Here is a 56,016-nt window from a genome sequence, read left to right as displayed (position 1 = left end):
ATCGTCGAGGTGCTCGACATCGAGATCATCGCCCGCGGCGAGGGCGGCGAGGCCGTCTCGCGGAGCGTCGCCGACCTGCCGGGCGCGACCGCCGACGAGGTCCGACTGTTCGACGGGGCGCGCTCGGGCATCCTCGACGACGAGGACCTCGCGGCCGTCGCCGCCGCCCTGGCGCCGGATGCCGTCGCCGTCGCTGTCGTCTACGAGGATCGATCGCTGGCCGTCGCGGCGGCCGCGTGGTCGTCGGTGGGCGGGACCGAGCTCTTCTCCGGCGGAGTGGACCTCGCCGATCTGGAACGCATCCTCGATGAGGAGGTTCCGGCGTGAGCCTCCTGCGCACCGCCGCCCGCGCGTCCGTCGCGACGCGTGTGGTCGGCAACACCCACCGCCGTCAGCAGCAACGCTGGGCGGCACAGGACGCCGCGGCGGCCACCGCGGGCCCACCGATCCCTCCCGTCCCTCCCCCGGCGGCGGAACGGACACCGGCGGGTTCGGCTGCTCCGGCCGCCGCGGTCGACTCGGCGGCTCCGGCCGCTCCGGCCGGCTCGGCGGCGATGTCCGCGCTGATCGAGCAGCTCACTCAGCTCGGAGCGCTCCGTGACATGGGCATCCTCAGCCCGGACGAGTTCGACGCTCAGAAGCAGCGGCTCCTGGCCGGGTGAGGCCGGCGCCGGACGGGGTCGATCGCCCGAGAGAGGTGCCGGCGCCCCGAGCCCTTGAGCGCGGCGCCGGCTCCGGCCAGACTCTGAACATCGTCGACGGTGTGAGCCCCCGGCCCCGCACGATCGCCGCAGCGTCGTCGACGATGCGGGCGCCGGGGGCCGCGCCGCTCTCCCCGTCTGCGCCCGGAGCCCCCATGACCACCGACACACCGCCACGCTTCCGACTCCTCCCGATGCGACCGCGCGATCCGCACGAGGGCGGCCGCACCGCCTCCACGCTCGAGCTGTTCTTCGACCTCGTCTTCGTCGTCGCCGTCAGCATCGCGGCCGTCCAGCTCCACCACGAGGTCACCGAGGGCCACATCCTCGACGGGCTGACGAGCTACGGCGTCGTCTTCTTCGCGATCTGGTGGGCGTGGATGAACTTCACGTGGTTCGCCACCTCCTTCGACACCGACGACTGGTACTACCGCCTGCTCACCATCGTGCAGATGGGCGGCGTGCTCGTGCTCGCTGCCGGCATCCAGCCCGCCTTCCACGACCACGACTTCACGCTCCTCGTCTACGCGTACGTGGTGATGCGCCTCGCCATGGTCGCCCAATGGCTGCGAGCCTCCCGCTCGGCGGGGCCGAGCCGCCGCGCCGCCGTGACGTACGCGATCGGCATCGCCGCCGTCCAGGTGCTCTGGCTCGCCGCCCTGCTGCTGCCGCCTGCGGCGTTCTCGGTGGCGCTGATCGTGCTGATCGCCGCCGAGCTGGCCGTGCCGGTCGTCGCCGAGCGCAGGGGCGCCACACCGTGGCATCCGCACCACATCACGGAGCGCTACGGGCTGTTCACGCTGATCGTCCTCGGCGAGAGCCTGCTCGCCTCGGCGAACGCCATCATCGGAGCCCTCCACGAGACGGACGTGCTGGGCCCCCTGATCGGGATCGCCGCGCTCACACTCATCGTCACGGCGGCGCTCTGGTGGATCTACTTCTGGCCTCCCCACCACACGGCGATCGACGGCCTCGGGAACTCCCTCGCCTACGGCTACGGCCACTACTTCATCTTCGCCGCTGCCGGCGCATTCTCGGCCGGCATCGAGGTCGAGATCGACGTCATCACCGGCCACAGCGAGCTCGCCTCCCCCGCGGCCTCGTTCGCCTACACGATCCCGATCGCGGTGTTCATCATCGGGATCTGGGCGCTGGCCATCCGACCGAACGCCGACCGCGTCGTCAACGCCGTCGTGCCGATCGGCGCGCTGCTCGTCCTCGTCGATCCCCTCATCCCCGTGCCGTTCGCCATCACGGCGGTGATCCTGATCCTCGTGGTGGCCGTCCTCGTCTGGCGCCCTCCCCGGCGGTGACGGCACCGCCCCGGACCAGCGGGAGCGGCCACGCCCGCACCTGAGGGGCCCTCGGGGTGCGATCGGCAGGCCAGACCGCCTCCGGAGCCGCAGAGCGACGGGTGGGCGCCGGGTTGAGCCTGCTCTCCAGACGGCGGGAGGCGGACGCGGCCCGCGCGCGGCCGAGGATCGCCCCCTGTCAGGGCGCGGGCCGGGGGGCCGGAGGCTTCGGCCGCCGTCGTGGGCCGGCCGAGCGGGGCGGGTGCTGGCGCATGTGGTCCCGCACCCGCGTGAGGATGTCGGCGAGCGCCGCGACGTCCGCCTCGGTCAGCGGCGCGAACAGCGAATCCCCGAGGATCGCCACGTGCCCGGGGAAGACCCGATCGAGCACGGCGCGCCCCTCGTCGGTCAGCGAGACGGTGATGCTGCGTTCGTCGTCCCCCGACGGCGCGCGGGTCACCAGGCCCCGCCCCTCCAGCACCTGAGCCTGGTAGGTCAGCCCGCTGCGGCTGTAGACGACGCCGTCGGCGAGGTCGGTCATCCGCTCGCTGCCCGTCGACGAGTCGCCCAGCGTCGCCAGGAGCTGGAACTGCACGTAGCTGAGGTCGCCCGCCTCGCGCAGCTGCTGCTCGACGGCGTGTTTGAGCAGGCTGCTGGTCTCGATGAGCGCGAAGTACGCGCCCAGCTGCACAGGATCCAGGCGAGGCGGCGTCGGCATGACCCGAGCATATCAATGTTTCGGAGTCGAAGCACTTGCTTCGGATTCAAAGCACTGCTACGGTCATGGCAAGAGCTTCGAATCCGAAGCAGATGACGAGAGGAACGACATCATGAAGGCAGTACGGTTCCACCATCAGGGCGGGTCCGAGGTGCTCCGCTACGAAGACGCACCGACGCCGACGCCCGGCGCCGGAGAGGTGCGCGTCCGGGTCGCCGGATCGGCGTTCAACCCCGCCGACGGCGGCATCCGCGGCGGGTTCCTGCCGATCCCCGTCTCCCTACCGCACGTGCCGGGCTACGACGTGTCGGGCACGGTCGACGCGATCGGCGAGGGGGTCGACACCTTCTCCGTCGGCGACGAGGTCATCGGATTCCTGTCGATGAGCGCGGACGGGTCCGCCGCGCAGTACGTCGTCACGCCCGCGGACGCGCTCGTCGCAGCCCCGACGAGAATTCCGCTCGCTGACGCCGCAGGTCTCCCCTCGGTCGGTCTCACCGCCTCGCAGGCACTGTTCGAGCTCGGTCGACTCGAGGCGGGGCAGCGGATCGCGATCAACGGCGCCGGCGGCCCGGTCGGCGGCTACGCGGTGCAGCTCGCGAAGAGCGCCGGAGCGTACGTCATCGCGACCGCCAGCGCACGCAGCCGGGGCAGCGTGACGGCGAACGGCGCGGACGAGGTGATCGACCACACGACGACGTCGCTGCGGGAGGCGATCGATGCACCGGTCGACGTGCTGCTGAACCTGGCGCCCATCACGCCGGAGGACTTCGCCGCGCTCGTGACGAAGGTCCGCGGCGGCGGCGTCGTCGTCTCCACCACTCCCGTCGTGACAACTCCGGGGGATGAGACCCGCGGGGTACGCGCCGAGACCGTGTTCGTCCACCCGGACGCGGCGACGCTCTCGGAGTTGGTCTCGATGATCGATGCGGGCCGGTTGCGTGTCGAGATCGCGCAGCGACTGCCGCTCGAGCAGGTGCCGCTCGTCCATCGAGACGCCGACGAGGGGAAGGTCCACGGCAAGGTCGTCTTCGTCCCACCCGCCGACTGAACGGGCCCGGACGGATGCCCGTTCACCCCGCGCCCGGGATCCCGGAGCCCACCCCCGCGCCCGCGGCGGTGGGCTCCCGGACGCCCGGGGCCGGACTGGCACGGCCGCTGGCCGTGCGGTGGGCAGGCCCAACCGGCGCCGCACCCGCGCGCGGGCGGCGAGCGGCCCGATCGAGCCTGCTTTTCGCACGCTCAGCCCCGGCCCGGCCCGGCCCCGGCCCGGCGCCCTCGGCCCCGGCCCCGGCCCCGGCGCCCTCGGCCCCACCCCCATCCGGACGGACGCCTCACGACCACGCCTCCCACGATGCCCACAGCTCGGCGTAGGGCCCGTCGGTCCCGACGAGCTCCGCGTGGGCCCCAGCCTGCACGATCCTGCCCTCGCGCATGACGAGGATGCGGTCGGCGTGCCGGACCTGATCGAGCCGGTGCGCGATGACGATGGCGGTGCGTCCACCGATCGCCGCGACCGCGGCGGCGCCCAGGAGTGCGGAGTCGGCCGACCCGGCTTCCGCGGTCGCCTCGTCGAGGATCACGACCGACGCCGCCGACAGGGCGACGCGCACGAGCGCCAGGTGCTGAGCCTGTCCGGGCGTGAGCGGCAGACCGGACTCGCCGACCACCGTGTCCAGGCCGTCGGGGAGAGCGTGGATCCAGTCCGCACCGAGGAGCGCGATCGCGGCGCGCACGCGCTCCTCGTCGGCCTCGCCGAAGAGGGCCAGATCGTCACGCACCGAGCCGGCGAACACGTGCGGCTCCTGACTCAGCATCACCACGGCGTCACGGAGGTCGTGCGGATGCCAGTCGTCGATGCCCACACCGTCGTGCCGCACCGCTCCGCCACCGCCGGGCAGGGCGCCGGCCAGCACGCGCGCGAGCGTCGTCTTGCCCGCGCCGCTCGCGCCGACCACCGCGACCACGTCCCCCGGCGCGACCGACATCGAGACCTCGTCCAGGTCGCGCGCTCCCGGGCGGTGGCCGAAGCTCAGGCGCTCGACGTCGATGGCCCCGCGCCCGCGCCGCGCGACCGCATCCCGCGGCTGCGGCGCCGGCAACCCGATCACGCCGAACAGGCGCGCGAGGCTCGCGCCGGCGTCCTGCAGCTCGTCGATGCGGAACAGGAGGCTCCCCATGGGAGCGAACAGGGCGAGGAAGTACAAGGCGGCAGCCGTCGCCGCACCCAGCTCGACGGTGCCCGTCCCCGTGCCCGTGCCAGCGCCAGAGGCGGAGGCGACCAGCAGGTAGCCGGTGACGAGCACCGCCGACAGCCCGACCAGTTCGGCCAGGTTGAGGAACACGTTGAAGTCGTTCCGCACGCGCGTCGCCGTCACCTCCAGATCGATCGCCCGCTCGCCGGCCGCCGCGATGCCGTCGAGATGCCTCTGCTCCGCGCGCAGAGCGAGCACCGTGTCGACCCCGCGCACCGCCTCGATCGTGCGCTGCCCCCGCTCGGCGACGACGGCGCGGTGCTCGCGGTAGACGGGCGCGGACCGCCGCAGGAACCGGCGGAGAGCGAGGTATTGCACGGGTGCCGCGAGCAGAGCGGCCAGCGCGAACCGAGGGTCGAGCAACCCCATGCCGACAAGGCTCAGCGCGATGCCGAACAGCGCGCTGAGGAACGCCGGCAGGGCATCCTCGACCACCTGGCCGACAGCTCTCACGTCGCCGGAGAGCCGCGCCACCAGGTCCCCCGTTCCCGCGGCCTCGATGCGGGCTGTCGGCTGCGCGAGCGCCGAGCGGAACGCGGCCTCACGCACCTCGCGGACTGTCCTCTGACCGAGGCGCGCGAGCAGCACCCGCCCCACCCAGGTGAGTGCGGCAGCGAGCATGACCGACGCTGCGAGGGCGAGCCCGTAGGGCAGCAGATTCCGCTCCCCACCCGCGATGTCGTCGACCAGCAGACCGATGACCCAGGGGGCGAGGAGCCCCGCGCCGACGCCGGCGCACAGGGCCAGCAGAGCGGCCGTCGCCAGCAGAGGTCGACGCCCGAGCGCTGAGACCAGGCCGCGGGCGGTGGCGGCCCTGGTCGCGATCGGCAACGTCGATTCAGTCACGCGCAGCTCCCCTCAGGTCGTGGACGCGATGGCAGGCCGACAGCAGCGCGGCGCGATCGGTGAGCAGCAGGATCGTGCGGCCCTCCGCGGCGAGCCCGGCGGCGACGCGGGCCTCGGTCACGGGATCTATCGCGGTGGTCGGCTCGTGCAGCACGATCAGCGGCTGCGGCTGATGCAGTGCCCGGGCGAGCAGCAGGCGCTGCCGCTGCCCCCCGGAGAGCCGCAGCCCCCGCTCGCCCACCCGCTCGTCGAGTCCGGCGGGGAGGCGCCCGACGACCTCGTCGAAGGCCGCGGCGGCGAGGTGCCCCGCGTCGATCCGGTCGGCGATGTTGTCGGCGGCGGTGCCGCTGAAGACGGCGGCGTCGTGCGGAGGCGCGAACACGGCCGCCCGCAGCCCCGCCGGCCCCAGGTGCACGGAGTCGACATCGCCCACGATCAGCTCGCCGCGCTAGGGGTCCCTGCGCCCGCCGAACAGATCCGCCAGGTCGGCGATGCGCTCCGGATCGGCACGGATGCCGGTGACCTCGCCCGCCCGGATGTCCACCCGGCTGCCGTCCACGCGCACGCGCGCGACGCACGCGCCGAGGGATGGCGACGGGCCCGAGATCCCCGCCCCGTCGACCCCCGAGGCGGCGGCCGCGGACACCGCCTCGTCGACGAACTCCGCGATGCGGGTGGCGGAGCCGTGCTTCGCGGCGATCTGCGCCGGAACGTGTCCGAGCGACTGCAGCGGTCCCCGGATGGTCTGCGCCAGCCCCATGGCCGTGATGAAGCCGCCGATCGTGATCGCGCCGTCGAGGGCGAGCCGTCCGCCGAGCATCGCGATGCCCGTGAAGGCCAGTCCGCTCACGAGCAGGTTCAGCGCCGCGAGCCCCGCCGCCGCCTTCTCCGCGCGGTAGGCGGCCTCGGCGGCGACGGCGCTCTCGTCGACGTAGCGCTCGGTGGCGCGGTGCGCACCGCCCAGGGCGCCGAGCACCCGGATGCCGGTGGCGTAGTCGGTGCTGATCGCGTCGAGCCGGGCCGCCTGACGCTGGGCCTCGTATCCGCGACGACGCAGCCCCCGGCTGCAGGCGTTGACGACCAGCGTCTGCACGAGCGTGCCGATGACGACGGCGACCGCGAGCGGCCAGGCGATCACGAGCAGCGTGACGCAGGCCACGAGCACGGCGGTGGCGGCCGCGGCCTGCTCGGCGATCGTCCAGAACAGTCCCGCAGTCTGACCCGCGTCGCTCGAGGTGATCGTGAGCACCTCGCCGGTGGGCCGGCCGGTGCGGCGGCGCAGCGCGAGTCCCAGCATCCCTTGGCGGAGCGTCTGCTCCCCCTGGGCGTACACCGTCGTGCCGAGCCGATCGCCGAGCTGCCACGCGCAGATGAGGACGGCGAACACGACGGCGAGGAACACCAGGCCCCAGGCCAGCGCGACCGGGTCGCCCGGCGCGATCGCGCGGTCGATGACGACGCCGACGGCGACCGGCACCAGCACCTCGGCGACCTGGTGTCCGCAGAAGCCCGCGACCGAGAGCACGGCACGCGCACGGCGGCCGGGCCCCCAGAGCCCCGTGCGGAAGACCGCGCCGGCCGTGGTCATGGCAGCGTCGCCGTTCCGAGCGGCACGACGAGGGGACTGCCGGCGACCGGATCGGGGACCACGACGCAGTCGAGCCCGAAGACCTCGCGCACGAGTTCGGCCGTGACGATGTCCCTCGGCTCCCCCTCGGCGACGACCCGACCGTCCTTCATGGCGATGATGTGGGTGGCGTAGCGGGCGGCGTGGTTCAGGTCGTGCAGGACGGCGACGAGCGTGCGGCCTTCGCCGTGCAGCCGACGGAACAGCTCCAGCAGCTCGATCTGGTGGGCGATGTCGAGGAACGTGGTCGGCTCGTCCAGCAACAGGATCGGGGTCTGCTGCGCGAGCGCCATGGCGACCCACACGCGCTGACGCTGTCCGCCGGAGAGCTCGTCGACGAGGCGTGCCGACAGCTCCGTGGTGCGGGTGGCGTCGAGTGCGGCGGCCACGGCCCTCGCATCGTCGACCGACCACTGCCGGATGATCCCCTGGTGCGGATACCGGCCGCGCGAGACCAGGTCCGCGACGACGATGCCGTCCGGGGCGAGCGAGGTCTGCGGGAGGAGGCCGACCTCTCGCGCGAGGGTCTTCGCCGGCATCCGGGCGATGGAACGGCCGTCGAGCAGCACCTCACCGCGCGCGGGTGCGAGCAGCCGCGCGAGGCTGCGCAGCAGTGTGGACTTGCCGCAGGCGTTCGGTCCCACGATGACGGTGAATGAGCCATCGGGGATGCGCACGTCCAGCCCCTCGGAGATCACGCGGCGGTCGTAGCCGATGGTCACGTCGGCGGCGTGCAGCCGGGAGGTCGACGCGGGGGCGGGTGCGCTCATGGCGGGTGCGTCCTTCTGGATGGTCATCGGCGGCGGGTCTCCCGGATCAGGAGCCACACGAAGTAGATGCCGCCGACGGACACCGTGACGATGCCGACGGGCAGCTGCAGCGGGGCGAACAAGCGTTGCGCGAGGAAGTCGCTGATCACCAGCAGGAGCGCTCCGGTGACGCCGGCCGCGATCAGTCCGACTCCGGCGGAGCGGGTCAGCCGCCGGGCGATCTGCGGCGCGACGAGCGCGATGAAGGCGATCGGGCCCGCTGCCGCGGTGACCAGGGCGACCAGTGCGACACCGAGCACGGTCGCGGCGAGCCGCACGGTGGTCGGCCGGGAGCCGAGCGAGCCGGCGGCGTCGTCCCCGAGTTCCAGCACACGCAGGCCCGGCGACAGGGTGAGCACGGCGGGCACCAGCACGAGCAGGATGACCGCGACCGGCACGAGCTCGGTCGTCGACAGCCCGTTCAGCGACCCGCTCCCCCACACGCCGGCCGTCAGCTGCTGCTCGGTCGTGGCCTTCAGCATGAGATAGGTGTTCAGCGCCGCGAGGAGCGCGGAGACGCCGATGCCGACGATGATGAGCCGGAACCCCTGGACGCCGCGACGGTAGGCGAGCACGAACACGACCAGGGCGGTGACGATGCCGCCGACGAGCGCACCGGCCGCGACCGCGTAGTAGCCGCCGCCGGTCACGAGGATCACGATGAGGGCCCCCGTGTAGGAGCCGGACGAGAAGCCGATCACGTCGGGCGAGCCGAGCGGGTTGCGGGTGAGGGATTGGAAGACCGCGCCCGACATCCCCAGCGCGATGCCGAACAGCGCGGCGAGCAGGGCGCGCGGCATCCGCCATTCGCGCACGACCAGCACGGTGCCGGCGTCGGCCGTGCCGAGGAGCCCGCCCACCACGTCGTGGAGGGAGACGTCGTAGGTGCCCGTGGCGATGGAGAGGAGGATCCCGAACACGGCGGCCGCAGCCAGTGCGAGGGTCGCCAGCACGCCGCGCAGCGAGACCGTCCACGACCATCGGCTGCCGCGGGCCGTGAGGGTGCGGTAGCCGACGTCGACCACGGGTTCCGTCGCGGCGCTCACAGCGTGCTCACCTTCGTGCGCCGGGCCAGCAGGATCAGGACGGGCGCGCCGACGAAGGCCGTGACGATGCCGACCTCGAGCTCCCGCGGGGCCAGCACGATGCGCCCCAGCAGGTCGGACGCGAGCAGCAGCAGCGCGGCGCCGACCGCCGAGAACGGGATGATCCAGCGCTGGTCCGGCCCGGTGAACCAGCGCACCACGTGGGGCACCATGAGGCCGACGAAGCCGATCGGTCCGGCCGCCGCCGTCGCCGCTCCGGCGAGGAGTGTGACGGCGATGATCACGAGCACCCGGGTGCGGATGACGTGCGCGCCCAGCGACCGCGCGAGGTCGTCGCCGAGCGAGATCGCGTTGAGGGGGCGACCCATGACGGCCGCGATCAGCAAGCCGATCGCGATGGGCGCGGCGACCGTGGCGAGCGTCGACCAACCGCGTCCGGCGAGCGAGCCGGCGCTCCAGCGGAGCATGTCGTCGAAGGAGTCGGGGTGGAGCATCGTGATGCCGGACGTGAAACCGCTCAGCACCGCACCGATCGCGATGCCCACTAGCGTCAGCCGGACCGGGGTCGCGCCCGCCGAGCCCACCGAGCCGAGCGCGTAGACGACGGCGGTCACGAGGATGGCGCCGCCGAAGGCGAACCACAGGTACTGCGACATCGCGGTCACCCCCAGCAGTCCGATCGCGACGACGACGGCGAAGCTCGCGCCCGCGCCGACGCCGAGGATGCCCGTGTCGGCGAGCGGGTTGCGGGTGAGGGCTTGGATGAGCGCGCCCGCGACGCCGAGCGCGGCGCCGACCGCGAGCGCGAGGGCCGCGCGGGACAGCCGCATCTCGCGGACGATGAAGGACGTCTCGCCCACATCCGGATGCCACAGCACCTGCCACACGTCGCCGATGGTGATGCCGCGCGCACCGACCCACAGGCTCAGCAGGAACACGACGGCCAGCAGGACGACGGCTCCCAGCAGGAACACGGTGCGGGTGAGCGGCAGCCGCCGCGGGCGCTCCGGCGCAGCGGTCTCCGAGGCATCCGTCAGGGTCATGCTCACAGCCCGAGCTGCGCGAGCTTCGCGTCGTAGCGGTCGCGGCGCAGCTCCTCGTCGGCGTCCGTCTCCCAGATCGCCTGCAGCGCGGCGAGGGTGTCGTCGTTCAGGGCCTCGTAGCGCTCCAGCCACTCCTCCTGCCGGTCGCGCCAATAGCCGATCACGGCGTATCGCGCGGCGGGCAGTCCCCGGTCGTGGCGCAGATAGCGCCGGGCCGCGCGCAGCTCTCCGGCCTCTCCGGCGACCCACACGTAGCACTCATCCGAGATCGGCAGCGCCCGCAGCGCCTCGGTGATCGCGCTGGGGCCGACGCCGTTTCCGCGGCCGACGATCCACCGCACCGACAGGTTCGGGGCGTCGATGTCGAGTCGGTGCGACTCTTCGGCGATCTCCACCGCGGCGACGGCGCGCACATCCGGCGCGAGCTGTTCGCTGAGCCGCGCGAGTGCGGGAAGGCCGGTCGCGTCGGTCACGAACACCTGGTCGACGGCGCCCGACGGCGGCTCGTAGAGCCCCCGCGGGTCGCCGAGCGCGACCCGATCTCCGGGCGCCGCGGCCGCCGCCCACGCGCCGGCCCGCCCGTGGCCGTGCACGACGAGGTCGATGTCGACCTCACCGGTCGCGGCGTCGTGTCGACGGATCGTGTACGGCTCGACGTGGTCCTGCACGCCGTCCGGGTAGTGCCACACCCCGTCGTCGTCGACGCGCGGCAGGTGCAGCACCCCGTCGGATGCCGGGAAGTGCACCCGCACGAACTCGTCGCCGATGCCGGTCGTGCGAAATCCTGTCAGTCCTTCTCCGCCGAAGGTGACGCGCACCATGCCCGGCGTGAGCCAGGCGGTGCGCGTCACCTCCGCGATATGCAGATCGGTCATCAGCCCTGCGCGTCGACCTTCGCCTGCACCTGGCCGAGGAGGTCCGCCAGGTCGTCGAGGTTGCCGAGCGCCCATCCGTACGAACCGGTGGGTCCGCGCTGGATGTAGTCGAAGACCATGCCGTGCTGCACGGCGGGAAGGTTCTGCCAGATGGCGTTCGCGGCGAGCGTCGCCCGCTGCTCGTCGGAGACGCCGTCGCGCAGGAAGATCACGTCGGCGTTCGAGATCCGGTTGAGTTCTTCGTACGAGAACCACTGCGGGAACCCGTCGGCGGTGACCTCGTCCGGCTGCTGCTGCCGGAAGGTCGCCCCCAGGTCGCGCAGGATGGGGGTGATGAAGTGCTTCTCGGAGTAGGTGCCCCACTCATCCGGCTCGGGACCGAACACGGTCACCGCCTGCTCCGAGAGGATTTTCGCGTACTGGGTGGAGATCTCATCGCGCCGCGCGTCGTACTGGTCGATGAGCGGCTGGAGCTCGGCCGTCTTGTCGAGGATCTTCGCGAGCTCGGTCGCGCGCGTGCGCCAGGCCTCGCCGTCACGGGCGTTGAAGGTCACGATCGGGGCGATCTTCTGGATCTGTTCGCGCATCGGGGAGTCCAGGGGAAGGAAGTCCTGGGTCGCGAGCACCACGTCGGGGTCGGCCTGGGCGACCGCCTCGAGGTTCAGCTCGTAGTACTCGCCGATCGACCGGGCGTCCGAGTCGGCGATCGCCGTCGTGTACTGGACCGGGATGCCTCCACCGTCGGTGTCGGTGAAGTAGCTGTTCACGACGCCGACCGGCGTGATGCCGAGGTCGAGGAGCGCCGCGGGAGTGTAGAAGTCGACCGAGACGATGCGCTCGATGTCGGCGGGGAGCTCGACGTCGCCGAACTCGCTCTCGTAGACGCGCGTCTCGCCGGACGCGCCACCGCCGGCGGGAGCGCCGCACGCGGCGAGCGCGAGCACGGCGACGGAGGCGGCGAGGACGCCGCCGAGGCGCCGCGCTGTGCGGTGCGGGAGCGCGAAGGCGAAGAGGGACATGGGGACTCCAGTGGTCGCGTCGGGACTCCGACGAGAACGCCGGAGGTGGTAAGGGTTGCCTCGCCTAAGCTAGACGATCACCCGTGCCGAGGAGGGGACGATCCGTACCGGTTTCGGTACTCGAGATCGGCCGATGACGGCTCCGACGGCCCGCTATCCCCGGACGTACTCCGCCGGAGTCTGCCCCGTGAGGGATCGGAAATGGTCGATGAACGTGGACGGGTTGCGATAGCCGACCAGGCGCGCGACCGCCACGATGGACCGTCCGTGCGTGAGCTCTCGGATCGCGAGCTGCAGTCGGGCGAGGATCCGCCACTGCGTGAACGAGAGGCCCGTCTCGGCCTCGAACTGGCGCGCGAGGGTGCGACCGTGCAGCCCGCACTCGTACGCCCACTCCGTCGTGCTGCGCTTGTCGGCGGGGTCGGCGAGAATGGCGCTGGCCACCATGTGCAGGTGCGGGCTGCGCGGCATCACCAGCTCGAACGACTCCCGGGGCGCAGGCACGAGCAGATCGAGGATGACACGCTGCAGCCGTCGTCGCGCATCCTCGTCGAGCACGCCCTGCACGTTGTGCTCCAGCAGCACGCGCAGCGGCTCCGTCATCGCGACTCCGGTCACGATCCCGGGCATCGCCGCCGTGTTCGGGCCACCCTCGGTGAAGTAGGTCGCCCGCACGCGCGCCCCCCGCTCCGCCGAGGCGCGGTGCGCGATGCGCGAGGGCACCCACACGGCGAGCGCAGGCGGGATCGCCCAGACGCGCCCCTCGGCTTCGAGTCTCGCCATGCCGCCCGCCGACCAGAGCAGCTCGTGCTCGTCGTGCACGTGCTCGGGCCACACGACCGGCTCGTCCGTGTCGTACTCGAAGGTGGTGAGCAGATAACCGGCCGGCACGCGACTCACTCGGCTCCCCCTCCGTCACGGACGACGCCGACCGCCCGGGCTCGCGCGTCGCGGCGGGCACCCGGACGCGTCGGGCTCTCCCGCTATCGTCTCACCCGAGCGCCGTGCGAACAGCAGGACGAACCCGCCGCAGCCGCGCCTGGGGCCTGCGCCACGCCCGATGGAGCCTGCTTTCCACACGGTCGCCGGCGATCATCGCCCACGACGAGCGGGCGGCGACGGGAGGTCGGCGACTCCCGACCGTCAGGTCGCGGTGCGCTCGATTCCGTCGATGAGCACTCGGATCGCGAAGTCGCGACGCGCCCGGTCGTCGGGGGCGGTCAGAAGCGCGGCCTGCCGCCGGATACGGGGGAAGAGCGCGGGGTCCGCGTTCTCGTAGGCCGATCGGACCTGCTGTCGCTCGCCGTCGCCCCGCCCTCCGAGCAGTCGCACGGAGCGCTCGATCGCGGACGAGGCGGCGAACTGCGCGATGAGATCTATGCCCAGCGCGGCGCGGCCGGGTGGGACACCGCCCTCGTCCATGAGTGCCAGCTCGTGCTCCGCGAGCCGGAGCGCACCGGGCAGCACCGGGATCGTGCCGAGCGCGACGGATCCGAGCCCCGGATATCGCGCCAAGGTCGTGATCGTCTCCACGATCGTGCCGGCGAGCGCCTCCCTCCATCCGCGCTCACCGTCGTGCGTGTCGACGAGCCGAACCTCCGCGTACGCCGCGTCCAAGACATGCTCGAGAAGGACATCTCGGTTGGCGAAGTACGCGTAGAGCGAGGCCGGTCCGGTGTCCACGCGCTCTGCCACCTGTCGAAGCGTCAGGGCATCCACGCCGCGCTCGCGCACGAGGGCGAGCGTCGCGTCGACGATGGAGCGCGAGCTGAGGGGAGGTTTCGCCGAGCGCCCGCGCCGCGCGATCGGGGGCCGTGCCTGCTCTGACATGACAGGAGACTATCAGTTGACACGAACGATGTTCGTAACGAATACTGTTCGCGAACAGTGTTCGTGATTGAAGGAGGATGACATGTCGGTTCTTGTCGTAGGGGCGAGCGGTGCGATCGGCGGCGCCGTGGTCGAGGGGCTGCGCGATGCCGGCGTGGAGGTGCGCGCGTCGAGCCGGACGCCGGAGAAGCTCGCACTGCCGGACGGAGTGCGGGTGTTCGCGGCCGACCTCAACGACCCGGCGTCGTTCGCCGCCGCCGCAGACGGCGTGGACCGGGTGTTCCTGTATGCGGACCTCGAGGAGCCGGCCCCGCTGATCGCGACGTTCGCCGCGGCGGGGGTGCGGCACGTCGTCCTGCTGTCGTCGTCTTCGGTGACGGCCCCCGGCGCGGCGGAGGACTTCAACGGCTCGCGCTTCCTCCGCGTCGAACGGGCCATCGAGGAGTCCGGGGTCGCCTACACGTTCCTCCGACCGGGCGGGTTCGCGAGCAACGCCGCACGCTGGAGCTGGGGCGTGCGGGGCGACAGCGCGGTACCGCTGCCGTATCCCGACGCGGTGCAGGCTCCCGTCCACGAGCAGGACATCGCCGATGTCGCCGTGGTCGCCCTGACCGGTGACGCCCTGATCGGGAAGACGCCGGTCCTGACCGGTCCGGAACGGCTCACTCTGCGGCAGCAGGTGGACACGATCGGTGCGGTGATCGGACGTCCCGTGGCGGTGATCGAACAGACCGAGGCGGAGTCGACCGCGATGCTCTCGCAGTACGTCCCCGAGGTATGGGTGCGGCAGATCGTGAAGGATTGGCGGGAGGCCGTCGGCGCCACGCCGGCGATCTCGCACGAGTACGAGCGCATCACCGGGAAGACGCCACGCACGTTCCGAACCTGGGTCGAGGACAACGCCGGCCTGTTCCGGTGACCACCATCCTGCACACGGAGACGGAATGAACGAGACGCCTGCACGGACACAGATCCCACCGCACGTCCTCGACACCGCGGTTGCCGTGGTCGGTCCGGGAGCCATCGGCACCGTCATCGCCGCCGCGCTCCACGACGCCGGCCGGGCACCGATGCTGTGCGGGCGCACACCTCGAGAGCGCCTCACCCTCCGCATCGACGACGAACGCATCATCGTTCCCGGACCGGTGCACACCGACCCGCGGGACGTATCGACGCCGCCGGACATCGTGTTCCTCGCGGTCAAAGCCACCCAGACGACCGACGCTGCGCCGTGGCTCGACGCGCTGTGCGGCCCCGACACCGTGGTGTGCGTCCTGCAGAACGGCGTCGAACAGATCCGGACCGTCCGCCCGCTCGCTCCTCGTGCCGCCGAGGTCGTCCCCGCGGTCGTGTGGTTCCCTGCGCAGGCCGAGAGCGATGGGACCGTCCGCCTGCGCGCCGACCCCCGCCTGACTCTCCCCACGACGCCCGGGGGTGAGCGCGTCGCCGCCGCCCTCGAAGACACTCGCTGCACAGTGGACCTCGCCGACGGCTTCACCACGCTCGCCTGGCAGAAGCTCCTGCAGAACGCCGCCGCCGGGCTCATGGCGCTCACCGGCCTCCGCGCCGGCATGTTCACTCGGCCGGACATCGCCGACCTCACGCGCGCATACCTCCGCGAATGCCTCACCGTCGCGCGTGCCGAGGGCGTACAGCTCGACGACGACATCCCGGACACGATCCTCACCCGCTTCCAGTCCTTCCCCGCCGACATGGGCACGTCGATCCTCACCGACCGCGAGCGGGGACGCCCGCTCGAGTGGGACGCCCGCAACGGCGTCATCACCCGGCTCGCGCGTACCCACCGCATCCCCACCCCTGTCAGCGACACCGTCGCCGCTCTCCTCGCCGCCATCAGCGACGGCTGACCGCGCGGCGCAGGTTCGGGGTCGTGAGTGGTCACCCCCGCAGGTTCGGGGTCGCCAATGGTCGTTTCAGGCCGAGTTCGGCGTCGTCACTGGTCGCCTCGCACCTCCCGGAGCGACCAGACGCGACCCCAAACCCGCAGCAGCACCTCCCGAAGCGACCAGACGCGACCCCAAACCCGCAGCCCCAAACCCCGAAGCGACCAGACGCGACCCCAAACCCGCACCCGAGCAGGATGCCCTGCCGGAGCAGCTGCGCGGCCGCCTGCTGACGAACCCCACGCCCGTCTCCGAAGCGGGCGCCGTCGCCATCGGCGACCGCGCGCTTCTGCCGCTCATGCTCTCCGGAGCGGGGCGCTCGCCGTTCGGGCTACGTGGGGTCGTCGGGCAGCGTGGCACCCAGGAGGTAGTCGGCGACCTGTCGATACTGCGGGTGGTCCGGGCCGACCTTCAGATTTCCCCCGGCGACCTGGGGGAAGACGAGGTGGAACACGCCGTTCCCATCGCGTCGGTAGTTCACGCAGAGCAACAGATTCCAGCGACCGTCGTGGTTCCCTCTGACGAACATGCCGCCATTCGACCACATCGAGTCCGGGCGGCACCAGCACTCGCACGCGGCCCGATCGCCGCCGCCCGCACGCGACAGCGAGCTTCTCTATGCGTCCGTGCGCGTCTGCGGCGCGCAAGCGGCAGGAGGGAGGTTCTGCAGCGACTGCGGCCCACCGCTCGCCGTCCTCACCGCGTGCGCCGAGTGCGGCGCCGACGACCCCCGCGGGCGCGCGGTTCTGCTCGAGCTGCGGCAGCGTCCTGGCGAGCCGGACGCCCCACCACCGCGGTCGGGCTCACCGTGACCACGAGCGTGGGATCGACCGCGACGGGCGTGCGCTGACCGCCGCGTCCACGCAGCTCACGAGCCCGCGATGAGTCTCCCCCGACTCAATTCGTAGATCACAGTTTGCACTCATTCGGGCATTATTTGCACGAATTCCTTGACGCTGAACTCGGCGGACTCTTACCGTGAGGACGAGAGGCCACCCGCACCGAGGCCTGTCGCCCACCGAACGGACCACCGAACAAAGGAGTTACCGTGGTTGCACGAAGAATCCGGGGAATCGCCCTCGCGAGCGCCGTCACGGGCGCACTGCTGTTGAGCGGATGCTCGGGAACGACCGACGACGCGGCACCCGGAGCGTCAGCGACCGGCTTCGACGGCACCTTCACCGTCTATGCGAGCCTGGCGATGTCGGGACCACTCGCGGGCATCGCCACCGCCAACAGGCAGGGCCTCGAAGCCGCCGTCGACGCGATCAACGCAGCAGGCGGCATCGAGGGCCGCGAGGTCACGTTGATCGTCGGTGACGACGGCGCCGACCCCACCAAGGCCACGACCCTGCTGCAGGAGAAGCTCGACGAGGGTGAGATCGACTTCGTCATCGCCGGCAACACCAGCAACGTCGGGCTCGCGCTTCTCCCCCTGTTGACCTGTGAGGAGATCTTCTCGTCCGGCCAGCAGGCCGCGATCAACGATCCCTCGAAGTTCCCGTACCACTTCGGCCTCGTCGTCCCCAACAGCACGCAGAACCGGGCGATGGTCGAGAGAGTCCAGGAGAAGGGCTACAAGAAGGTCGCCCTGCTGCACACCAACGACGCGAACGGGGAAGCGATCGCCGACACGTATCGCACCCTGTTCGGCGAGGAGGGCATCGAGTTCGTCGACGAGTCGTTCGCCCCGACCGACATCGACATGACCGCCCAGCTGCAGCGACTGCAGGCACAGAACCCCGATGTGCTGATCCTGTCGGGCTTGGGCAGCGTCGCCGGCTACGAGTTGCAGAGCCGGACGAAACTCGGGTGGGACATCCCGACGCTCGGCCACAGCGACCTCGGAACCACCGACCTGGCAGCGGTGAGCGGCACGGCCGACTGGAACAACGTGGAGGTCATGACGTTCTCCGTGATGGCGCCCGACACGAAGCGGTCGGTCGGTTTCGACTCCATGATGAACGCGCTCCACGACGCCGGCGCGGCGCTCGACCAGCCCATCTCGCAGTACACGGTGATGTGGGACATCCTCTGGGTCGCCAAAGCCGCCGTCGAAGAGGGCGGTGGCGACGCCGCCGCGGTGAAGGCCGCGTACGAGAGCATGGACATCCAGGCGACCAGCGACTCGTCGTACACCTTCATGCCGTATTACCGGTACACGCCCGAGATGCACCAGCTCGTGATCGAGCCTCGCGACGCGATGACGTTCGTGACCCCGGGACCGTTCGTGGACGGTCTCATCTCGTCGAACTGATCGACAGAAGAAGAGGCGGAGCGCGTCACGCGCTCCGCCTCTTCTTCGCGCGCACGGATGCGGCGATCGGCATCACGACACGGATCGGCCCGTGGCCGCGTGGTGCCCGGCTCGGAACCCGAACACCATCCCGGGCCCCAGGGTGCCCCCGGCCCCGCCGTAGGCCATGCCCATGACGCTGGCCATCGCGTTGCCGGCCGCATAGAGTCCGTCGATCACGTGCCCGTCGGTGTGGATCACCCTGGCATCCGCGTCGGTGCGGGGTCCGCCCTTCGTCCCCATCGCACCGGCTTCGATCGGAACCGCGTAGAACGGAGCCGTGTCGATGGGCCCGAGAGTGCGGCCGGCGACGGTGTCGGCCGTCTGATCACCCCAATAGCCGTCGTATGCGCCCGAGCCTCGGCCGAAATCGGGGTCTTCGAGCCCGGCGACGTGGGCGTTCCAGCGCTCGACGGTCGCGGCGAGCCCCGCGGCATCGATGCCGCACGTCGCAGCGAGCTCGGCGAGCGTCGCGGATCCGTGGAACCACTCGAGGGGCTCGCCGCCCGCCTCGACGCCGAGGAATCCGTAGCTGTCGAGGTGCTTCTGATCGAAGACGATCCAGCCCGGATTGTTGCGGTACGTGAACGTGCGCACATCGAGGTACTGGAAGGCGGCGACCATCGAGTTGTAGTCGGCGGCCTCGTTGACGAACCGCTCCCCGTCGGCATTGACGATGATCGAGCGCGGCCGGGTTCGCTCGAGCCTGACGCTCCGGCTCCGCGGCCACCCGTCATGGACGTCGCCGGGGATCTTGATCACCGGCACCCACCAGGCCTCCTGCATCGTCCCGAGCGCCGCGCCGACGCCCTGCGCCATCCGCAGCGCATCGCCGGTGTTGTACGGCGGCGAGACGGGCCCGCGCATCGGCCCGCGAAGGAAAGCGGTGACCAGCTCGGCGTCCCACTCGAATCCACCCGAGGCGAGAACGACCCCCGCCGCCGCGCGAATCTCGCGCTGTCCGGCGCCGACGTCGAAACGCGCTCCGACGACACGCCCACCGTCCTGGAGCAGGGTGCGACCACGCCATCCGGTGCGGATGTCGACGCCGGCGTCGAGGACGCCGGCGAGGAGACGCGCGATGAGCGCCTGGCCTGCCACGACCGTGTTCTCGACGTCGAGCGCCGCGGCACTCAGCCGCGCTCGCGTCTCGGCATCGAAGCCGACGTTGCTGAAGTCCTTCGGGAACGTCGTGAGGCGTTCGGCCCATTCGCCGAGCGCGCGGGTGTCGTAGGGCAGCGGGCTCAGCGACCTCCCTCCCGCAGCCCTTCCGCCCGGGTGCTCGGGCTTGTAGTCCGGGAAGCCCGCTGCGGGTTCCGCGCGCCAGTCGCTCGCCGCCTCGAGGAAGTCGATCATCGTCTGACCGCTCACCACGAACGTGCGGATGAGGTCGGCGTCCATCGTCCCGTTCGACAGCGAGTCGAGGTAGACGAGGGCGTCCTCGACCGGGAGCGGATCGTCGACCACCTTGTCATGCGCGGGGATCCACGCGATCCCACCCGAGACCGCGCTCGTGCCGCCGACCGTGGGCGCTCGCTCGGCGAGGATCACGCGAGCACCGTTGCGCGCGGCGGTCAGTGCCGCCGTCATACCCGCGGCACCGCTGCCGATCACCAGGACATCGCACTCGGAAGAAAGGGAGTCGTCCGCCATATCGCTCATCCTCGGTTCGAGAGAGCACACGACGACGCGTGTGCATATTTCGCACTGCAATGTGCGCTAAATACGACACTAGAAAGGATCATCGCTCAGGTCAATGATGCAGCGCGTCCCGCGGCGCGGGGCGGCGTATACACGGGACGACGACGGCGGTGCGCATCGCGAGACAACGGACGGAGCGGCAATCCGGGTATTCCCCTTGAGCGAGACTTGTGTAATTATCGATCACGGGGATGCAATAAATGCGACAATCGACGACGGCGTCGAGAGGAGTTCAGCAGATGAGCGACAGCGAATGGGCCGGCAGGACCGTCGTCGTCACCGGGTGCAGTTCGGGCATCGGCGAGGAGGTGGCGCGTCGACTGCAGGTCGCCGGGGCGGATGTCGTCGGTGCCGACCTGCGCCGGCCGGCGCTCGACGTGCCGTGGGTCGCCCTCGATCTCGCCGATTCACCCTCGGTCGCCGACGCCGCATCGGCACTGCCGTCGCACATCGACGCACTGTTCAACGTGGCCGGGGTGTCGTCGGGTATCGGGGACCCGCTCGCGGTGGTCTCCGTGAACTTCGCCGGAACGCGTGAGCTGACCGAGCTGCTCGTGGACCGCATCCCGACGGGCGGCGCCGTGTGCTGCACGTCGTCTCTGGCGGCGGCCGGCTACCGCGGTCACCGCGACGCCGTGCTCGACCTGCTCGCCCAGCCCACGCGCGACGGCGTGCTCGCGTGGTGCCGGGCTCACATCGACGATCTCGGCAACGGCTACGGCCTCTCGAAGGAGGCCATCGTCTGGTACGTCGCGCAGCGCTGTGTGGACCTGGCCTCCCGCGGCATCCGCATCAACGCCACCGCCCCCGGCGTGACCGAGACGCCCATCCTGCGCGATTCGATCGCGTCCCTCGGCCAGGAGTACCTGGATGCCATTCCTCGGCCTCTCGGACGCGTGGCCACCGCGGCGGAACAGGCCGCGGTCCTCATCTTCCTCGCCGGTTCGGACTCCTCGTTCCTCACCGGCCAGACGCTCTGGGTCGATGGCGGAGTGACCGCCGGATCCGAAGCCGGAACACTCGACGCCTTCTCCGCGAGGCGCTGACCGCCATGATGACGACAATCTGGGCCGGCCTCTCGATCGGCGCCATCTACGCGATCGTCGCGATCGGCTACAACATCGTGTTCATCGCGTCGAGGGTCTTCAACTTCGCACAGGCGCAGTTCGTGATGATCGGGACCTTCATCGCCCTCGAGGTGGGACGCACGTTCGACCTGCCGCTCCCCCTCGCGGTCCTCGTCGCCGCGCTCGCCGGCGGGCTGATCGGAGGTCTCGAGGAGATCCTCGCCATCCGCCGGCTGCGCGGCCGCGGTGCGCACAACGAGCTCGTGACCACTCTCGGCGTGGCCACCATCCTCTCCGGCGCGGCGCTGCTGATCTGGGGGTCCAGCCCGCAACGCCTCCCCTATTTCAGCGGCGACGCCTCGCTCAGCATCTTCGGCGGCCGCGTGCTACCGGTCGAACTGCTCATGATCTTCAGTGCGCTCATCCTGGCGGTCGTCGTCGGCATCGTGACGCGCAAGACCATGATCGGCCTCGCGGGCTTGGCGACGTCCGAGGATGCCGATGCCGCCAAGCTGCGCGGCATCAACGGCGGCTGGCTCGCGCTCGGCGCCTTCGTCGTCGCCGGAGCGCTGCTGGCTGCCGTCGGTCCGCTGGTCGGTGCGAAGACCTTCGCGATCTACAACCTCGGCGACCTGCTCGCCGTCAAGGCGTTCGTCGCTCTCGCGATCGGCGGCTTCGGCAGCTACGCCGGGGCGCTCGTCGGCGGCTTCGCCGTGGGACTTCTCGAAGCGTTCGCCGCCCGGTACATCGGCAGCGAGTGGCAGAACATCACGGTCTTCATCCTGCTGCTGGTCGCGCTGCTCGCCATCCCGCAGGGATTCTTCGGCCGCCGAGCCGTGAGGACGGTGTGACATGACAGACAAGCCCGTTCGCGGCCTCCGCCTCTCCGCGCGCACCTATCACCGGGCACCGTGGTGGGCCATCCCGCTCGCCCTCGGGTTCGCCGTCATGACACTGCCCGCCCTCGGCGCGCCGCGCGGCACGCTGCGTCTGGTCATCTCCATCGCCCTGCTGTCGATGCTCGTCGTGGGACTCAACATCGCCCTCGGCTATGCCGGCGAACTCGCCCTCGGGCAGTCCGCCATCTATGCGGTGGGCGCCTACTTCGCCGGATACTTCGCCGTGCACGGCCTCGACCTCCCGGTGACCCTCCTCATCGCGATCATCGCCGCCGCCGCTGTCGGCATCGTCACGGGCGGCCCCGGCCTGCGGTTGGGATCATGGTCGCTCGGCATGGTGACGTTCTTCTTCGTGCTGCTGATCCCCGACATCGTGGGTCTGCTCAGCGGCGTCACCGGCGGCGCGGCGGGGATGTCCGGCATCCCCCTGCCCTCGCTGTTCGGGATGACGCTCGACACCGACACCTACTTCGTGTTCGTGATCGCCGTCGCGATGCTGTTCTTCGTGCTGCTGCGCAACTACATCGTCGTGCGCAACGGAACCGCGCTGCGCGTCATGCGCGACAGCCCCGTCCTCGCGCGCAGCCTCGGCTACTCCATCACCCGCCTCAAGCTGACGGCGTACGTCATCAGCGCACTTCCCGCCGGCGCCGCGGGGTGCCTGTTCGCCTACCAGGACGGCTTCGTGTCCGATGTCTCCTTCGGTTTCAGCATGGCGGTGGCCATTCTCGCCGCCTCGATCATCGGCGGGTCCACGAGCATCTACGGCGCGGTCTTCGGAGCGACCCTGCTGACGATTGGACCGCTGCGCGCGACCGGTGTGCAGCAGTGGTCGCTCGTCCTCTTCGGCACACTTCTGGTCGTCGGCGGCCTCTTCTTCACCGGGGGCGTGGCAGGACTGCTCACCAAGGCCGTGCGACGGTACGTCGTCCGCGACGAGCTGCTCCCCGACGTGCGTGCCGCGCTCGACGAGGTCCGCGGGCTCCCCGAGCTCGCCGGGCAGCACCTCGCGGTGACCGGCGTCGTCAAGCGATTCGGCGGGAACACGGCATTGAGCGGCGTGGACCTGCGCGCCGCGCCCGGCGAGATCACTGCACTGATCGGGCCCAACGGGTCGGGCAAGACAACTCTCCTCAACGTCGTGAGCGGCTTCCTGCGACCCGATGAGGGAACGGTGCGCATCGGCGACGAGGACACCACCGGACGCGCGGCGCACCGGATCGCCGCCGCAGGCGTCGCGCGCACCTTCCAGACGCCGCAGATCCCGCGTGAACTGTCGGCAGCGGAGGTGGTCGCCAGCGCCCGGTACCGTCACGACCGCACCGGCGTCGTCGCGAGCATGCTCGCCCTCCCCCGCGCCCGCCGCGCCCGACGCCGCGACCGCGAGGAGGCGCTGCGGCTCCTCGCGGTGATGGGTATCGTCGCCATCGCCGACCGCCCCGCCGACGCTCTCCCGCTGGGCACCCGCCGCATCCTGGAAGTCGCTCGCGCACTGGCGGCCGAGCCCGCCGTCCTCCTGCTGGACGAGCCCGCCTCGGGCCTGGACGAGTCCGAGGTCGAAGCGCTCGCGACCGTCATCCGCCGCCTGCGCGACGCCGGCGCGACGATCGTGATCGTCGAGCACAACTTCGAGATGGTCACCCGCATCGCCGACCGCATCACCGTGCTGCACCTGGGGACGGTGATCGCCGACGGGCCTCCCGAGACCGTGCGCGAAGACCCCGTCGTCGTCGAGAGCTACCTCGGAAAGGCCGCACGCGAGCAGCTCGAACGCCAGAAGGAGGCGAGGTCATGAGCGACGCACTCGTCGTCGAGAAGCTCGTCGCCGGATACGGACAGCTGAAGATCGTCCGCGGACTCGACCTGACCTGCCGCGCAGGCGAGCTCACCGTGCTGCTGGGCCGCAACGGCGCCGGCAAGACCACCACCCTGTCCACCATCGCCGGCCTGATCTCGCCTCTGGGCGGGACCGTCTCCTTGCAGGGGGTCACGCAGGTCGGCCCGGCACCGAAGCGGATCCGCGCCGGTCTGGGCATGGTCCAAGAGGGCAAGAGGGTGTTCCGCACGCGGACCGTCGAGGAGAACCTCCGGCTCGGCGGATACGTCGTGCGCCGCCGGCGCGGGGCGATCGACGCAGGCATCGACCGCGCCTACGAACGCTTCCCCATCCTGAAGGAGAAGCGCCGCCAGCCGGCGGGCTCGCTCAGCGGTGGACAGCAGCAGATGCTCGCCATCGCGCAGGCGCTCATGCCGGAGCCGAGCGTCCTCATGCTCGACGAGCCGTCGGCGGGTCTCGCCCCCGCCATCGTCGAAGAGGTGTTCGGCGAGGTCGCCGAACTCACGCGCGAGGGCATCGCCGTGCTGCTCGTCGAGCAGCTGATCGACCACTCGCTCGCCGTCGCCGACCGGGTCGCCGTGCTCGACGGCGGTCGCATCACGATCGACACCACGGTCGCCGAGCTCACCTCGTGGGACGTGCTGCGGGAGAGCTATCTCGGGGCGGGCACCACGTGAGGTCGGGCGGCGCTCACCGTGCGGTGCGGGCCCGAACGCGGGGCATGCTCGCATGAATGCGATCGGCCGCCTCGCGCATCAACGGGCCCGCCGCATCGGCGATCGGCTCGATGTAGGTGATGAGATTCAGGCACGCCACGAGCCCCGATTCACTCAGCGGGATCCAGGCGGCCACGCCGTACACCCCGTCAAGCACGGCACCGTGGCTGCGGGCGTATCCCCGTGCGCGGATGGCCGCGACCGCAGAGTCCTCTCCCTCGTGAGGCGGACGTGCAGCGAGAAGCGCCGAGGCGGCGGCTCCACGATCGAGCGGGGTGCGCATACCGGGACGGAACGCGATGTGGTGGGTGGCGGTGCGCGGTTCGGCCATCGACACGGCGACGGCGTGGTCGCTCTGTTCCACGAAGAGCAGGATCGTCGAGGCGACCCGGTCGGCCAGCTCCTGCATGATCGGCGCCGCGGCGTCGCGCAGGATGGGCAGGTACGCCTGCGACAGGGTGGCCAATCGCGGGCCGGGCAGGTAGGCGCCACCGGACCCGCGAGTCACGAGGCCGACGTCCATCAGCGTCTGCAGCAGCCGGTATGCGATCGATCGATGGACACCGAGCAGATCCGCGATCTCCTGCACGCTGGTCCCCTCGTGCGACTCCACGACGGCGAGGAACGCCCGCAAACCCCGTGCGAACGTGCGACTGCCGGAGGACGGCTTCGCCGCGTCCGGAGCCCGGTCGGCCATGTTGACATCCCCTCCGACGTTCATAATCTGCTGAGAAGCAGTTATCGAACACAGTAGTTCATATAACGCACGATTGGTCGCTCAATGCCGCACCCTCTCATTCACCGGCGCACGCTGCACATCGATGGCCTCCGGACCAGCTTCCTCGAGGCCGGGCGCGGCGCACCGCTCGTCCTCTTGCACGGCGGGGAGTTCGGAGCCGCCGCGGAATTCTCGTGGGAGCGCATCATTCCCCACCTCGCCGTGAACCGACGCGTCATCGCCCCCGATGTGCTCGGCTTCGGGGGGTCCGCGAAGACCGTCGACTTCGCGGACGGCCGCGGGTATCGCACGCGTCACGTGGCGGCCCTGCTGCGCACTCTCGGGATCGGCCGCGCAGACTTCGCGGGCAACTCCATGGGCGGTGTCATGCTTCTCGTCGACGGCGCGTCCGACGACCCGACGCTCGATGTGCGGCGCCAGGTGATCATCTGCGGCGGAGGCGAGATCCTCGACAACGAGCACGCGGCGGCCCTCTACGAGTACGACGGGACCATCGAGGCGATGGGCCGCATCGTCCACGCTCTCTTCCACGATCCCTCGTACGCGGCCGACGCCGGCTATGTGCGACGCCGATGGGAGTCGAGCACGCAGCCGGGCGCCTGGGAGGCCGTCGCCTCAGCCCGCTTCCGCCCTCCCGGCCACGCCTCGGGAGGCGGCGGTGACGCCGACTACACCCGGCTGACCGCGCCCACGCTGGTCATCGAGGGCGAGCACGACAAGCTCAAGCCCTCGGGATGGTCGGCCCTCCTCGCCGACGCCCTGCCCCACGCGCGCGCCCTGGTCGCCGCCGACGCCGGCCACTGCCCGCAGATCGAGCATCCGCTGCGCACCGCGCGACAGATGCTCGACTTCCTCGACGCGGCCGACCCCATCCCCGAGAGCACGGAGGCACCATGACCACCGAAAAGACGCAGAGCACGGATGCGGCCGTCGCAGAGGTGGACGTCCTGGTCGTCGGTTCCGGCTCCGGCGGCATGACGGCGGCGGTGACGGCGGCCGCCGCGGGCTGCAGCGTTCTCGTGGTGGAGAAAGCGGACCGGTTCGGCGGGTCCAGCGCGCTCTCCGGGGGCGGCCTGTGGGTGCCCGGTGCGCCGGCCCAGCGTCGCGGCGGATATGCACCGGATCCGGAGGAGACGGTCGCCTATCTGACGCACCTCACCCACGGAGACGTGACGGACGAGCGGATCCGTGCGTACGTCGACGCCGCGCCGCGCATGCTGGAGTTCCTGGAACGGCTCGGGCCGCACATGCAGTTCGTGTGGAAGCCGGGCTACCCCGACTACTTCCCCGAGGCACCCGGCGGATCCGCGCGCGGCAGCGTCATCAACATCCCGCCGATCGACCGGCGCGAGCTGGGAGCCGACGAGTCGAAGCTGCTGAGCCCGCACGGAATCGTCCCGAACGGGATGTGGATAGCCCCCAACGAGCTGCGCGACTTCTATCAGCTGCGCCAGACGTGGCGGGCGAAGCGCCTGTTCGTCCGACTGGTGTGGCGCATGGTGCGCGCGCGGCTGACCGGCGAGCGCGTCGTGACGATCGGCCAGGCGCTCATGACCCGGCTGTTCCTCACCGCCCGCGACCTCGGTGTGGACCTGTGGCTGGATGCGCCGATGACCGATCTGCTCACCGACGGCGGCGCCGTCGTCGGTGCGACCGTCGACCGCGGCGGCCGGACCGTTCGCGTCCTCGCGCGCGGCGGAGTGATCATCGCCTCCGGCGGATTCGAGCACGACCGGGCGCTGCGCGCGGAGCACCAGCCCTCCGCGCACCCCGAGTACAGTCTGGGCGCCGAGACGAACACCGGCGACGGCATCCGCGCAGCGGCGAGCGCCGGCGCGGCTCTCGAGCGCATGGACAGCGCCTGGTGGTATCCATGCATCTCATGGGGCCCGGGCCGCGTGCAGTTCAGCCTCAACGAGCGGATGATGCCCGCCCAGCTCATCGTCGACAGCACGGGGGCGCGGTACATCAACGAGGCGACGCCGTATTCGGAGTTCGGGCTCGCGATGATCGAGGCGGAGGGCACCGATGCACCGCGGATCCCCTCGTGGCTCATCACCGACGACCGTTCGTGGCGGAAGTACATCATCTTCGGCCACCTCCCGTTGCCGAAGATCCCGTTCGCCCCGGCGCCGACCGGCCACGCCCTGCCCGCATCCTGGCGCGAATCGGGCTCGGTCGTCACGGCCGACTCGATCGCCGATCTCGCGCGCGGCATCGGAGTAGCGCCCGAACGGCTCGACGCGACCGTCGCGCGATACAACAGCATGGCCTCGACGGGCGAGGACACCGACTTCGGCCGCGGCCGAAGCGAGTACGACCGGTACTACAGCGACACGACGCTCGCCACCCCGAACCTGCTCCCCCTCGGCAACGGACCGTACTACGCCTTCAAGCTCATCCTCGCCGACCTCGGCACCAACGGAGGGGTCGTCACCGACGGCCGAGCGCGCGCACTGCGCCCCGACGGCATGCCGATCCCGGGCCTGTACGCCACCGGAAACGCGTCGTCGTCGGTCATGGGGTACAGCTACGCCGGGGCGGGTGCGACGATCGGCCCCGCGATGGCGTTCGGCCACCTCGCGGCGCAAGACGCCGTGGCACGCGTGGCCGCGGGCCGCGCGGAGCCCGGGGTCGCGTAGAGTCCGTCACCCCTGGGCGGCGAGCGCTGCGCCCACGGCATCGGCGGCGGTGCGCAGATGAGGGCCCGCACCGTCGGCGACATCCTGGTTGTAGGTGATCAGGTTGAGGCACGCGCGCGTGGTCCCGTCGTCGACGGGGATCCCCGCGGCGACGCCGTACGCACCCGATTCGACCTCGCTGTAGCTGCGTCCGAAACCGACCTCACGCGCCTCCTGGACATGCTCGGGCTCGTCGGTGACCGGCGGGTCCTGCGCGCGGATCGCGTACGCGGCCGCGCCGACGGTCATGGACGTGCGCATTCCCGGCTTGAATGCGATGTGGTGCGTGGCGGTGGTGGGCTCGACCATGAGGATCGCGACCGCCGAGTCGCCCTGCGCGACGAAGAGCCCGACGGTGGACTTCAGCCGGTCGGCCAGGTCGCGCATGATCGGCGCCGCGACGCCCCGCAGAGTCGGGAAGTACGCTTCGGCCAGGGAGGCGAGCCGGGCGCCGGGCAGGTACACACCGTCGCGACCCCTCGCAACGAGGCCGAAGTCCACGAGCGTCTGCAGAAGCCGGTAGGCGATCGACCGATGCACTCCGAGCATCTCTCCGACCTGCTGGACAGTGAGCCCGTTCGGCGAGTCGACGATCGTCAGGAACGCACGAAGACCGCGTGCCAGCGTCTGATTGCCGTCGCGGATGGGGGCAGTGCCCAGCGTGTTCGATTCCTGCACACCCGTCAGCCTACTGCGCAGGACACGATCCGCCCCCCTCGGTCGACGGGGCGCTGTTGACACCCTCTCTGATCCGCTCCTAGTATGTGAGCAGTTATAGCAACATTGTGTAGCAGATAGCGAACAGGATGATGGTGTCCGACAGTAGCTCTCCTCGTCCGATCGCCGACGTCGACGCCGACGTCGTGATCGTCGGCGCCGGGCCGACGGGCCTGATGAGCGCGAACCTGCTCGGCTCGTACGGCATCCGGACGATCGTCCTCGACGCGGGAACCGCCCTCATCGACTACCCGCGCGGCGTGGGCATGGACGATGAGACGCTGCGCACGTTCCAGGCCGCGGGACTCGTCGACGCCGTCCTGCCCCACACCATCCCCCACCAGCTCCTGGTCTTCGTCGACCGCAAGCAGCGCGACCTGGCTCGGCTCGCTCCGCCGACGGCAGCCTTCGGGTGGCCACGGCGCAACGGCTTCGTCCAGCCTCTCGCCGATCGTGTCCTCTACGACGGACTCGCTCGCTTCCCGCACGTCGACGTGCGATTCGGCGAGACGGTCACCGGCTTCACCTCCGCGCCCGACCACGTCGCGCTCGCCGTGAGCGGCGCGACCGGCCCCCACACCGTGACCGCGCGTTACGTGCTGGGGGCCGACGGCGGACGCAGCGTCACCCGTAAGAGCCAGGGCATCTCGTTCACGGGGTCGTCTTCGAGCGAAGACTGGCTCGTCATCGACATCGACGACGACCCCCTCGGCCGTCCGGGCGCCTACGTGTGCGCCGATCCGAGGCGGCCGTATGTGTCGATCAGCATTCCGCACGGCATCCGTCGCTTCGAGTTCATGCTGCTGCCCGACGAGACCGCCGCGGACGCCGAGCGCACCGAGTTCGTGCGCGCGCTTCTCGCCCCGCATGTGGCGGCCGCCGAGGTGAACATCATCCGGCATCGCGTGTACACCCATCATTCCCGCATCGCGGGTGCCTTCCGGTCGGGTCGGGTGCTGCTCGCCGGCGATGCCGCCCACCTCATGCCCGTCTGGCAGGGGCAGGGATACAACAGCGGCATCCGCGACGCCTTCAACGTGTCGTGGAAGCTCGCGATGGCCGTGACGGGGACCGCGGACGATCGCATCCTCGATACGTACGACCTCGAGCGCCGGGAGCACGCCGCGGCCATGATCCAGCTCTCGCGCTGGGTCGGCAACATCGTCTCGATCCGGAGCCGCGTCGTCGCCGCCGCCCGTGACCTGTTCTTCCGCTCCATCTCGCACATCCCGCGGATGAAGACCTACATCGTCACCATGCGCTTCAAGCCCATGCCGCGTATGCGCGCCGGCGCCCTGTCGTCGCGGGGAGCCACGCCCACCTCCCCCGTCGGTCAGCTGTTCATCCAGCCCACCGTCGTGACGAGGGACGCCGCCGGGGCGCGCCTCGATGATGCGCTCGGCCCGTGGTTCGCGCTGTTGGCGTGGAACAACGATCCGGCCCGGCTGATCGACGGCGACGCCCGCGCCTTCCTCGACCGGATCGGAGCGCGCCTGTTCGCGGTGCGTCCGGCCGTGCAGCTCGGATGGGACGACGCTCGGGGCACCGACCCCGCCGTCGAGGTGATCGGCGACACGGACGGCTCGCTCAAGAGCTGGTTCGACGCGCATCCCGAGTCGGTGCTCCTGCTGCGGCCGGACCGCATCATCGCAGGCGCCGCGCCCGCCCACGCCGCCTCCGCCATGGTGGCCTCGTTCGCGGAGGCGATCGGGGCGCGCGCGGTGGCGTCACCGGCGCCCTCGATGTCAGGGGAGGAACGGTGACTGCGGGCGCCGCCAGTCTGCGGCTGGCCGGCGTGACCGTGGCTTTCGGGGCTCTCACGGCTCTGGGCGACCTCCACCTGGATGTCGGCGCCGGCACGATCCACGCCGTCATCGGCCCCAACGGCGCCGGGAAGTCGACCCTCTTCAATGTGATCTCCGGGATCTACCCGGTGCGCGCCGGCTCGGCGCACCTCGATGAGACATCCCTGGTCGGGCTGCGACCGCACACGATCGCCCGCCTGGGCGTGGGCCGTGCGTTCCAGAACGTCGCCGCACGGGGCGGAGAGACGGTACGCGAGAGCCTCCTCGCCGGCCGACACGCGCTCATGCGCAGCGGAGCGATCGCGACCATGGTCGGGTGGCCGACGGCGCGTCGCGAAGAACGCCGACACCGAGAGCGCGTCGAGAGCATCGCGGCGTTCACGGGCATCCTCCCCGACCTCGATCGTCCGCTGGAGACACTTCCGTACGGGCGCAAGAAGATCGCCGACGTCACCCGGGCGATCTGCATGGAGCCCCGGCTGCTGCTGCTCGACGAACCCGCCGCAGGGCTGGACACCACCGAGACCGCCGAGATGGCCACCCTGATCCGGGACGTGCGTGACCGGTGGGAGGTCACCGTGCTGGTGATCGAGCACGACATGGACCTCGTGATGTCGATCTCCGACCAGGTCACCGTGCTCGACTTCGGTCGGCGCATCAGTACGGGTCGTCCCGATCAGGTACGCGCCGACCCGCTCGTGGCGGAGGCGTACCTCGGGACGGGCGACGACACCGCGGCGGTGGTGTCATGAAGCTGATCTCACTTCTGCTCGCCGGACTGTCCCTCGGGTCGATGTACGCCCTCGTCGCCATGGGCTTCGTGATGATCTACCGCGCCAGTGCGGTGCTGAACTTCGCCCACGGCGCGTTCGTGCTCGTCGGCGCCTTCGCGATCGCGTCGACAGCACCCCAGTGGGGATTCTGGCCGGCGGCGCTGTTCGGCGTCGTGCTCGTCGCGCTGCTGGCGATGATCGTCGAGCGCACGCTCGTCGGGCGACGCGGCGCATCCTCCCCCGTGACGACCACGATCGTGACGATCGGGCTCGACATCATCCTGTTCACACTGGTGTCGACCCTGCTGGGCTCGCGCATCCTGTCCCTCGAGCAGCCCTGGGGCGGCGCCGCGTTCACGGTCGGCGGACTGGGAATCACCGTCAACCGCCTCATCGGCCTGCTGACGTCGGCCGTGCTCATCGTCGCCCTGCTGCTCGCCTTCCGATACACCACCTGGGGCATGCAGATGCGAGCCGTCGCCGAAGACCGTGAAGCCGCGGCGATCAGCGGAATCCGCGTCGGGCGCGTGACGACTCTCTCGTGGGGCGTGGCGGGCGCCTTGGCCGGCGTCGCGGCGATCTTCCTGACCGGCGCGCCGACCCCCGGACTCACCCCGGCGATCAGCACCGTCGCACTCGTGGCCTTCCCCGCCGCCGTGATCGGGGGGCTGAGCTCGGTGCCCGGCGCCCTCGTCGGCGGCCTGCTGGTCGGAGTCGCCGAGAGCGTCGCCACCGGTTACCAGGACCAGCTGGCCTTCCTGGGACGTGGCTTCGGCGCGGTCGTGCCCTACATCCTCGTCCTGGTCGTGCTCGTCATCCGACCCGCAGGCCTGTTCGGGAGCAAAGAGGTGGCCCGTGCGTGACGGCGTCGTCCCCACCCGACGGGCTCGGTCCGTCTCCACCGCCCGTCCGATCGCGGGGCGGCTCGTGCCCGCGCTGATCGCCTGTGCAGCCGCCGCCGTTCTGCTCATCGCGCCGCTGTACCTGGACGCCTTCGCCCTGCGCCTCGGCTTCGCCGTCTGCGGCGCGGCGATCGGCGCGATCGGCTTGACGATCCTCACCGGCGCGACGGGTCAGCTGAGCCTGGCGCACGCCTTCTTTCTCGCCGTGGGAGCCTTCTCCTACTCTTTCTTCGCCTCGCCCGCCGATCCGGACAGCGGGCTGGGCGGCTGGGGCATGCCGCCGGAGGCGGCACTCGTCGCCGCCGTCGCGCTCACCGCACTGATCGGCCTGCTCGTCAGTCCGCTCTCCAGTCGGCTCGGGGGCCTCAACCTCGGCATCGCGACACTGGCCCTGGTGTTCGTCGGACAGCACCTGCTGTCCACCCTCACAACGATCTCTGGCGGATTCCAAGGGCGGAGCACGCCGCCCTTCTCACTGTTCGGGTTCCCGTTCTCCGCAGCAGGCGAACTCGTCGTGTTCGGGGTGCCGTTCGGGCGTGCCGAACGGCTGTGGTACCTGGGGGTCGCGCTTCTCGTCCTCGCCTCCATCTCCGCCGCGCTCCTGCTGCGCGGGCGCCCCGGGCGAGCGTTCCGCATGATCCGCGACGACGAGCTCCACGCCGCCGTGACCGGGATCGACCTGCGCACGTGGAAGGGGCGCGCGTTCGTGATCTCATCCGCCTACGCCGGCCTGTCCGGCGTCCTGTATGCGCTGTTCATCGGCAGCGTCGCACCGGTCTCCTTCGCGCTCGACGTGTCGGTGCAGTACCTGGTCATGATCGTCATCGGCGGTCTCGGCAGCGTCGGGGGCGCCGTCGTCGGCGCGGCGTTCGTCACCGGATTGCCGCTCCTGCTGCAGCGCGTCGCAGGCGACTCCGACCTCATCGACGGTCTGAGCCCCGCGGCTTTGAGCAGGTACATCTACGCCGGCGTCATGATCGGTGTTCTGCTGCTCTTCCCGGGCGGGTTCGCCACCCTGTGGTCGCGCGGTCGCGGGCTGCCGCGCTTCGCCACCGCCCTTCGTCTGAGGTCCGTCGGCCGTCGGCACGACTCCCCACCCGCCCCGCACGGACCGGCACAGTCTCCCATCGAAAGTGAGGCACGATCGTGAAGCGCACACCTCTGACCCTGCTGGCCGCCGCGTCGGCCGTGACCCTCGCCCTGGCCGGGTGCAGTCCGAAGGCCACCACGGCCAACGGTGACGGCGACGGCTCGGTCAAGACCGGCACGGGCATCGTCGACGGCACCATCCATCTGGGCATGCTCGTCGACCTCAGCGGCCCGTTCGCCGCGATCGGCACCGAGCTGTCGCAGTCCGCACAGCTCTACTGGGAGCAGCGCAACGCCGACGGCGGAGTCTGCGGGCGGTTCCCTGTCGTGCTCGACGTGAAGGACAACGCGTACAACGTCCAGACGACCGTCTCTCTGTATGCCGAGATGTCGTCGACCGTGCTCGCGTTCCAGAACGTGCTGGGGTCGGCGCCGACGTCGGCGCTGGCGCAGTCGCTCGCCGACGACGACATGCTCGTCGTCACGCACGGACAGGGACAGGAGCTGCTCGGCGACCCGCACATCCTCATCACGGGCGCCACGTTCGACGTCGAGGCGATGAACGGACTGGGCTATCTGCTCGAGAAGGGCCTGATCGCCGAGGGTGACGTCATCGGCCACATCTACCTCGAGGGTGCCTACGGAGAGGGCGTGCGGGAGGGAGCCGAGCTCTTCGCCGATGCCCACGGCATGACCATCGCGCCCATCCAGGTGACGCCCGCCATCAGCGACCTGACGCCTGCGATAGCCGACCTGACCAGCAAGGGCGTGAGCGCCGTGGTTCTGTCGACCTCGCCGCCGCAGCTCGCCTCGGCGGCCGGCGCCGCGCAGGCCGCCGGCCTCGATGTCCCACTGCTGGGGAGCACGCCGACCTGGACGGCCGGCCTGCTGTCCACGCCTTCGGCCGAGGCGTTGAAGGAGCATCTCTACGTCGCCTTCCCCGTCGCGTCCTTCGAGAACGACGACGCTGCCGCGTTCCGAGAGGCCTACGTCGCCGCGCACGCCGACGAGGACCCGAGCCTGCAGATCGTCCTCGAGTACTCCGAGGCCAAGGCGCTGGATGCCGTTCTGGAACAGGCCTGCGCGAACGGCGACCTCACCCCGGCCGGTGTCGTCGCGGCGCGCGAGGAGCTGACCACCGTCGAGACGGGCGTCACGCCGACGCTCGGTCTTTCCGACCCGGCCCGCGCCGCCACAGCGGAGGAGTACATCACTCGCGCCGCCGAGGTCCCCGGTGGCCTCGAGGTGGTCGTGGGCCCGTACGCGTCGGCGGACGCGAAGAAGCACGTCGCGCGATGATGGCCGCTGAGCACCCCGAGGCGACGGCGGACGGCCTCATCGCCACCGGCCTGACCCTGCGATACGGCAACGTCGTTGCGTTGCGCGGCGTCGACCTCCGCGTCCCGGCCGGCGCCGTCGTGGCGCTGCTGGGAGCGAACGGCGCCGGCAAGACGTCGCTCATCCGGGCGGTCAGCGGCACCTCGGCCGCGCACTCCGCGACGGTCGGCGGCACCCTGACGTGGGAGGGGCGGAGCCTGCGCGGCCGGCCTGCCGCAGAGATCGTCCGCCGCGGGATCGCTCAAGCGCCGGAGGGGCGCAGGATCTTCGCCCGCATGACGGTCCACGAGAATCTCCTCGTGGGCCGACAGGGCGCCCGCGTTCCGCTGACCGACGCGCTCGAGCGCGTCCACACCCTGTTCCCCGTGCTCGCCGAGCGCCGGACGCAGCCCGCCGGCCTGCTCTCGGGCGGCGAACAGCAGATGCTCGCCATCGGCAGGGCGCTCATGGCCGAACCGCGCTTGCTCCTGCTCGACGAGCCGTCGCTGGGCCTGGCGCCCAGGATGGTCGGCACCATCATGCGGATCATCGCCGACATCAACGCCACGGGCGTCAGCGTGCTGCTGGTCGAGCAGAACGCGCATATGGCGCTGCAGGCGGCATCGCACGTGACCGTGCTCGAGCTCGGGCGCGTCGTGCACAGCGGACACACCTCCGACGACGCGCTCATGGAACGCATCCGCGCACTGTACCTGCACGACGCCGCCCCGACCGCCGCCGATGCGCAGCAGCGGCGCCGCCCCCGGCCCCCTCTGGAGCCGTGGCATGAGAGGAGGACCGCATGACCCTGTGGACGACGCTGAACGACGTGCCCTTCACGATCCGGTGGATCGAGATGGGAGGATGGCGCACCCGCGTGCTCGAGGCGGGATCCGGAGCGCCGCTGGTGCTGATGCACGGCACCGGCGGGCATCTCGAGGCTTTCGTGCGCAATCTGCCGGCGCTCAGCACGCGGTATCGAGTGATCGCCTACGACTACCCCGGCCACGGATGGTCGCAGACCACCACGGTCGACCTCGAGATCTCCGACTACACCGCGCATCTTCTCGCACTCTTGGACGAGCTCGGGATCGACCGCGCGCACCTCAGCGGCGAGTCTCTCGGCGGCTGGGTCGCCGCCCGGTTCGCCGCGGAGCACCCCGACCGCGTCCATCGGATGGTGCTGAACACCCCCGGGGGCACCATGGCCTCCGCCGAGGTGATGCAACGCATCCGCTCGCTGAGCCAGGCCGCCGCCGACGATCCGTCGGAAGAGCGCATCCGCGCCCGCTTGGAGTGGCTCATGGCAGACCCGGCCTCGGTCACCGACGAGTTGGTCGCGGTCCGCCGGGCCGTGTACTCGCGCCCCGGATTCGCCGACTCGATGCGGCACATCCTCTGCCTGCAGGAGGTCGACGTCCGACGCCGCAACATGCTGCTGCCCGAGGAGCTCGGGCGGATCGCCGCCCCCACCCTCGTGATCTGGACGAGCAACGATCCGTCCGGTCCGGCGAAGGCGGGCATGGACATGGCCGCCGCGATGCCTGACGGACGGTTCGCGTTCATCGACGACGCCGGGCACTGGCCGCAGTGGGAGCAGCAGGAGCGGTTCGACCGCCTCGTCAGCGACTTCCTGGAGGAGGACCGATGAGCAACATCGACGAGGCCGCCGACAGGCTCGAGCACGCCGCCGCCACCCGGACGGCGTGCGAGCCGGTCCGCGACCTGCTCGGCGCCGATGACATCGACCTCGCTTACCGCGTGCAGCAGGAGCTCACCGCCCGGCGGGTCGGCCGGGGCGCGCGACGCGTAGGCCGCAAGATCGGGCTGACCTCGCCCGCCGTGCAGCAGCAGATCGGCGTCGACCGCCCCGACTTCGGCGTGCTGTTCGACGACATGGCCTTCGATGACGGGGCGACCATCGGATGGGACGCACTCATCCAGCCCAAAGCCGAGGCCGAGGTGGCTTTCGTCCTCGGCGCCGACATCCTCGATGCCGACGACCGAGCCGCGCTCCGCGCCGGCATCCGCTCGGTCCTTCCGGCCCTCGAGATCGTCGACAGCCGCGTGCGCGACTGGGCGATCAGCATCACCGACACCGTCGCCGACAACGCCTCGTCGGGAGTCTTCGTGCTCGGTTCGACACCGCGATCGCTCGCCGAGATCGAGCCGGCCGATGTCACGATGCGCATGCTCCGCGGCCTCGACGAGGTCTCCCGCGGCGATGGCCGGGCGTGCCTGGGCGACCCTCTGAACGCCGTGCGGTGGCTCGCCCGTACGGCGATCGAGATCGGCGACCCGCTGCGTGCCGGCGACATCGTCCTCTCCGGCGCGCTCGGGCCCATGGTCCCGGTGCAGCCGGGCGATACGTTCACGGCGCACATCGAACCCCTCGGCACGGTCACCGCGAGCTTCGCGCGGTGACGATCGAACCGTCCACCCCAGGAGAGAAGGAGGAGTCGCCATGACGACCCCCGTCGCCATCATCGGATCCGGAAACATCGGCACCGATCTGATGTTCAAGATCATCCGCGGGTCGCAGACCCTGTCGGTCGCCGCCCTGGTGGGCATCGACCCGGCGTCCGACGGCCTGGCCCGAGCCGAGCGCCTCGGCATCGCGACGACGGCCGACGGCGTCGAGGGCCTCATCGGGATGCCGGGATTCGACGACATCGAGATCGTCTTGGATGCCACGTCGGCCGCCGCTCACGTCGCGAACGCCGAACGGCTCGCCCCCTACGGCAAGAGGCTCGTCGACCTCACCCCCGCCGCGCTCGGTCCCTACGTCGTGCCGCCGGTCAACCTGGGGGACCACCTCGACGCCGTGAACATCAACATGGTCACGTGCGGCGGCCAGGCCACGATCCCGATCGTGGCCGCGGTCTCGCGCGTCACGACGGTGCCCTACGCCGAGATCGTCGCCTCCGTGGCATCCGCCTCGGCCGGCCCCGGAACCCGCGCGAACATCGACGAGTTCACCGAGACGACGGCCCAGGCCATCGAGACGGTCGGCGGAGCCGGACGGGGCAAGGCGATCATCATCCTGAATCCGGCCGACCCGCCCCTGATCATGCGCGACACCGTCTTCTGTCTGACCGGCGAGGTCGATCAGGACGAGGTACGCGAGTCGATCGAACGGATGATCGCCGACGTCGCCGAGTACGTCCCCGGATACCGGCTGGTCCAGGAGGTGCAGTTCACTCCCGTCGACCCCGATGCCGTGCAGATCCTGCTCCCCGAGGGAGCGGGACCGGCGACCACGAAGGTATCGGTGTTCCTCGAGGTCGAAGGTGCCGCCCACTACCTCCCCGCCTACGCGGGGAACCTCGACATCATGACGTCCGCGGCCGTACGCGTCGCGGAGCGGATCGCGGCGCAGAGCACGGGGGTGGCCTGACATGACGACGCGGATCTACGTGCAGGACGTGACCCTGCGCGACGGCATGCACGCCATCCGACACCGGATCACACCCGAGAAGGTCGGCGAGATCGTCAGGGCACTCGACCGCGCCGGCGTGCCGGCGATCGAGGTCACCCATGGAGACGGCTTGGCGGGATCCAGCCTCAACTACGGACCCGGCAGCCACACCGACTGGGAGTGGATCGCCGCCGCCGTCGAGAACGCAGAGCGTGCGGTCATCACCACACTGCTGCTGCCCGGCGTGGGCACGGCCGACGACCTGCGCCGGGCCCGCGACCTCGGTGTCGGGTCGGTCCGCGTGGCCACCCACTGCACCGAGGCCGACGTGTCCGCCCAACACATCGCCCAGGCCCGAGAGCTCGGCATGGACGTGTCGGGCTTCCTCATGATGGCGCACATGAGCTCTCCCGCCGAGTTGGCGAAGCAGGCGGCGCTCATGGAGTCGTACGGGGCGCACTGCGTCTACATCACCGATTCCGCGGGGCGCCTGACCACGGACGACGTCCGCGACCGGGTACGGGCGTATCGCGACGTGCTCGACGCGGGCACGCAGGTCGGCATCCACGCCCACGAGAACCTCTCGCTCGCCGTCGCGAACTCGATCGCGGCCGTCGAGGAGGGCGCCGACCGTGTCGACGCCTCGCTCGCGGGGCAGGGCGCAGCGGCCGGCAACGCACCGATCGAGCCGTTCGTCGCCGTCGCGAACCTGCGCGGGTGGCAGACGGGGTGCGACCTGTTCGCTCTCGAGGATGCGGCGGACGATCTCGTGCGCCCTCTGCAGGACCGTCCGGTGCGGGTCGACCGCGCGACGCTCACGATCGGCTACGCCGGCGTGTACGGCAGCTTTCTGCGGCACGCGGAGACCGCGGCCGACACCTACGGCGTCGACGCGCGCGAGATCCTCGTCGAGGCCGGCCGCCGCGGCCTCGTCGGCGGCCAGGAGGACATGCTCACCGACATCGCACTGACCCTGCGGGCTCAGTCGAACTGACGAAAGGAACACAGATGAGCCGGACCTACGACCCGGGGCCGCGGATCGCCCACGCCGGGTCCATCGACCTCGGCACGACGGACCTGGAGCGCTCGCTCTGGTTCTTCCGCGACCTGTTCGGCATGGAGGTCGTCGCGCAGACCGACGGGGTCGCGTACCTGCGCGGCTACCAGGAACTCGTGCACCACTCTCTCGTGCTCACCCGACAGGATGAGGCGAGGGTCAACTCCTACAGCTTCCGCGTGCAGCGTCCGCAGGACGTGGAGCTGTTCGCGCAGGAGCTGGCCGAGCAGGACATCGAGGTCGTCGAAGTGCCCAGCGGACACGAGGCGGGGCGCGGCACCGCGATCCGGTTCCTCGTGCCGTTCAGCGAGCACCCGTTCGAGTTCTACTACGACATCGACAAGCCGCTGGCCGAGGAATCCGAGCGCTCGAAGCTTCCGACCAGCAGTTCGAAGCGCCGAGGCCTCGGGGTGCGGCGCCTGGACCACTTCAACATCCAGACCAGCCCCGGCACCATCAACCAGGCCGAGGCCTGGCTGCAGGAGCGGATGGGCCTCAAGCGCCGCGAGTTCATCATGATGCCGGACCACCCCACGACCCTCATGGCCTCGTGGATGTCGGTGACCAACCAGATGCACGATGTCGCCATCGGCGTGAACCGGCTCGAGCAGAACGCCCAGCTGCACCACGTCGCCTTCAATCTCGAGAACTATCACGATGTGCTCACCGCAGCCGACCGCATCCGCGACCTCGACGTCGAATGGGGAGTCGGGCCCGGCAAGCACGGCGTCGGACAGGCGATGTACCTCTACGTCCACGACCCCGGCTCAGGTCACCGCATCGAGCTGTACTCGGGCGGCTATCTCGTGTTCGACCCCGATTGGGAGCCGGTGGGCTGGCAGCCGGAGAACATCCCGCACGGCATGACCTGGTACGGCGAGGCGATCGACATCAGCCCCGGGAGCCGCGGTCGTGCGACGACGGGGTCGGCCGGACTTCGCGACTGACCCCGTGACAGCCGGAAGGCCCGCTCCCCAGCCGGGAGCGGGCCTTCACCGTGGACGGACGCCGGAGGGCGACCTCTGGTCGTCAGGCGATCGCGATCGGCACGACGGGGCTGCCCGTACCACCCTCGATCGGCAGCGGAGCGGTGACGAACAGGAACTCGTACGCCTCGTCGTCGGCGAGCGCCTTCAGCGACAGGTGCTCGATGAGATTGACCCCGGCCTTCACGAGGAACTCGATGTGTCCGCCGAGGAACACACCTTCGGACCAGGGCTGAACCTCCACTGTCGTGTTGTCGGCACCCACGAGCGACACGTCCTTGCTGTTGAGTAGACGGATCGCGGACAGTCCGAGCCCGGCCTGATCCAGCCGGAACTCCTGCGTCGTGGCGAACAGGTCGATCCACCCGGTGCGCACCAGTACGGCGTCCCCCGCTCTCAGCTCCACCCCCTGCCGCTCGAGCGCCGCCTCGACGTCGTCGGCGGTGATCTCCTAGCCGAAGTCGAGGTGGTCCACGCCCTTCAGCGCGCAGATGTCCAGGAGGATGCCGCGGGCGGCCACCGCCCCGACGTTCTGGATGCTGAGGTTCGTCGCCCCCTGATAGGGAGTCACCGCGTCGTGGGGGAACCCGTTGTAATGATGCTTGTCGGAGTACACGTGCACGAGCGCATCCATGTGCGTCGCCGTGTGCGTCGCCATGACGACGACGTCCTCGTTGGCACCGGTGCCGGGGGTGCCGTTGAACCCTTCGACGAACACGCGACGCTCGTCGCTGAAGTTCGTCAGGGTGAGGCGCTGGGGCGCACCGCGGAAGGCGAGGTGCGGCCCCTGTCGCGCGATCGGGATCGCGAGCGAGTAGACCTTGCCCGTCCGGACGGCCCCGACCGCGGCGCGCACCACGTCGGGCGTGAGGAGATTGAGCGCTCCACGCTGGTCGTCCTCGCCCCAGCGGCCCCAGTTGTCGTCTTCCATGACCTTCTGCTCCCTTGCTCGAACGATCTCAGATCTTCACAGTCTGCTCGCGCGGGGTGCGCGCCGGGTGGTCGGGGTTCGCGTACTCCTCGGGGACGAGGCCCATGAGCTGTCCCGTCACCAGCGCGGCTACGTGCGGCGCATACCAGCGGGCCTGCGGGAATGCGCCGAGCATGATCCACAGCCCCTTCTGCGCGGTCGGCTTCCAGACGTTGTTGATCTCACCGTCCGTGCCGAATCCCCACACCCTGCCGACCTTGTCGGCGACCTCGTCGCCGAAGTAGTCGGCGATCGCTCCCTCGATCGGCGCGTATCCCGTCGCCAGGACGACCGCGTCGAGGGCGCGCTCCGTGCCGTCGCGCAACACCAGGCCGTGTTCGGTGAAGCGCTCCACGTCGTCGTACTGGATCACGGGGATGTCCCCCTCGATGATCCGCTTCGATGCGCCGACGTCGAGGTAGTACCCGCCACCGGTCTTGAAGTAGTTGTAGAAGAATCCGAGGTCGCCATCGCCCGACCAGATCTTCATCCCGGCGTTGCGCAGCCCCTCATGCAGCTCCCTGTCGATCTCGTCGCCGATCTTGGTCTGAGCGAGGAAGTTGCCCTTCAGCTGCGGGTACACCAAGCCGGCCAGGAAACGCGCGTCCACGAGCTCCGTCGGGATGATCCGGGGGTTGTAGGGCGCGTACGACATGTTCGCCGTCGCGATGTCGAGCACGATCGCCGGCGACCTCTGGAGAATCGCGGAGCGCCCGCCGTGCTTGTGCACGTCGAGGGCCACATCGTGACCCGAGGTCCCTGTGCCGACGACGAGCACGTTCTTGTCGGTGTAGTCGCGGCCGCTGGTGAATCGGCTCGAGTGCACGACCTCCCCGGCGAACGTGTCGAGCCCGGGGATGTTCGGCACCTTCGGCTTCTCCGTGCCGCCCGTGGTGAGGATCACGTGGCGAGGATGCATCGTGCGCACCGTGCCGTTCGTGCGCACCTGCACGGTCCAGCGTTCCTGGTCCTCGTCGTACGTTCCCCCGAGGAACTCCGTCGACGTCCAGAAGTTGATGTCCATCGCGTTCACGTACGCCTGGAACCAGTCGGCGAGCTTGTCCTTCGGGATGTACTCCGGGAAGCTCTTCGGGAACGGCATGAACGGGAAGTGCAGCATGCCGTGGGGTTGATGCAGCAGGAGCGACTCATACCGCGTGCGCCACGTGTCGCCGACGTTCTCGTGCTTGTCGACGACGACGTTGGAGACCCCGTAGTAGTTGAGCCACGCGGCCGTGAACACGCCGAACTGGCCACCGCCCACCAGCAGCACATCGGGATCGGTGTCGGCGAAGGCGCTCTCACGCGCGCGGTACTCGCTCCACCGCACGTCGGGGTGGGTGTCGTCGAACCGGTCGCGGTACGGCCATGTCGGCGGGCGGTCGCGGAACTCGCTCAGGCGGGTCAGCAGATTCATCGCACGCCAGCCTGCAGGTGCGGTCTCGTCCTCGACGAGCCACGCCAGCCCGTCCCCCTGTCCCGCATCGATGTCGAAGCGGTGGAACACCTCGATCACCCGCGGCTCCTCCGACATGAAGAACGGTTCCGTCGGCTTGGATCCGTCCACGCGGAAGTCACGCGGATGCGTGCTCTCGGCGCTGGCGAGGATGAGATCGAGGACTCGATCGCGCTGAGACTCCTGCCTCAGGTTCCACGTCAACGCGCCCATGTCTCGGTAGTAGGTCTCCTCGAGGAAGAGGCCCTCGAGGGCGCCTCGATCAGCGTTCGCCAGGGCCTTGTTCAGGGCGCCCAGCCAGCGCTCCGCCCCTTCGAGCGCGGTCGCGCGGACAGCGGGATTCACCACAGCAGCTCCTTTGCTAGTGCGTTATGTGCACATACTGTGCTCACTAAAAGCACGCTAGCAGGCGCTCCTGCGCACCGTCAATGGATCGCGGCCGCCGCCGACCCGCGTCACGGCGGATCCCGCGCGCACGGCAGGCCGAATCGACCACAGCCGCACCCGGCGCCCCCGCCACGACCGATCGAGCCTGCTTCCGACACGAACGCGACCCTGGATGGGCCGGTAGGGCGATTCCGCGTCGGCGAGTTCGTTAGTTTAGCCTTAGTTAAGTCCGATGAAGCCAGCACGCGTCGGCGCCGGGCGACGAGCCGTATGCGTGCATCCCCAACGAGGAGTACCCGTGCAGGTGTCGGTACTCACGATGGGCAGCGCCCCCACGCAGACGACACCCCGGAAGGCGTGGCTGCGCCCGGCCTCCGTCGCGGTCCTGGTCCTGCTGCTCGGCGGCATGTGCGTCCTCAGCATCGCCGTCGGCTCCCGATTCGTGGCGCCGGATGAGGTGTGGCGACTCCTCTGGAACCCGGACGGCTCGCAGGATGCGCGGGTGATCCACGAGCTGCGGCTCCCCCGGACCGTCCTCGGCGTCGTCGCGGGCGCCGCTCTGGGCGTCGCGGGCGCCCTGATCATGGCCCTGACCCGCAATCCCCTCGCCGATCCCGGGATCCTGGGGGTCAACTCCGGCGCCCATCTCGCCGTGGCGCTGGCCATCGCGGGCCTGGGCATGACGTCGTTCACCCAGTACGTGTGGTTCGCGTTCGCCGGCGCCATCGTGGCGGCGGTCGTGGTCTTCCTGATCGGATCGGCGGGCCCAGCCGGAGCGTCACCGGTTCGGCTGACCGTGGCGGGCGTGGCGTTCGGCGCGGTCCTCAGCGGCGTCGCCACGGGTGTGACGCTCCTGGACCAGCGCACCTTCGATCTGCTGCGGGACTGGAACGCGGGCAGCATGGTCAACCGCGACCTGTCGCTGACGATGCAGCTGGTCCCCTTCGTCGCCGTCGGGGTGGTGATCGCGATCGCCCTGGCGCGTCCGCTCAACGCGATCGCGCTCGGTGAGGACATGGCGCGCTCCTTCGGCACGAACGTCACCGCCGTGCGGGTGTGGGGCGTGGTCGCGGTGACGCTGCTGTGCGGCGCGGTCACCGCGGTGGTCGGCCCGATCGCCTTCGTGGGACTCCTGGTGCCGCACATGGTCAGGTCGCTGGCGGGACCCGACCAGCGATGGATCATCGGCCTGACGCTCCTCGCCTCCCCGTCGCTGCTCCTCGCCGCCGACGTGCTGGGACGGGTGATCGTCCTCCCCGACGAGATGCCGGTGGGGATCGTCGTCGCCCTCATCGGGGCTCCCGTCCTGATCGTCCTCGTCCGCAGGAGCAGGGCGGTCTCGCTGTGACCGGCGCCGCGACTCTCCCCCGGTCGGGCGCGCGATGGCGTTCCTGGGCCGCAGGTCGGGCCCCTCGGACGGCGATCGTGACGGGCATCCTCGTCGCCGTCATCCTCGTGGTGTTCCTCGTCGCGTTGGGGAGCGGCCGATACGAGGTCTCCGGGATGCGCGTTCTGGAGATCCTCGTCGGGCAGGGAACACGGCCCGAGCGATATGCCGTGCTGGAGCTGCGCCTCCCCCGTGCCCTGTTGGCGATCGTCGCGGGGGCGGGTCTTGCACTCAGCGGCGCCATGTTCCAGTCGCTCACGCGGAATCCGCTGGGGAGCCCGGATGTCATCGGCTTCGCGAACGGGGCGTACGCGGGGGTGGTCCTGAGCATCCTGCTGTTCGGCGGCGGACGAGGCGTCGTCCAGGCCGGTGCCCTCCTCGGCGGCATCGTCACGGCGGTCGTGGTGTACCTCCTCGCCTTCCGACGCGGCGTGCACGGATTCCGGCTGATCATCATCGGGATCGCCGTCAGCATGATCCTCTCCGCCATGACCACGTGGCTGATGCTCCGCGCCCGCGTGGACACCGCCATGTCGGCCGCCGTCTGGGGAACGGGATCGTTGAACGGCGCGACCGGCGCGGATGTCGCGCAGGTCGGGATCTCCCTCGCCGTCCTGCTGCCGTTCGTGGCGATCTCCGCCAGATCCCTCAAGGCGCTCTCCCTGGGCGAGGACACGGCCGCCTCTCTCGGGGTGCGGGTGCGGTGGGCCACCCTGGGGATCAGCGTGCTCGGCGTCGCGCTCAGCGCGTCGGCCGTGGCCGTCACCGGCCTCATCATGTTCATCGCGCTGGCCGCACCGCAGGTCGCGCGTCGGGCCACCGGAACGGCGCATGTGCCGATGATCACGACGGCACTGATGGGGGCGGCGCTCTTGTCGCTCAGCGACTGGATCGCGCAGCACGGACTGGGCGACCGCGTCCTCCCCGTCGGGGTCGTGACCGTGTGCATCGGCGGCGGATACCTCGTGTGGCTGTTGATCAGAGAGGCACGTCGATCATGAACTCCGTTGGCGGACCCGCTCTGCGGGCGGAAGGCCTCACCCTCGGATACGAGGGCCGGACGGTGTCCGAGGACCTCGACCTCGACATCCCGACCGGCGGTCTGACGGTCATCGTTGGGCCGAACGCGTGCGGAAAGTCGACGCTGCTGCGCGCTCTCGCCCGGCTTCTGAGCCCGCAGCAGGGCCGGGTCCTCCTGGACGGGGCCGACGTCCACCGGATGAAGAGCAAGGACCTCGCCCGCAGACTGGGGATGCTGCCGCAGTCGTCGATCTCTCCGGATGCCATCAAGGTCACCGACCTCGTCGCGCGGGGCAGGCACCCGCATCAGAGTGTGTGGCGGCAGTGGTCCCCGCAGGACACGACCGCCGTCACGGAGGCGATGACCGCCGCGGGCGTCCTCGACCTCGCCGACCGCTACGTCGACGAGCTGTCCGGCGGGCAGCGTCAGCGGGTGTGGATCGCCATGCTGCTGGCCCAGGAGACCCCGTATCTGCTGTTGGACGAACCCACCACCTACCTCGACATCGCGCACCAGATCGAGCTGATGGAGCTCCTGACCGATCTGCACCGCGCGGGCCGGACCGTCGTGGCCGTGCTCCACGAGCTGAACCAGGCTGCGCGCTACGCCACCCACCTCGTCGCGATGCGCGATGGAGCCGTCGTCGCCAGCGGCCCGCCGCGCGACGTGGTCACCCCCGACCTCATCGGAGAGTGCTTCGGCCTGCCGGTGCACGTCATCGCCGACCCGATCTCGGGAGCACCGCTGGTGATCCCGATCGGTCGGGCCGACGATCGCGCACCTCTCGCCGCGCCACTCACCACACCCCCCGCAACACAGAAAAGAGGATCATGACCATTCGACGAACTCTCCTGGGAATCGCCGCGACGCTCGCCGCCGCGCTCCTGGTGACGGGGTGCGCCTCGGGCGCCACGGAGGAGACCCCCGCCGCGTCCGCGAGCACCCGGACCGTGGAGCACGCGTTCGGCAGCACCGAGGTCGCAAGCACGGATCGCGTGGCCGTGCTCGACGGCGATCGCGTCATGGAGGCCGTCGTCGCACTCGGCGTGCAGCCGGTCGCCGCGGTGAAGCCTCCGCTGACCGGCGACTACTCGAAGGTCGTGGACGAGAAGCTGGAGACCGAGCCCGCCAATCTGGCAGGCGCGGAAGGCGAGGTGGACTACGAGGCGCTCCTCGCCGCCGAGCCGGATCTGGTCATCATGCACGTCCTTTCCGACGCCGACCGCGAGGTCTACGACCGCGCCAGCGAGATCGCGCCGACCGTGGCGATCACCTACACAGAGGTCGGCTGGCGCGACACCCTCAACCAGGTCGCAGAGGCACTGGATCGCACCCCGCAGGCGGACGAGCTCCTGGCCTCCTACGACGCCGCCCTCGCGAAGGCCGACGACGCCGCCGGCGCCGACGGCACGACGCTGAGCGTCGTACGCGTGCGTTCGGACCAGGTGCGCTACATGACGCGCGACGGGTCGTTCGCCTGGTCCGTGCTGAAGGAACTCGGCTACACGGCGCCGGCGACGCAGGAAGCCGGCGGCACGGAGAAGACCACCGTCACCGTCAGCCTGGAGAACGTCGACCTCCTCGTCGCCGATCGGGTGCTCGTCCTCGTCGACGCGGGCACGGATGACGCGGTGAACGCCCTCCTGACCAACCCGCTGTTCGCGAACGCCGAGGTGACGAAGCTCCCCTCCAGCGACTTCCTCTTCGGAAACGTGCTGACCGCGCAGCGCATGCTGGATGAGTTCGGCAGCGCCTGATCGTCGTTCCTGCCCGGCGGACGCGTCGAGCGTCTGCTGGGCAGGACCGTCGGTCATCGATCCGGGGCGGACGAGCCGCCGCGAGCAGGCCTGCGCGGTTCGCTCATCCGCCCTGTCGGAGTCGATGGCGGGCCGGGCCGGATACGCGCGCGGATGGCTCGCCGTCGAGCACGCGGGGCCGTGGGGCCGCGAGGCCGTCGTCGAGGCGCTCTCGGGAGCACTCCGAGACGCGGACCTGGACGGCATCCGCGTCGTCCTCATCCGCCGCCGGGCCGGCCGCGCACCGACAGAAGGCCCGCGTACGGCCTTCCTCGCGTGGAGCGCGGGGCGCGCTCCGTGGGTCCGCCAGGTGTCGATCTCGGGTCTCGACGAACTCACGGGGCTCGTTCCATCGATCGCAGAGCGCGAGCCCGACGTCGGGTCGGTGCCGCACGCGCCGGTCGTGCTGGTCTGCACGCACGGGAAGCGCGACGCGTGCTGCGCCGAGTTCGGGCGCCCCGTCCATCGCGCCGTGCGGGGCCGGACCGACGCCGACGTCTGGGAATGCACCCACATCGGCGGAGATCGCTACGCCGCGAACATGGTGATCCTGCCCGAGGGTCTGTACTTCAGCAGGCTGACCCCCGCCACGGCGGATGCACCGATCGACGCCTACCTTCGGGGGCGCCTCGAGCTGTCCACCTACCGGGGACGTTCGTCCCGGACGATGGCCGAACAGGCCGCGGAGCACGCGGCACGCGTAGCGACCGGCGCGGACAGTCTCCAGGCCGTCGAGATCATCAGGAGCGAGGAGACGGCGGAAGCGGCGACCGTGACGCTGCGCTGTGACGGAGAGCTCTTCCACGCCGAGCTCCAGGAAGCGCCGGTCCTCGACGGCGGCGTATTCCACGAGTGCGGCCACCTCGATCGACCGGACACGTGGGAGTCCTGGACGTCGGCACGGCTGGAGCCGCTTCCGGCATAGGTGGCGCGTGCCGGACGCCGGCCCGCCCCTCGGCGCGGAGCTTCGCGAGGATCAGCCTCCGCCGCCCCGTCCTCCGCAGCACGGTCGACGGCCGCGCGTGTCAAAAGCAGGCTCAACCGACCGGCAACGACACTCACCGCCACTCCACCTGCGTTACAGCCTGCTTCCGCCACCCGAAGTGCGCCGCACGCGGCCAGCCCGACGCGGTCTGCCGGCGGGCCGGTCGGCCAGACGCCCCATCCCGCCCGTGCGCGCCGCGGCCCAGGGCACCCCGTCGACAGCTCACACGTCCTTCACGGAGTGACGTTCCCGGAGATCACCCGTGCGGCGTCGTCAGCGCGGGCCTCGGGATCGCGTTGGTCGCGTCGAGCGCGAGACGCTGCAGCGCGTGGCGGAGGGCCTCGGCGATGCGCCGATGGCTGATGTCGGCGGCCGCATCCGCGTCGCCGTCGGCGATGGCGTCGCATTCGTCGGCGCGAAGTTCCACTGCTCGACGGATCAGGTCCACGTCCTGCCGGACCTGCATCCGGAGGCGCATCAAGGAGCTGCGACTGGCGGCGAGCGGGGCGATCAGCAGTCGGTTCGAGACGACGGCGGCCAGCATCTCGTCGAACCGATCGTTCACGGCGAGGACATCGTCGAGGTCCGGTGCATCCGACCCGGCCTCGTCGAGCAGCCGACGGTAGGCGGAGGCGACCGTCCTGAACTCCTCGTGCTCCGGAGCGTGGGCCACCAGCTGGACCATGTACGTCTCGAGGGCATCGATGAGCTGGAAGATCTCGATCGTGCGCTCGGTGTCGATCGCGGTCACCACCGCGATCCCGCCGGGTCTCTGCGCCACCAGCCCGTCGAGCTTCAGGCGCGTCAGCGCGTCGCGAACCGGTGTGCGTGAGACGGAGAGCCGCGTGGCGATCTCCTCCTCCGGAAGGAGCGACCCGGGCGGGAGCACCTGCCGCACGATCTCATCCAGCAGCACGCGGTACACCTCATCGCCCCGCTTGCTCATGACCCCAGTATCCCGCACACGTCCGTCCCCTCTTCCGGAAGCGTTGCATCCACGGAGTCGCTTTGTATACTGCGCTGTATAGCGAAAGGAAGAGACCGATCATGGCCGGACAGACGCCGAAGAAATCCGTGCTGATCGTCGGCGCATCGCGGGGGCTGGGAGAGGCGATCGTGGAGGAGTATGTCTCCCGAGGAGCGGACGCCGTCGGTACCGTCCGGGGCGACGACCTCACACCGCTCCATGAGTTCGCGGCCCGCGTCGGCGACTCGGTCGAGATCGAGCACGTCGACATCGACGACCCCGACCAGCTCGACGCCCTCGCCGGACGCCTCACCGGGCGCGAGTTCGATCTGCTCTTCGTCGTCGCCGGCATCTCGCTGGCGCCCATGGAGGACATCGCCGTCCAGATCTCGACCGACGACTTCGCCCGGATGATGGTCACGAACGCCCTCGGCGTGATGCGTGCGGTCGAGGCGCTCCAAGGCCTCGTCTCCCCCACCGGGACGATCGCCGTGATGTCCTCCGGCCAGGGGAGCATCGCCGACAACACCTCGGCGGGCTTCGAGGTCTACCGTGCGACGAAGTCGGCTCTCAACCAGCTGATGCGCAGCTACGCGGTGCGTCACGCCGGTGATGCCCGCAGCATCCTGCTGATGGCCCCGGGCTGGGTGAGGACGACCCTCGGCGGTCCACACGCGAGGCTCGAGATCGGCGACAGCATCCCTCCCCTGGTCGACACCGTCGAAGCGCAGCGGGGCACGCCGGGGCTGCAGTACCTCGACCGCACCGGGGCGACCATCCCCTGGTGAGCGCCCTCGGCGTCACGGAGCACGGCGCCACCTCGCCGATCCATGTCGCGCCCAGCGCCCCCGCGAGCATCCTCGTCGACGCGGACGTGTCAGAAGCAGGCTCGACCCCGCGGCACCTACGCAGACCGCCGCCCCAGCTGTATCTGGGCCTGCTTCCGACACGCGTCACTCGCGACAACCGTCGTGGATCTTGCGAGCCCTCGCGCTGCGATGCCCCGTCACACGGTGGACGCACGATGGATCGACTCGATGGAGTCACCCAGGGTCCGGTCGAACTCGTCGCCCGGCTGGTGCACCGTAAGCCCCTCGAGCAGCGCACCGCTGGAGCTCGCGATCAGTCCGGGGTTGCGGGCGAGCCGTGCGTTCGCGTCGTCGCGGTCGGAGCCGCCCGACAGGGCCACGACGCGGGCGACACGGGGATGGGCGATCAGGTCGGCGTAGAAGCCGTCGACGCTCGGGATGGTCACCGCGATCGCGACCTTCTCCGACCCGGCGAGCACATCCAGCTCGCGCAGCAGCACCGCCTTCAGCAGTTCCTCGGCCTCCGCCTTGTCGGGTGCGTGGACGTCGACCTCGAGCTCGAGGATCGGCACGAGCCCCGCGGCCAGGACATGCTCCGCGACGCGGACCTGCTGCGTCACGACCAGCTCGATCCCGGCCCTGTTCGCGGCATGGATGACCGACCGCTCCCTCGTGCCGAAGGTCCCCCGCCCCGCGGCGCGGGCGAGGAGCGCGTCCAGGCCCGGGATCTCGCGCATCGTCTGTACACCGTCGCGGACCCGATTCAGCCCCGCATCGATCTTCCGGAACGGCAGGATGCCCTTCACCGCCCACAGGTACTCGGCGATGCCACGCCCGTCGACCTCCTGGTCGAGGGTGCCCTCGACCAGGATCGCCCCGAGAATCCGCTCGTTCGTGAACACCGGGCTGGTGATCACCCTGGTGCGGACGGCGCGGATGAGGTCGAACATCTCCCCCTCCCCCGCGTGCTGCGCGTCATCGACCCCGGACAGGGCGAGCGCCGTCGGGGTGTCGCCGCCGCTCTGATCCAGAGCGGCGAGAAACCCCTCCCCGGTCTGGAAACGGGTCAGCTGCTCGGTATCGGGCATCCGGGTCTCCTCGGCTCGAGCGGACGGGTCAGCCCTGGCGGCCCTTGAAACGCGGGGTGAGCTTGTTGATGACGTAGACCCGGCCGCGACGGCGCACGACCTGCGCTCCGGGCTGGTTCTTCAGCGACTTGATCGAGGCGCGAACCTTCATGACGGCTCCTTTGTGAGAACGATTATCATTAGGGATGATACCGTCAGCGAGCAGAGCGGAGAAACAACGGTGGATGCAGTGGGCGTGATCGCGGTCGTCGGCGCGTGCGGGCCGGAGCGGCTGCGCTATGCGAGACGGCTGGCGCAGCTGACGAACCGGGCCTTCTTCCCCGCGTCGCACTTCGCCGGCTCACCCGACCCGGCGCAGGAGGCCGCCGTGCTCGCGTCGTGGGCCGACCCGGCGGTGGGCGCGGTCGTCGAACTGCCCGACGAGGTGGTGGCGACGGAGCTGATCGGGACGTTCGCCGATCAGGCGGAGCACACCCGCCTCCTCGGCCTCGTCTGCGTCGTCGACGCGACGCATCTGCTCGATGACCTGCGCCGCGACGACTACCTGCCGCTGCGCGACGCGGACAGCGGCATCGCGGCGCCGATGACCGCGCGCCCGCTGTTGACCGTCCTGCAGATCGAGTACGCCTCCACGATCGTGTTCGTCGGATGGGAGGCGCTGCCCCCGGTCGAGCTCGCGACGATCATGGCGTTGGTCAGCCACCTCAGCCCGTTCGCGCGACTGCGGCTGGATCGTCGCGCGATCGAGGATGTCAGTGCGACCGACTCCCGCGCGGTAGAGCAGCCCCGGCCCGGCTGGGTGAGCATGCTCAACGGGGACTTCGCGCCGCACATGACCGACCCCCGCGTCAGCGCATTCCGCTACGAGCAGGTGCGGCCGCTGCATCCGGGGCGCCTCATGACGCTGCTCGACCGGATCGAGGCCGGGGAGTTCGGCACCCTGGTGCGCTCAGCCGGATTCTGTCGGCTCGCGACCCGCCCGCACGTCACCGCGCAGTGGGAGCACGCCGGCCGGATGTTCTCCCTGCACCCGCTCGTCGGCGACGACAGACTGACGGATGACGAGGAGCTGCTCGCGGTCGGGCAGGATCTTGCTCTCATCGGCGTGCACTTGGACCTCGAGCGGCTGACGTCAGCCCTGGACGACGCCGCGCTGACCGACGCCGAGCTGGCGGCGGGCTCGACCGCCTGGGCGGGCTTCCCCGACCCGTTCCCGGCCTGGCAGACGGCGGGCGACCGAGCGGACTGAGCCGTCGCGACGCGAGCCGGCACGACGAGGGGGACGTGCCGCCGAAGCGGGACGCCCCCCTGTGCGCGAGCGCTGATCAGTGCTCGTCGTAGTGCTCGCCGTGGACGGCGTGCTTGTGCCCGTCGTGGACGTAGTCGACGTGATCGCCGTGCTCGACGGCCTCGTGGCCGCAGTCGGCGCCGTGCGCGTGGTCGGCCGGGGTGTGCTCAGCGACGGACTCGTGCTCGTCGTAGTGGTCACCGTGCTCTGCGTGCCGGTGCGTGCCGTGCAGGTAGTCGACGTGATCGCCGTGCGGGACGGCCTCGTGGCCGCAGTCGGCGCCGTGCGCGTGCTCCGCGACGCTGTGCTCGGCGTGGGTGTATGCCAGGGTCATGCTCTCTGTTCCTTCCGTGATGATTCCGCCGCCCGGTCGGGTGCGGTGGGCTCTTGGACGTGCGCGAGCGCGTCGGCGACGACGTGCGACACGTGCACGTCGGCCACCTCGTACGTGACCTCCTTGCCGCTGCGCATCGCGGCCACCAGGCCCGACTGACGCAGCGAACGCAGGTGCTGCGAGACCAACGGCTGCGACATTCCCGTCGCCTCCGCCAGCGCATTCACGGTTCTCGGATCCTCGCCGATGAGCCGCAGCAGCCAGAGCCTCGACTCGTTGCCGAGCACTTTGAACAGCTGCGCCGCATCGGCAAGTCCCGGTTCCCCGCGCACGTCTCGATCCCATCACACGTATAAACAGATTGCAATATGACTATAGCTATTGAGATGCGTTCTCGCGCCGCACCCGTCAGCCGCGACGGTGCTCGCCGGACGCGTCACCTGCCTGCGTCGCCGGAACCGCCCCCGTCGCCGTCACCCACCTCAGCAGGTCTCATTCCGTCCATCATGGGTGCGCGCGCATCCGGCTCTTCTTGTTCTTGTTGCCGCAGGTGTTCATCGAGCACCAGCGGCGGTTGTCGCCCCGGCTCGTGTCGAGATACAGACCGGCGCAGTCGACGCCGTCGCAGGTCTTGACCCGTCCGGCGTCGTCACCGCCGAGGAGCGCGATGACGTCGCGGGCGATGACGGCGAGGGCAGCGCGCACCGGGCGCGGACCGTCCAGGCGCCACCGCATCCCCGTCCCGGTCTGCTCGGGGACGGGATGGCCGGCCGCAGCCGCCGCGTTGAGGAGGCGAGAGTCGGGTGGGTCACGGACGAGGTCGCCCGCGATGGCGGCTCCGAGCCGGTAGACCGTTTCACGCAACGCGATCGCCTCCGCCAGGTCTGCGGTCGTGGGCTCCTGTTCGGGGTCGAGGCCGTTGGCGGCAGGCCACAGCCGCAGTCTCTCCGGGGTGGTCAGGCGATCGAACGGATCAGCGCCGAGGCGGCGGCTGAGAGTCGCGGTGTAGCGGGAGGCGAGGCGCTCGAGCGACTCCGCCGACGGTTCCTGCGCTTCGTCGACCGATGCGCGGGCAGGTGTCACCGAACTGGTCATATCGCCCCCGGAGCGACGCCGGGGCCGCCCGCGCGGAAGCTCGCACCGCTCGGTTGGCGTTCCCGTTCGGATCGCTCACGAGCGATATCCGCGCGGATCCTGCGGCTGTGGTCGCCCTCGAGCCCGCTCATCCATCCGAAGACGGCGAACGGAAGCGCGACGGCGGCCAGGAACACCGCGAAGAAGGCGAACAGGATGCCGCAGAGCAGTCGGTACGCGACCATTCCCAGGGGGAGCAGCACGAGGCCGATGAGGTCACCGAACCCGTATCGCGACGCGATGAGGTACAGCCCGCCGACGAGCGCGAAGCCGATCAGCGTCCACATGCCCACCTGAACCCCGGCACTCCCCCATCTGAGGAGAACGGGCCCCAGCTGACCGTGCTGCGCAGCGACGGCGAGCAACACCCAGACGCTCGCTGCTGCGGGAGATCCGATCAGCGGAAGCATCTCGTAGCCGAACAACGCGTCGTCGTCGCGCCTGCCTCGCCACACAGGGATGACGACCATGCCGATCAGCAACAGCATCACGAGGAACACGGCGACGGCGTTGACGGCGTCGACGCGCGACGCGACGATCGGCGGAGCAGAGACGGTCAGCCAGTCCGCGATCGGCGAGAGCCCGAAGCCGCGAGCAATCGCGGCGATGGACTCCAGCGGGCGGTTTCCATTCATCAGGGAAACCACGACGAGCGCAGCCGCTGCGCAGCCCGTCAGGTTGTACAGCTGCTCTCGATTCTCCGTCCAGGTCTTGATCGCCTCGGGAACCGCTTTGATGACGCCGAACATGTTGCCTCCCTGTGCCGTCACACAGCGCCAGCGTGACACGGACCACGGACACAGACGAGGCAACGCCGACGCCCGAGCCCTCAGCAGGTCTCGGATTCTCCGGCTAACGGGGCGTGAACCCGTGACCCATCTCCGGCACGGCCAGCACCGCCTCCGGAACCACGATCGGGTGCTCTTCCGTTCGGCGCCGCGCCCCCGTCGATCTCCGGTGCGGCGAAGAAGGCCCGCTCATGCTCCGAGGACAGCCGGAATGCGTTCCACATCGCGCCCCGCGTCGCCCCGTCGGAGGCAGCGGCTCGTCGGGTGACGGTGTCGATGGCGGTGCGGGTGGATGCCGCGAAGGCGGGGTCGGCGTAGGTGTCAAGCCAGGAGCGGTAGGGATGCTCCGGATGCGAGAGCCGCTGCAGGCGTTCGCCGACGTCCTGGTAGATCCAGAAGCAGGGCAACAGCGCGGCGACGAGCACGCCGTAGTCGCCGCGCGCGGCGGTCGCAAGGAGGTGGTTCAGGTACGCCGTCGTCACGGGATCGGGCTCGGCCGACCGCAGGGCCTCGTCGGTGAGCCAGCTCTCATGCAGCTGCAGCTCGCCGGCGATCGAGCCCTCTGCGCATCCGGCCCAGAACGCCTGCTCCGCCGAGGTGGGGGCGAGGCGTGACGCGTCGGCGAGCACCCGGGAGTAGTCGCGCAGATAGAGGGCGTCCTGGGCGAGGTAGCGCAGGAACGCGTCGCGATCCAGCGTGCCCGCCCCGAGCCCGCGCACGAACGGCAGCTCATCGATATCGGCGCGGATGCCGGCGGTCCCGTCCCACCACTCCGCCTCCACCTCGGCCGGAGCCGGTGCAGTCACAGTGCCGCCGCGGGCCCACAACCCCGCGAAGTGGCTGACCGGCCCGTGCCCGGCTCCGACGGCGAGCTCGGCGCCGTGGCGGATGCTCTCGGTGAGCCACCGCTTCGACTCCCGCGTCGCGCGCACCCAGTCCCCCGACGCGGCGATGCGCGTCGCGAGCGCCGACGACAGGGAGCAGCCCGTTCCGTGGGTGTTCCGGGTCTCGACCCGGATGCCGGGGAACTCCGTCACCACGACGGTCCCGTCGACGGCTTCGACGAGCGCGTCGGGCATCTCGGCGCCCGAGAGGTGTCCGCCCTTGGCGAGCACCCGCACCCCGCGATCCAGGGCGACCCGGCCCGCCTGCGCAAGCACCTCGTCCCAGGTGACGGCGACCGGTGCGTCGGCGAGGATCGCCAGCTCCGGGATGTTCGGGGTCACCAGATCGGCGTGCGAGACCAGCCGACGCAGAGCGTCCTCCGCGTCGGCGTCCAGGAGCCGGTCGCCGCTGGTGGCGACCATCACCGGGTCGAGCACCACCAGGGGCGGCCGCACCCGGTCGAGCCAGCCGGTGACCGTCTCGATCACCTCGGTCGTGGCGAGCATCCCGATCTTCACCGCGTCGATCTCGACATCGTCGGACACGGCATCGAGCTGCTCGGCCAGGAAGGCCACCGGGGGCACGTGCACGGAGCGCACCCCGTGCGTGTTCTGCGCCACCAGCGCCGTCACGACCGCCATCCCGAAACCGGCTCTGCGCATTCTAGGTGGGGGTGAGGGGGTCAAGTCCGCCGGCGATCAGGAGCATGCGGAGCCGGTAGTTGTCGTAGTTGGTGAAGCCGCGGGCGATCCGGCG

The 56,016-nt window shown here is 70.5% G+C and carries 55 protein-coding genes and 1 pseudogene (1 of these 56 only partly in view); 31 read left to right on the top strand and 25 right to left on the bottom strand.

The window, feature by feature from the left end; genetic code table 11:
• The 3 genes from WFI00_RS13340 to WFI00_RS13330 all read left to right on the top strand — a co-directional run.
• On the top strand, positions 1-327 hold the 3' portion of the coding sequence (locus WFI00_RS13340; RefSeq protein WP_336632683.1) for a DUF6325 family protein. 111 nt of this gene lie to the left of the window's left edge; the window shows 327 of its 438 coding nt (coding positions 112-438); its start codon lies off the left edge, out of view; the stop codon is at positions 325-327.
• Positions 324-662, top strand: coding sequence for an SHOCT domain-containing protein (locus tag WFI00_RS13335; RefSeq protein ID WP_336632684.1), 339 nt, complete (start codon positions 324-326; stop codon positions 660-662). The genes WFI00_RS13340 and WFI00_RS13335 overlap by 4 nt, the downstream gene beginning before the upstream one ends.
• Before the next feature lie 194 nt (positions 663-856).
• Positions 857-2,014: a low temperature requirement protein A gene (locus tag WFI00_RS13330; protein WP_336632685.1), complete on the top strand. Its 1,158-nt coding sequence runs from the start codon at positions 857-859 to the stop codon at positions 2,012-2,014.
• 178 nt (positions 2,015-2,192) lie between these two features.
• Here WFI00_RS13330 and WFI00_RS13325 read toward each other — a convergent pair whose 3' ends face one another.
• Positions 2,193-2,711, bottom strand: coding sequence for a MarR family winged helix-turn-helix transcriptional regulator (locus WFI00_RS13325; RefSeq protein ID WP_336632686.1), 519 nt, complete (start codon positions 2,709-2,711; stop codon positions 2,193-2,195).
• Between the two features lie 112 nt (positions 2,712-2,823).
• Here WFI00_RS13325 and WFI00_RS13320 point away from each other — a divergent pair, with 112 nt between their 5' ends.
• Positions 2,824-3,762 (top strand): NADP-dependent oxidoreductase, encoded by a 939-nt coding sequence (locus tag WFI00_RS13320; protein WP_336632687.1) that lies wholly within the window; start codon positions 2,824-2,826, stop codon positions 3,760-3,762.
• A 283-nt stretch (positions 3,763-4,045) separates the two neighbouring features.
• Here WFI00_RS13320 and WFI00_RS13315 read toward each other — a convergent pair whose 3' ends face one another.
• The 10 genes from WFI00_RS13315 to WFI00_RS13270 all read right to left on the bottom strand — a co-directional run bounded on the left by WFI00_RS13315 (position 4,046) and on the right by WFI00_RS13270 (position 14,061).
• Complete coding sequence (locus WFI00_RS13315; protein WP_336632688.1) at positions 4,046-5,812, bottom strand: ABC transporter ATP-binding protein; 1,767 nt, start codon at positions 5,810-5,812, stop codon at positions 4,046-4,048.
• Positions 5,805-6,245 carry an ATP-binding cassette domain-containing protein gene (locus tag WFI00_RS13310; RefSeq protein WP_336632689.1) on the bottom strand — a complete coding sequence of 147 codons (441 nt, stop codon included), beginning with the start codon at positions 6,243-6,245 and terminating at the stop codon, positions 5,805-5,807. The genes WFI00_RS13315 and WFI00_RS13310 overlap by 8 nt, the downstream gene beginning before the upstream one ends.
• A gap of 15 nt (positions 6,246-6,260) precedes the next feature.
• Positions 6,261-7,400: an ABC transporter transmembrane domain-containing protein gene (locus WFI00_RS13305; RefSeq protein ID WP_336632690.1), complete on the bottom strand. Its 1,140-nt coding sequence runs from the start codon at positions 7,398-7,400 to the stop codon at positions 6,261-6,263.
• Positions 7,397-8,236: an ABC transporter ATP-binding protein gene (locus tag WFI00_RS13300; protein ID WP_336632691.1), complete on the bottom strand. Its 840-nt coding sequence runs from the start codon at positions 8,234-8,236 to the stop codon at positions 7,397-7,399. Before WFI00_RS13300 ends, WFI00_RS13305 begins: the two co-directional genes overlap by 4 nt.
• Positions 8,233-9,294 carry a FecCD family ABC transporter permease gene (locus WFI00_RS13295; protein WP_336632692.1) on the bottom strand — a complete coding sequence of 354 codons (1,062 nt, stop codon included), beginning with the start codon at positions 9,292-9,294 and terminating at the stop codon, positions 8,233-8,235. Before WFI00_RS13295 ends, WFI00_RS13300 begins: the two co-directional genes overlap by 4 nt.
• A complete protein-coding gene (locus tag WFI00_RS13290) occupies positions 9,291-10,337 on the bottom strand; it encodes a FecCD family ABC transporter permease (RefSeq protein WP_336632693.1) in 1,047 nt (348 codons plus the stop codon). Before WFI00_RS13290 ends, WFI00_RS13295 begins: the two co-directional genes overlap by 4 nt.
• Before the next feature lie 2 nt (positions 10,338-10,339).
• Entirely contained in the window at positions 10,340-11,212 is an 873-nt protein-coding gene (locus WFI00_RS13285; protein WP_336632694.1) for a siderophore-interacting protein, read from the bottom strand.
• A complete protein-coding gene (locus WFI00_RS13280; RefSeq protein WP_336632695.1) occupies positions 11,212-12,231 on the bottom strand; it encodes an ABC transporter substrate-binding protein in 1,020 nt (339 codons plus the stop codon). Before WFI00_RS13280 ends, WFI00_RS13285 begins: the two co-directional genes overlap by 1 nt.
• A gap of 153 nt (positions 12,232-12,384) precedes the next feature.
• Positions 12,385-13,131 carry a helix-turn-helix transcriptional regulator gene (locus WFI00_RS13275; RefSeq protein WP_336632696.1) on the bottom strand — a complete coding sequence of 249 codons (747 nt, stop codon included), beginning with the start codon at positions 13,129-13,131 and terminating at the stop codon, positions 12,385-12,387.
• 243 nt (positions 13,132-13,374) lie between these two features.
• Entirely contained in the window at positions 13,375-14,061 is a 687-nt protein-coding gene (locus WFI00_RS13270) for a TetR/AcrR family transcriptional regulator (protein ID WP_336632697.1), read from the bottom strand.
• Between the two features lie 82 nt (positions 14,062-14,143).
• On the opposite strand from WFI00_RS13270, the gene WFI00_RS13265 reads away from it, so the two are divergent.
• A complete protein-coding gene (locus tag WFI00_RS13265) occupies positions 14,144-14,980 on the top strand; it encodes an SDR family oxidoreductase (RefSeq protein WP_336632698.1) in 837 nt (278 codons plus the stop codon).
• Positions 14,981-15,005: 25 nt separating this feature from the next.
• Positions 15,006-15,929 carry an oxidoreductase gene (locus WFI00_RS13260; RefSeq protein ID WP_336632699.1) on the top strand — a complete coding sequence of 308 codons (924 nt, stop codon included), beginning with the start codon at positions 15,006-15,008 and terminating at the stop codon, positions 15,927-15,929.
• 367 nt (positions 15,930-16,296) lie between these two features.
• On the opposite strand, the gene WFI00_RS13255 is transcribed toward WFI00_RS13260, so the two are convergent.
• Positions 16,297-16,494, bottom strand: coding sequence for a hypothetical protein (locus tag WFI00_RS13255; RefSeq protein WP_336632700.1), 198 nt, complete (start codon positions 16,492-16,494; stop codon positions 16,297-16,299).
• A 519-nt stretch (positions 16,495-17,013) separates the two neighbouring features.
• Here WFI00_RS13255 and WFI00_RS13250 point away from each other — a divergent pair.
• Complete coding sequence (locus WFI00_RS13250; protein WP_336632701.1) at positions 17,014-18,222, top strand: ABC transporter substrate-binding protein; 1,209 nt, start codon at positions 17,014-17,016, stop codon at positions 18,220-18,222.
• Positions 18,223-18,294: 72 nt separating this feature from the next.
• Here the strand turns inward: WFI00_RS13250 and WFI00_RS13245 are convergent, their stop codons facing one another.
• A complete protein-coding gene (locus WFI00_RS13245; RefSeq protein WP_336632702.1) occupies positions 18,295-19,914 on the bottom strand; it encodes an FAD-dependent oxidoreductase in 1,620 nt (539 codons plus the stop codon).
• Positions 19,915-20,201: 287 nt separating this feature from the next.
• Between WFI00_RS13245 and WFI00_RS13240 the strand changes: the two genes are divergently transcribed.
• From WFI00_RS13240 to WFI00_RS13225, 4 genes are read left to right on the top strand one after another with little or no spacing between them, the layout of a single operon-like run.
• Positions 20,202-21,008: a coniferyl-alcohol dehydrogenase gene (locus WFI00_RS13240; protein ID WP_336632703.1), complete on the top strand. Its 807-nt coding sequence runs from the start codon at positions 20,202-20,204 to the stop codon at positions 21,006-21,008.
• Between the two features lie 5 nt (positions 21,009-21,013).
• Positions 21,014-21,880: a branched-chain amino acid ABC transporter permease gene (locus WFI00_RS13235; protein WP_336632704.1), complete on the top strand. Its 867-nt coding sequence runs from the start codon at positions 21,014-21,016 to the stop codon at positions 21,878-21,880.
• A gap of 1 nt (position 21,881) precedes the next feature.
• Positions 21,882-23,723: a branched-chain amino acid ABC transporter ATP-binding protein/permease gene (locus tag WFI00_RS13230; protein WP_336632705.1), complete on the top strand. Its 1,842-nt coding sequence runs from the start codon at positions 21,882-21,884 to the stop codon at positions 23,721-23,723.
• Positions 23,720-24,442, top strand: coding sequence for an ABC transporter ATP-binding protein (locus WFI00_RS13225; protein ID WP_336632706.1), 723 nt, complete (start codon positions 23,720-23,722; stop codon positions 24,440-24,442). The genes WFI00_RS13230 and WFI00_RS13225 overlap by 4 nt, the downstream gene beginning before the upstream one ends.
• A 13-nt stretch (positions 24,443-24,455) precedes the next feature.
• Here WFI00_RS13225 and WFI00_RS13220 read toward each other — a convergent pair whose 3' ends face one another.
• Positions 24,456-25,178: an IclR family transcriptional regulator gene (locus WFI00_RS13220; protein ID WP_336632707.1), complete on the bottom strand. Its 723-nt coding sequence runs from the start codon at positions 25,176-25,178 to the stop codon at positions 24,456-24,458.
• A gap of 84 nt (positions 25,179-25,262) precedes the next feature.
• Between WFI00_RS13220 and WFI00_RS13215 the strand changes: the two genes are divergently transcribed.
• Entirely contained in the window at positions 25,263-26,117 is an 855-nt protein-coding gene (locus WFI00_RS13215; protein ID WP_336632708.1) for an alpha/beta fold hydrolase, read from the top strand.
• On the top strand, positions 26,114-27,862 hold the full coding sequence (locus WFI00_RS13210; RefSeq protein ID WP_336632709.1) for an FAD-dependent oxidoreductase: 1,749 nt from the start codon (positions 26,114-26,116) through the stop codon (positions 27,860-27,862). The genes WFI00_RS13215 and WFI00_RS13210 overlap by 4 nt, the downstream gene beginning before the upstream one ends.
• 6 nt (positions 27,863-27,868) lie before the next feature.
• On the opposite strand, the gene WFI00_RS13205 is transcribed toward WFI00_RS13210, so the two are convergent.
• A complete protein-coding gene (locus WFI00_RS13205; RefSeq protein WP_336632710.1) occupies positions 27,869-28,579 on the bottom strand; it encodes an IclR family transcriptional regulator in 711 nt (236 codons plus the stop codon).
• Positions 28,580-28,713: 134 nt separating this feature from the next.
• Here WFI00_RS13205 and WFI00_RS13200 point away from each other — a divergent pair, with 134 nt between their 5' ends.
• The 11 genes from WFI00_RS13200 to WFI00_RS13150 are packed head-to-tail and all read left to right on the top strand — an operon-like array spanning position 28,714 to position 39,926.
• On the top strand, positions 28,714-30,381 hold the full coding sequence (locus tag WFI00_RS13200) for a bifunctional 3-(3-hydroxy-phenyl)propionate/3-hydroxycinnamic acid hydroxylase (RefSeq protein WP_336632711.1): 1,668 nt from the start codon (positions 28,714-28,716) through the stop codon (positions 30,379-30,381).
• Complete coding sequence (locus WFI00_RS13195; RefSeq protein WP_336632712.1) at positions 30,378-31,175, top strand: ABC transporter ATP-binding protein; 798 nt, start codon at positions 30,378-30,380, stop codon at positions 31,173-31,175. The genes WFI00_RS13200 and WFI00_RS13195 overlap by 4 nt, the downstream gene beginning before the upstream one ends.
• A complete protein-coding gene (locus WFI00_RS13190; protein WP_336632713.1) occupies positions 31,172-32,059 on the top strand; it encodes a branched-chain amino acid ABC transporter permease in 888 nt (295 codons plus the stop codon). The genes WFI00_RS13195 and WFI00_RS13190 overlap by 4 nt, the downstream gene beginning before the upstream one ends.
• Complete coding sequence (locus tag WFI00_RS13185) at positions 32,052-33,248, top strand: branched-chain amino acid ABC transporter permease (protein WP_336632714.1); 1,197 nt, start codon at positions 32,052-32,054, stop codon at positions 33,246-33,248. Before WFI00_RS13190 ends, WFI00_RS13185 begins: the two co-directional genes overlap by 8 nt.
• Positions 33,245-34,486 (top strand): ABC transporter substrate-binding protein, encoded by a 1,242-nt coding sequence (locus WFI00_RS13180; protein WP_336632715.1) that lies wholly within the window; start codon positions 33,245-33,247, stop codon positions 34,484-34,486. The genes WFI00_RS13185 and WFI00_RS13180 overlap by 4 nt, the downstream gene beginning before the upstream one ends.
• Positions 34,483-35,310, top strand: a complete 828-nt coding sequence (locus WFI00_RS13175) for an ABC transporter ATP-binding protein (protein WP_336632716.1) — start codon at positions 34,483-34,485, stop codon at positions 35,308-35,310. Before WFI00_RS13180 ends, WFI00_RS13175 begins: the two co-directional genes overlap by 4 nt.
• Positions 35,307-36,155: an alpha/beta fold hydrolase gene (locus WFI00_RS13170; RefSeq protein ID WP_336632717.1), complete on the top strand. Its 849-nt coding sequence runs from the start codon at positions 35,307-35,309 to the stop codon at positions 36,153-36,155. The genes WFI00_RS13175 and WFI00_RS13170 overlap by 4 nt, the downstream gene beginning before the upstream one ends.
• Positions 36,152-36,928: a 2-keto-4-pentenoate hydratase gene (locus WFI00_RS13165; RefSeq protein ID WP_336632718.1), complete on the top strand. Its 777-nt coding sequence runs from the start codon at positions 36,152-36,154 to the stop codon at positions 36,926-36,928. The genes WFI00_RS13170 and WFI00_RS13165 overlap by 4 nt, the downstream gene beginning before the upstream one ends.
• Positions 36,929-36,968: 40 nt before the next feature.
• Complete coding sequence (locus WFI00_RS13160) at positions 36,969-37,901, top strand: acetaldehyde dehydrogenase (acetylating) (protein ID WP_336632719.1); 933 nt, start codon at positions 36,969-36,971, stop codon at positions 37,899-37,901.
• 1 nt (position 37,902) lies between these two features.
• Positions 37,903-38,916: a 4-hydroxy-2-oxovalerate aldolase gene (dmpG, locus tag WFI00_RS13155; RefSeq protein WP_336632720.1), complete on the top strand. Its 1,014-nt coding sequence runs from the start codon at positions 37,903-37,905 to the stop codon at positions 38,914-38,916.
• Between the two features lie 14 nt (positions 38,917-38,930).
• Positions 38,931-39,926, top strand: a complete 996-nt coding sequence (locus tag WFI00_RS13150; protein WP_336632721.1) for a VOC family protein — start codon at positions 38,931-38,933, stop codon at positions 39,924-39,926.
• 82 nt (positions 39,927-40,008) lie between these two features.
• Here WFI00_RS13150 and WFI00_RS13145 read toward each other — a convergent pair.
• Both WFI00_RS13145 and WFI00_RS13140 read right to left on the bottom strand, forming a co-directional pair.
• Positions 40,009-40,896: pseudogene (locus tag WFI00_RS13145) on the bottom strand (cyclase family protein).
• Between the two features lie 28 nt (positions 40,897-40,924).
• Positions 40,925-42,739 carry a flavin-containing monooxygenase gene (locus WFI00_RS13140; RefSeq protein ID WP_336632722.1) on the bottom strand — a complete coding sequence of 605 codons (1,815 nt, stop codon included), beginning with the start codon at positions 42,737-42,739 and terminating at the stop codon, positions 40,925-40,927.
• A 337-nt stretch (positions 42,740-43,076) separates the two neighbouring features.
• Between WFI00_RS13140 and WFI00_RS13135 the strand changes: the two genes are divergently transcribed.
• From WFI00_RS13135 to WFI00_RS13115, 5 genes are all read left to right on the top strand, one after another.
• Positions 43,077-44,126 carry an iron chelate uptake ABC transporter family permease subunit gene (locus WFI00_RS13135; protein ID WP_336632723.1) on the top strand — a complete coding sequence of 350 codons (1,050 nt, stop codon included), beginning with the start codon at positions 43,077-43,079 and terminating at the stop codon, positions 44,124-44,126.
• A gap of 77 nt (positions 44,127-44,203) precedes the next feature.
• On the top strand, positions 44,204-45,166 hold the full coding sequence (locus tag WFI00_RS13130; RefSeq protein ID WP_336632724.1) for a FecCD family ABC transporter permease: 963 nt from the start codon (positions 44,204-44,206) through the stop codon (positions 45,164-45,166).
• Positions 45,163-46,020 (top strand): ABC transporter ATP-binding protein, encoded by an 858-nt coding sequence (locus WFI00_RS13125; RefSeq protein ID WP_336632725.1) that lies wholly within the window; start codon positions 45,163-45,165, stop codon positions 46,018-46,020. The genes WFI00_RS13130 and WFI00_RS13125 overlap by 4 nt, the downstream gene beginning before the upstream one ends.
• On the top strand, positions 46,017-46,943 hold the full coding sequence (locus WFI00_RS13120) for an ABC transporter substrate-binding protein (protein WP_336632726.1): 927 nt from the start codon (positions 46,017-46,019) through the stop codon (positions 46,941-46,943). The genes WFI00_RS13125 and WFI00_RS13120 overlap by 4 nt, the downstream gene beginning before the upstream one ends.
• Positions 46,944-47,067: 124 nt before the next feature.
• Positions 47,068-47,907, top strand: coding sequence for a sucrase ferredoxin (locus WFI00_RS13115; protein ID WP_336632727.1), 840 nt, complete (start codon positions 47,068-47,070; stop codon positions 47,905-47,907).
• 316 nt (positions 47,908-48,223) lie between these two features.
• On the opposite strand, the gene WFI00_RS13110 is transcribed toward WFI00_RS13115, so the two are convergent.
• On the bottom strand, positions 48,224-48,913 hold the full coding sequence (locus WFI00_RS13110) for a GntR family transcriptional regulator (RefSeq protein WP_336632728.1): 690 nt from the start codon (positions 48,911-48,913) through the stop codon (positions 48,224-48,226).
• A gap of 101 nt (positions 48,914-49,014) precedes the next feature.
• Between WFI00_RS13110 and WFI00_RS13105 the strand changes: the two genes are divergently transcribed.
• Complete coding sequence (locus WFI00_RS13105) at positions 49,015-49,722, top strand: SDR family NAD(P)-dependent oxidoreductase (RefSeq protein ID WP_336632729.1); 708 nt, start codon at positions 49,015-49,017, stop codon at positions 49,720-49,722.
• Positions 49,723-49,940: 218 nt separating this feature from the next.
• On the opposite strand, the gene WFI00_RS13100 is transcribed toward WFI00_RS13105, so the two are convergent.
• Positions 49,941-50,831 (bottom strand): class I fructose-bisphosphate aldolase, encoded by an 891-nt coding sequence (locus WFI00_RS13100; RefSeq protein ID WP_336632730.1) that lies wholly within the window; start codon positions 50,829-50,831, stop codon positions 49,941-49,943.
• A 28-nt stretch (positions 50,832-50,859) separates the two neighbouring features.
• A complete protein-coding gene (gene ykgO, locus WFI00_RS13095) occupies positions 50,860-50,982 on the bottom strand; it encodes a type B 50S ribosomal protein L36 (protein ID WP_336632731.1) in 123 nt (40 codons plus the stop codon).
• A 69-nt stretch (positions 50,983-51,051) separates the two neighbouring features.
• Here ykgO and WFI00_RS13090 point away from each other — a divergent pair, with 69 nt between their 5' ends.
• Complete coding sequence (locus tag WFI00_RS13090; RefSeq protein WP_336632732.1) at positions 51,052-52,080, top strand: GTP-binding protein; 1,029 nt, start codon at positions 51,052-51,054, stop codon at positions 52,078-52,080.
• Between the two features lie 76 nt (positions 52,081-52,156).
• On the opposite strand, the gene WFI00_RS13085 is transcribed toward WFI00_RS13090, so the two are convergent.
• The 5 genes from WFI00_RS13085 to WFI00_RS13065 form a co-directional block, all read right to left on the bottom strand.
• Positions 52,157-52,453 (bottom strand): hypothetical protein, encoded by a 297-nt coding sequence (locus WFI00_RS13085; protein ID WP_336632733.1) that lies wholly within the window; start codon positions 52,451-52,453, stop codon positions 52,157-52,159.
• On the bottom strand, positions 52,450-52,785 hold the full coding sequence (locus WFI00_RS13080; protein WP_336632734.1) for an ArsR/SmtB family transcription factor: 336 nt from the start codon (positions 52,783-52,785) through the stop codon (positions 52,450-52,452). The genes WFI00_RS13085 and WFI00_RS13080 overlap by 4 nt, the downstream gene beginning before the upstream one ends.
• Positions 52,786-52,957: 172 nt before the next feature.
• On the bottom strand, positions 52,958-53,536 hold the full coding sequence (locus WFI00_RS13075) for a CGNR zinc finger domain-containing protein (RefSeq protein ID WP_336632735.1): 579 nt from the start codon (positions 53,534-53,536) through the stop codon (positions 52,958-52,960).
• A gap of 8 nt (positions 53,537-53,544) precedes the next feature.
• Positions 53,545-54,357: a hypothetical protein gene (locus WFI00_RS13070; protein ID WP_336632736.1), complete on the bottom strand. Its 813-nt coding sequence runs from the start codon at positions 54,355-54,357 to the stop codon at positions 53,545-53,547.
• A gap of 59 nt (positions 54,358-54,416) precedes the next feature.
• Positions 54,417-55,901 carry a bifunctional hydroxymethylpyrimidine kinase/phosphomethylpyrimidine kinase gene (locus WFI00_RS13065; protein WP_336632737.1) on the bottom strand — a complete coding sequence of 495 codons (1,485 nt, stop codon included), beginning with the start codon at positions 55,899-55,901 and terminating at the stop codon, positions 54,417-54,419.
• Positions 55,902-56,016: the final 115 nt, after the last annotated feature.

This window comes from Microbacterium sp. MMO-56 (assembly GCF_037146215.1).
GTDB lineage: Bacteria > Actinomycetota > Actinomycetes > Actinomycetales > Microbacteriaceae > Microbacterium.
The sequence above is the reverse complement of the archived record's forward strand: the minus strand, read 5'-3'. Positions and strand labels throughout refer to the sequence as shown.

Excerpts from the sequence above, each read along its gene's own strand:
- WFI00_RS13280 (WP_336632695.1), bottom strand. The coding sequence starts at position 12,231 with ATGTCCCTCTTCGCCTTCGCGCTCCCGCACCGCACAGCGCGGCGCCTC.
- WFI00_RS13160 (WP_336632719.1), top strand. The coding sequence starts at position 36,969 with ATGACGACCCCCGTCGCCATCATCGGATCCGGAAACATCGGCACCGAT.
- WFI00_RS13215 (WP_336632708.1), top strand. The coding sequence starts at position 25,263 with ATGCCGCACCCTCTCATTCACCGGCGCACGCTGCACATCGATGGCCTC.
- WFI00_RS13150 (WP_336632721.1), top strand. The coding sequence starts at position 38,931 with ATGAGCCGGACCTACGACCCGGGGCCGCGGATCGCCCACGCCGGGTCC.
- WFI00_RS13210 (WP_336632709.1), top strand. The coding sequence starts at position 26,114 with ATGACCACCGAAAAGACGCAGAGCACGGATGCGGCCGTCGCAGAGGTG.
- WFI00_RS13320 (WP_336632687.1), top strand. The coding sequence starts at position 2,824 with ATGAAGGCAGTACGGTTCCACCATCAGGGCGGGTCCGAGGTGCTCCGC.
- WFI00_RS13165 (WP_336632718.1), top strand. The coding sequence starts at position 36,152 with ATGAGCAACATCGACGAGGCCGCCGACAGGCTCGAGCACGCCGCCGCC.
- WFI00_RS13270 (WP_336632697.1), bottom strand. The coding sequence starts at position 14,061 with ATGTCAGAGCAGGCACGGCCCCCGATCGCGCGGCGCGGGCGCTCGGCG.
- WFI00_RS13125 (WP_336632725.1), top strand. The coding sequence starts at position 45,163 with ATGAACTCCGTTGGCGGACCCGCTCTGCGGGCGGAAGGCCTCACCCTC.
- WFI00_RS13105 (WP_336632729.1), top strand. The coding sequence starts at position 49,015 with ATGGCCGGACAGACGCCGAAGAAATCCGTGCTGATCGTCGGCGCATCG.
- dmpG (WP_336632720.1), top strand. The coding sequence starts at position 37,903 with ATGACGACGCGGATCTACGTGCAGGACGTGACCCTGCGCGACGGCATG.
- WFI00_RS13085 (WP_336632733.1), bottom strand. The coding sequence starts at position 52,453 with ATGACCCTGGCATACACCCACGCCGAGCACAGCGTCGCGGAGCACGCG.
- WFI00_RS13115 (WP_336632727.1), top strand. The coding sequence starts at position 47,068 with ATGGCGGGCCGGGCCGGATACGCGCGCGGATGGCTCGCCGTCGAGCAC.
- WFI00_RS13255 (WP_336632700.1), bottom strand. The coding sequence starts at position 16,494 with ATGTTCGTCAGAGGGAACCACGACGGTCGCTGGAATCTGTTGCTCTGC.
- WFI00_RS13300 (WP_336632691.1), bottom strand. The coding sequence starts at position 8,236 with ATGACCATCCAGAAGGACGCACCCGCCATGAGCGCACCCGCCCCCGCG.
- WFI00_RS13325 (WP_336632686.1), bottom strand. The coding sequence starts at position 2,711 with ATGCCGACGCCGCCTCGCCTGGATCCTGTGCAGCTGGGCGCGTACTTC.
- WFI00_RS13190 (WP_336632713.1), top strand. The coding sequence starts at position 31,172 with ATGAAGCTGATCTCACTTCTGCTCGCCGGACTGTCCCTCGGGTCGATG.
- WFI00_RS13245 (WP_336632702.1), bottom strand. The coding sequence starts at position 19,914 with ATGGCGGACGACTCCCTTTCTTCCGAGTGCGATGTCCTGGTGATCGGC.
- ykgO (WP_336632731.1), bottom strand. The coding sequence starts at position 50,982 with ATGAAGGTTCGCGCCTCGATCAAGTCGCTGAAGAACCAGCCCGGAGCG.
- WFI00_RS13330 (WP_336632685.1), top strand. The coding sequence starts at position 857 with ATGACCACCGACACACCGCCACGCTTCCGACTCCTCCCGATGCGACCG.
- WFI00_RS13290 (WP_336632693.1), bottom strand. The coding sequence starts at position 10,337 with ATGACCCTGACGGATGCCTCGGAGACCGCTGCGCCGGAGCGCCCGCGG.
- WFI00_RS13220 (WP_336632707.1), bottom strand. The coding sequence starts at position 25,178 with ATGGCCGACCGGGCTCCGGACGCGGCGAAGCCGTCCTCCGGCAGTCGC.
- WFI00_RS13230 (WP_336632705.1), top strand. The coding sequence starts at position 21,882 with ATGACAGACAAGCCCGTTCGCGGCCTCCGCCTCTCCGCGCGCACCTAT.
- WFI00_RS13285 (WP_336632694.1), bottom strand. The coding sequence starts at position 11,212 with ATGACCGATCTGCATATCGCGGAGGTGACGCGCACCGCCTGGCTCACG.
- WFI00_RS13235 (WP_336632704.1), top strand. The coding sequence starts at position 21,014 with ATGATGACGACAATCTGGGCCGGCCTCTCGATCGGCGCCATCTACGCG.
- WFI00_RS13265 (WP_336632698.1), top strand. The coding sequence starts at position 14,144 with ATGTCGGTTCTTGTCGTAGGGGCGAGCGGTGCGATCGGCGGCGCCGTG.
- WFI00_RS13100 (WP_336632730.1), bottom strand. The coding sequence starts at position 50,831 with ATGCCCGATACCGAGCAGCTGACCCGTTTCCAGACCGGGGAGGGGTTT.
- WFI00_RS13065 (WP_336632737.1), bottom strand. The coding sequence starts at position 55,901 with ATGGCGGTCGTGACGGCGCTGGTGGCGCAGAACACGCACGGGGTGCGC.
- WFI00_RS13305 (WP_336632690.1), bottom strand. The coding sequence starts at position 7,400 with ATGACCACGGCCGGCGCGGTCTTCCGCACGGGGCTCTGGGGGCCCGGC.
- WFI00_RS13120 (WP_336632726.1), top strand. The coding sequence starts at position 46,017 with ATGACCATTCGACGAACTCTCCTGGGAATCGCCGCGACGCTCGCCGCC.
- WFI00_RS13225 (WP_336632706.1), top strand. The coding sequence starts at position 23,720 with ATGAGCGACGCACTCGTCGTCGAGAAGCTCGTCGCCGGATACGGACAG.
- WFI00_RS13170 (WP_336632717.1), top strand. The coding sequence starts at position 35,307 with ATGACCCTGTGGACGACGCTGAACGACGTGCCCTTCACGATCCGGTGG.
- WFI00_RS13110 (WP_336632728.1), bottom strand. The coding sequence starts at position 48,913 with ATGAGCAAGCGGGGCGATGAGGTGTACCGCGTGCTGCTGGATGAGATC.
- WFI00_RS13240 (WP_336632703.1), top strand. The coding sequence starts at position 20,202 with ATGAGCGACAGCGAATGGGCCGGCAGGACCGTCGTCGTCACCGGGTGC.
- WFI00_RS13260 (WP_336632699.1), top strand. The coding sequence starts at position 15,006 with ATGAACGAGACGCCTGCACGGACACAGATCCCACCGCACGTCCTCGAC.
- WFI00_RS13175 (WP_336632716.1), top strand. The coding sequence starts at position 34,483 with ATGATGGCCGCTGAGCACCCCGAGGCGACGGCGGACGGCCTCATCGCC.